55 protein-coding genes and 1 tRNA gene are annotated in these 55,807 nt (G+C 59.0%); 26 read left to right on the top strand and 30 right to left on the bottom strand.

The window, feature by feature from the left end:
* Positions 1–56: 56 nt before the first annotated feature.
* From K0H47_RS13750 to K0H47_RS13720, 7 genes are all read left to right on the top strand, one after another.
* Positions 57–635: a hypothetical protein gene (locus K0H47_RS13750; RefSeq protein WP_063033646.1), complete on the top strand. Its 579-nt coding sequence runs from the start codon at positions 57–59 to the stop codon at positions 633–635.
* A gap of 86 nt (positions 636–721) precedes the next feature.
* The gene (locus K0H47_RS13745; protein ID WP_093203056.1) at positions 722–1,324 is read left to right on the top strand and encodes a hypothetical protein; all 603 of its coding nucleotides are present in this window, start codon (positions 722–724) and stop codon (positions 1,322–1,324) included.
* A 98-nt stretch (positions 1,325–1,422) separates the two neighbouring features.
* Complete coding sequence (locus K0H47_RS13740; protein WP_207198617.1) at positions 1,423–1,641, top strand: hypothetical protein; 219 nt, start codon at positions 1,423–1,425, stop codon at positions 1,639–1,641.
* A 74-nt stretch (positions 1,642–1,715) separates the two neighbouring features.
* The gene (locus K0H47_RS13735; RefSeq protein WP_076015556.1) at positions 1,716–2,297 is read left to right on the top strand and encodes a hypothetical protein; all 582 of its coding nucleotides are present in this window, start codon (positions 1,716–1,718) and stop codon (positions 2,295–2,297) included.
* A 74-nt stretch (positions 2,298–2,371) separates the two neighbouring features.
* On the top strand, positions 2,372–4,033 hold the full coding sequence (locus K0H47_RS13730) for a VWA domain-containing protein (RefSeq protein ID WP_219272935.1): 1,662 nt from the start codon (positions 2,372–2,374) through the stop codon (positions 4,031–4,033).
* Positions 4,034–4,059: 26 nt separating this feature from the next.
* Entirely contained in the window at positions 4,060–4,620 is a 561-nt protein-coding gene (locus tag K0H47_RS13725; protein ID WP_063033641.1) for an RNA polymerase sigma factor, read from the top strand.
* Positions 4,617–5,216, top strand: coding sequence for a hypothetical protein (locus K0H47_RS13720; RefSeq protein WP_063033640.1), 600 nt, complete (start codon positions 4,617–4,619; stop codon positions 5,214–5,216). Before K0H47_RS13725 ends, K0H47_RS13720 begins: the two co-directional genes overlap by 4 nt.
* Before the next feature lie 132 nt (positions 5,217–5,348).
* Here K0H47_RS13720 and K0H47_RS13715 read toward each other — a convergent pair whose 3' ends face one another.
* The 18 genes from K0H47_RS13715 to K0H47_RS13630 form a co-directional block, all read right to left on the bottom strand.
* Positions 5,349–6,356 carry an Abi family protein gene (locus tag K0H47_RS13715; RefSeq protein ID WP_017478057.1) on the bottom strand — a complete coding sequence of 336 codons (1,008 nt, stop codon included), beginning with the start codon at positions 6,354–6,356 and terminating at the stop codon, positions 5,349–5,351.
* A gap of 320 nt (positions 6,357–6,676) precedes the next feature.
* Positions 6,677–8,302: a UvrD-helicase domain-containing protein gene (locus K0H47_RS13710; RefSeq protein ID WP_219272933.1), complete on the bottom strand. Its 1,626-nt coding sequence runs from the start codon at positions 8,300–8,302 to the stop codon at positions 6,677–6,679.
* The gene (locus tag K0H47_RS13705) at positions 8,299–10,011 is read right to left on the bottom strand and encodes an ATP-dependent endonuclease (RefSeq protein ID WP_219272931.1); all 1,713 of its coding nucleotides are present in this window, start codon (positions 10,009–10,011) and stop codon (positions 8,299–8,301) included. The genes K0H47_RS13710 and K0H47_RS13705 overlap by 4 nt, the downstream gene beginning before the upstream one ends.
* Positions 10,012–10,502: 491 nt before the next feature.
* Positions 10,503–11,279, bottom strand: coding sequence for a hypothetical protein (locus tag K0H47_RS13700; RefSeq protein WP_219272929.1), 777 nt, complete (start codon positions 11,277–11,279; stop codon positions 10,503–10,505).
* 432 nt (positions 11,280–11,711) lie between these two features.
* Complete coding sequence (locus K0H47_RS13695) at positions 11,712–13,502, bottom strand: DUF927 domain-containing protein (protein ID WP_374106753.1); 1,791 nt, start codon at positions 13,500–13,502, stop codon at positions 11,712–11,714.
* On the bottom strand, positions 13,499–14,515 hold the full coding sequence (locus K0H47_RS13690; protein ID WP_219272925.1) for a toprim domain-containing protein: 1,017 nt from the start codon (positions 14,513–14,515) through the stop codon (positions 13,499–13,501). The genes K0H47_RS13695 and K0H47_RS13690 overlap by 4 nt, the downstream gene beginning before the upstream one ends.
* A complete protein-coding gene (locus K0H47_RS13685; protein WP_219272924.1) occupies positions 14,508–14,990 on the bottom strand; it encodes a LasR-specific antiactivator QslA in 483 nt (160 codons plus the stop codon). Before K0H47_RS13685 ends, K0H47_RS13690 begins: the two co-directional genes overlap by 8 nt.
* Positions 14,983–15,261, bottom strand: coding sequence for a hypothetical protein (locus K0H47_RS13680; RefSeq protein ID WP_169863860.1), 279 nt, complete (start codon positions 15,259–15,261; stop codon positions 14,983–14,985). Before K0H47_RS13680 ends, K0H47_RS13685 begins: the two co-directional genes overlap by 8 nt.
* The gene (locus K0H47_RS13675; protein WP_130184052.1) at positions 15,254–15,523 is read right to left on the bottom strand and encodes a DUF3077 domain-containing protein; all 270 of its coding nucleotides are present in this window, start codon (positions 15,521–15,523) and stop codon (positions 15,254–15,256) included. Before K0H47_RS13675 ends, K0H47_RS13680 begins: the two co-directional genes overlap by 8 nt.
* Entirely contained in the window at positions 15,516–15,698 is a 183-nt protein-coding gene (locus K0H47_RS13670) for a hypothetical protein (RefSeq protein ID WP_065876657.1), read from the bottom strand. The genes K0H47_RS13675 and K0H47_RS13670 overlap by 8 nt, the downstream gene beginning before the upstream one ends.
* A 463-nt stretch (positions 15,699–16,161) precedes the next feature.
* The gene (locus K0H47_RS13665) at positions 16,162–16,419 is read right to left on the bottom strand and encodes a hypothetical protein (RefSeq protein WP_169863858.1); all 258 of its coding nucleotides are present in this window, start codon (positions 16,417–16,419) and stop codon (positions 16,162–16,164) included.
* Positions 16,416–16,715, bottom strand: coding sequence for an AlpA family transcriptional regulator (locus K0H47_RS13660; protein ID WP_219272922.1), 300 nt, complete (start codon positions 16,713–16,715; stop codon positions 16,416–16,418). Before K0H47_RS13660 ends, K0H47_RS13665 begins: the two co-directional genes overlap by 4 nt.
* A complete protein-coding gene (locus K0H47_RS13655; protein WP_099170295.1) occupies positions 16,712–16,903 on the bottom strand; it encodes an AlpA family transcriptional regulator in 192 nt (63 codons plus the stop codon). Before K0H47_RS13655 ends, K0H47_RS13660 begins: the two co-directional genes overlap by 4 nt.
* A 47-nt stretch (positions 16,904–16,950) precedes the next feature.
* Positions 16,951–17,184, bottom strand: coding sequence for a hypothetical protein (locus tag K0H47_RS13650; RefSeq protein WP_242527077.1), 234 nt, complete (start codon positions 17,182–17,184; stop codon positions 16,951–16,953).
* Positions 17,185–17,423: 239 nt separating this feature from the next.
* The gene (locus K0H47_RS13645; RefSeq protein ID WP_083221770.1) at positions 17,424–17,648 is read right to left on the bottom strand and encodes a helix-turn-helix domain-containing protein; all 225 of its coding nucleotides are present in this window, start codon (positions 17,646–17,648) and stop codon (positions 17,424–17,426) included.
* A gap of 97 nt (positions 17,649–17,745) precedes the next feature.
* Entirely contained in the window at positions 17,746–18,624 is an 879-nt protein-coding gene (locus K0H47_RS13640; RefSeq protein WP_219272921.1) for a hypothetical protein, read from the bottom strand.
* Positions 18,624–19,865, bottom strand: coding sequence for a tyrosine-type recombinase/integrase (locus K0H47_RS13635; RefSeq protein WP_219272919.1), 1,242 nt, complete (start codon positions 19,863–19,865; stop codon positions 18,624–18,626). Before K0H47_RS13635 ends, K0H47_RS13640 begins: the two co-directional genes overlap by 1 nt.
* Before the next feature lie 168 nt (positions 19,866–20,033).
* Positions 20,034–20,110, bottom strand: a tRNA-Arg gene (locus K0H47_RS13630).
* A 395-nt stretch (positions 20,111–20,505) separates the two neighbouring features.
* On the opposite strand from K0H47_RS13630, the gene gabD reads away from it, so the two are divergent.
* The 3 genes from gabD (at position 20,506) to K0H47_RS13615 (ending at position 24,754) form a co-directional block, all read left to right on the top strand.
* Entirely contained in the window at positions 20,506–21,948 is a 1,443-nt protein-coding gene (gene gabD / locus K0H47_RS13625) for an NADP-dependent succinate-semialdehyde dehydrogenase (protein ID WP_003218155.1), read from the top strand.
* A gap of 182 nt (positions 21,949–22,130) precedes the next feature.
* On the top strand, positions 22,131–23,408 hold the full coding sequence (gene gabT, locus K0H47_RS13620) for a 4-aminobutyrate--2-oxoglutarate transaminase (protein ID WP_063033637.1): 1,278 nt from the start codon (positions 22,131–22,133) through the stop codon (positions 23,406–23,408).
* Positions 23,409–23,545: 137 nt separating this feature from the next.
* Positions 23,546–24,754, top strand: coding sequence for an HDOD domain-containing protein (locus K0H47_RS13615; protein ID WP_063033636.1), 1,209 nt, complete (start codon positions 23,546–23,548; stop codon positions 24,752–24,754).
* 121 nt (positions 24,755–24,875) lie between these two features.
* Here K0H47_RS13615 and K0H47_RS13610 read toward each other — a convergent pair whose 3' ends face one another.
* Together K0H47_RS13610 and desA are read right to left on the bottom strand one after the other, a co-directional pair.
* Positions 24,876–25,874 (bottom strand): sensor domain-containing diguanylate cyclase, encoded by a 999-nt coding sequence (locus K0H47_RS13610; protein WP_063033635.1) that lies wholly within the window; start codon positions 25,872–25,874, stop codon positions 24,876–24,878.
* Positions 25,875–26,073: 199 nt separating this feature from the next.
* Entirely contained in the window at positions 26,074–27,258 is a 1,185-nt protein-coding gene (desA, locus tag K0H47_RS13605; protein WP_017478062.1) for a delta-9 fatty acid desaturase DesA, read from the bottom strand.
* Positions 27,259–27,424: 166 nt separating this feature from the next.
* Here desA and dibA point away from each other — a divergent pair, with 166 nt between their 5' ends.
* The 6 genes from dibA (at position 27,425) to K0H47_RS13575 (ending at position 33,779) form a co-directional block, all read left to right on the top strand.
* Complete coding sequence (dibA, locus tag K0H47_RS13600; protein WP_063033634.1) at positions 27,425–29,335, top strand: phosphodiesterase DibA; 1,911 nt, start codon at positions 27,425–27,427, stop codon at positions 29,333–29,335.
* Between the two features lie 322 nt (positions 29,336–29,657).
* Positions 29,658–29,840: a sulfur starvation response protein OscA gene (gene oscA, locus K0H47_RS13595; RefSeq protein WP_003170956.1), complete on the top strand. Its 183-nt coding sequence runs from the start codon at positions 29,658–29,660 to the stop codon at positions 29,838–29,840.
* 76 nt (positions 29,841–29,916) lie between these two features.
* Positions 29,917–30,927 (top strand): sulfate ABC transporter substrate-binding protein, encoded by a 1,011-nt coding sequence (locus K0H47_RS13590; protein ID WP_003218143.1) that lies wholly within the window; start codon positions 29,917–29,919, stop codon positions 30,925–30,927.
* Between the two features lie 163 nt (positions 30,928–31,090).
* Positions 31,091–31,909 carry a sulfate ABC transporter permease subunit CysT gene (gene cysT / locus K0H47_RS13585; RefSeq protein WP_003218141.1) on the top strand — a complete coding sequence of 273 codons (819 nt, stop codon included), beginning with the start codon at positions 31,091–31,093 and terminating at the stop codon, positions 31,907–31,909.
* Between the two features lie 13 nt (positions 31,910–31,922).
* A complete protein-coding gene (gene cysW / locus K0H47_RS13580; RefSeq protein ID WP_017478064.1) occupies positions 31,923–32,795 on the top strand; it encodes a sulfate ABC transporter permease subunit CysW in 873 nt (290 codons plus the stop codon).
* 3 nt (positions 32,796–32,798) lie between these two features.
* The gene (locus tag K0H47_RS13575) at positions 32,799–33,779 is read left to right on the top strand and encodes a sulfate/molybdate ABC transporter ATP-binding protein (protein WP_063033633.1); all 981 of its coding nucleotides are present in this window, start codon (positions 32,799–32,801) and stop codon (positions 33,777–33,779) included.
* A gap of 222 nt (positions 33,780–34,001) precedes the next feature.
* Here K0H47_RS13575 and K0H47_RS13570 read toward each other — a convergent pair whose 3' ends face one another.
* Positions 34,002–34,526 (bottom strand): DUF962 domain-containing protein, encoded by a 525-nt coding sequence (locus K0H47_RS13570; protein WP_177069520.1) that lies wholly within the window; start codon positions 34,524–34,526, stop codon positions 34,002–34,004.
* Between the two features lie 83 nt (positions 34,527–34,609).
* Here K0H47_RS13570 and K0H47_RS13565 point away from each other — a divergent pair, with 83 nt between their 5' ends.
* Together K0H47_RS13565 and K0H47_RS13560 are read left to right on the top strand one after the other, a co-directional pair.
* Positions 34,610–35,296: a Crp/Fnr family transcriptional regulator gene (locus tag K0H47_RS13565; protein ID WP_093203019.1), complete on the top strand. Its 687-nt coding sequence runs from the start codon at positions 34,610–34,612 to the stop codon at positions 35,294–35,296.
* 38 nt (positions 35,297–35,334) lie between these two features.
* The gene (locus tag K0H47_RS13560; protein WP_003218132.1) at positions 35,335–35,700 is read left to right on the top strand and encodes a response regulator; all 366 of its coding nucleotides are present in this window, start codon (positions 35,335–35,337) and stop codon (positions 35,698–35,700) included.
* Positions 35,701–35,845: 145 nt separating this feature from the next.
* Here the strand turns inward: K0H47_RS13560 and K0H47_RS13555 are convergent, their stop codons facing one another.
* Positions 35,846–36,850 (bottom strand): AraC family transcriptional regulator, encoded by a 1,005-nt coding sequence (locus K0H47_RS13555; protein ID WP_219272917.1) that lies wholly within the window; start codon positions 36,848–36,850, stop codon positions 35,846–35,848.
* 101 nt (positions 36,851–36,951) lie between these two features.
* On the opposite strand from K0H47_RS13555, the gene K0H47_RS13550 reads away from it, so the two are divergent.
* A complete protein-coding gene (locus K0H47_RS13550) occupies positions 36,952–38,031 on the top strand; it encodes a fatty acid desaturase (protein ID WP_219272916.1) in 1,080 nt (359 codons plus the stop codon).
* Here K0H47_RS13550 and K0H47_RS13545 read toward each other — a convergent pair.
* The 3 genes from K0H47_RS13545 to K0H47_RS13535 are packed head-to-tail and all read right to left on the bottom strand — an operon-like array spanning position 38,003 to position 42,038.
* A complete protein-coding gene (locus K0H47_RS13545; protein WP_177025675.1) occupies positions 38,003–39,613 on the bottom strand; it encodes an arylsulfatase in 1,611 nt (536 codons plus the stop codon). The two genes, K0H47_RS13550 and K0H47_RS13545, sit on opposite strands and share 29 nt — an antisense overlap.
* A gap of 14 nt (positions 39,614–39,627) precedes the next feature.
* Complete coding sequence (locus K0H47_RS13540) at positions 39,628–40,443, bottom strand: ABC transporter ATP-binding protein (RefSeq protein ID WP_218264118.1); 816 nt, start codon at positions 40,441–40,443, stop codon at positions 39,628–39,630.
* Positions 40,440–42,038 (bottom strand): ABC transporter permease, encoded by a 1,599-nt coding sequence (locus K0H47_RS13535; RefSeq protein ID WP_219272914.1) that lies wholly within the window; start codon positions 42,036–42,038, stop codon positions 40,440–40,442. The genes K0H47_RS13540 and K0H47_RS13535 overlap by 4 nt, the downstream gene beginning before the upstream one ends.
* Positions 42,039–42,324: 286 nt before the next feature.
* On the opposite strand from K0H47_RS13535, the gene K0H47_RS13530 reads away from it, so the two are divergent.
* Positions 42,325–43,326 (top strand): ABC transporter substrate-binding protein, encoded by a 1,002-nt coding sequence (locus K0H47_RS13530; protein ID WP_219272912.1) that lies wholly within the window; start codon positions 42,325–42,327, stop codon positions 43,324–43,326.
* A 162-nt stretch (positions 43,327–43,488) separates the two neighbouring features.
* On the opposite strand, the gene K0H47_RS13525 is transcribed toward K0H47_RS13530, so the two are convergent.
* Positions 43,489–44,409 carry a LysR family transcriptional regulator gene (locus K0H47_RS13525; RefSeq protein ID WP_063033624.1) on the bottom strand — a complete coding sequence of 307 codons (921 nt, stop codon included), beginning with the start codon at positions 44,407–44,409 and terminating at the stop codon, positions 43,489–43,491.
* 183 nt (positions 44,410–44,592) lie between these two features.
* On the opposite strand from K0H47_RS13525, the gene K0H47_RS13520 reads away from it, so the two are divergent.
* On the top strand, positions 44,593–45,498 hold the full coding sequence (locus K0H47_RS13520) for a TauD/TfdA family dioxygenase (protein WP_063033623.1): 906 nt from the start codon (positions 44,593–44,595) through the stop codon (positions 45,496–45,498).
* 68 nt (positions 45,499–45,566) lie between these two features.
* Here the strand turns inward: K0H47_RS13520 and K0H47_RS13515 are convergent, their stop codons facing one another.
* Both K0H47_RS13515 and K0H47_RS13510 read right to left on the bottom strand, forming a co-directional pair.
* Complete coding sequence (locus K0H47_RS13515; protein WP_201143081.1) at positions 45,567–47,180, bottom strand: alkaline phosphatase family protein; 1,614 nt, start codon at positions 47,178–47,180, stop codon at positions 45,567–45,569.
* A gap of 190 nt (positions 47,181–47,370) precedes the next feature.
* Positions 47,371–48,315, bottom strand: a complete 945-nt coding sequence (locus tag K0H47_RS13510) for a LysR family transcriptional regulator (protein ID WP_063033621.1) — start codon at positions 48,313–48,315, stop codon at positions 47,371–47,373.
* A gap of 155 nt (positions 48,316–48,470) precedes the next feature.
* On the opposite strand from K0H47_RS13510, the gene K0H47_RS13505 reads away from it, so the two are divergent.
* Positions 48,471–50,819, top strand: coding sequence for a TonB-dependent receptor (locus K0H47_RS13505; protein ID WP_093202975.1), 2,349 nt, complete (start codon positions 48,471–48,473; stop codon positions 50,817–50,819).
* On the opposite strand, the gene K0H47_RS13500 is transcribed toward K0H47_RS13505, so the two are convergent.
* Positions 50,816–52,000, bottom strand: coding sequence for a CynX/NimT family MFS transporter (locus tag K0H47_RS13500; protein WP_219272910.1), 1,185 nt, complete (start codon positions 51,998–52,000; stop codon positions 50,816–50,818). The two genes, K0H47_RS13505 and K0H47_RS13500, sit on opposite strands and share 4 nt — an antisense overlap.
* Positions 51,987–52,448 carry a nucleoside deaminase gene (locus K0H47_RS13495; RefSeq protein ID WP_219272908.1) on the bottom strand — a complete coding sequence of 154 codons (462 nt, stop codon included), beginning with the start codon at positions 52,446–52,448 and terminating at the stop codon, positions 51,987–51,989. The genes K0H47_RS13500 and K0H47_RS13495 overlap by 14 nt, the downstream gene beginning before the upstream one ends.
* Before the next feature lie 106 nt (positions 52,449–52,554).
* On the opposite strand from K0H47_RS13495, the gene K0H47_RS13490 reads away from it, so the two are divergent.
* The 4 genes from K0H47_RS13490 to K0H47_RS13475 all read left to right on the top strand — a co-directional run bounded on the left by K0H47_RS13490 (position 52,555) and on the right by K0H47_RS13475 (position 55,635).
* Positions 52,555–53,406: a LysR family transcriptional regulator gene (locus K0H47_RS13490; RefSeq protein ID WP_076015530.1), complete on the top strand. Its 852-nt coding sequence runs from the start codon at positions 52,555–52,557 to the stop codon at positions 53,404–53,406.
* A gap of 240 nt (positions 53,407–53,646) precedes the next feature.
* A complete protein-coding gene (locus K0H47_RS13485; RefSeq protein WP_219272906.1) occupies positions 53,647–54,456 on the top strand; it encodes an energy transducer TonB in 810 nt (269 codons plus the stop codon).
* A 50-nt stretch (positions 54,457–54,506) separates the two neighbouring features.
* Complete coding sequence (locus K0H47_RS13480) at positions 54,507–55,232, top strand: MotA/TolQ/ExbB proton channel family protein (RefSeq protein WP_108083617.1); 726 nt, start codon at positions 54,507–54,509, stop codon at positions 55,230–55,232.
* 1 nt (position 55,233) lies between these two features.
* Positions 55,234–55,635, top strand: a complete 402-nt coding sequence (locus K0H47_RS13475; RefSeq protein WP_017478080.1) for a biopolymer transporter ExbD — start codon at positions 55,234–55,236, stop codon at positions 55,633–55,635.
* The last annotated feature ends 172 nt before the right edge of the window (positions 55,636–55,807 follow it).

Genomic DNA, 55,807 nt, shown 5'->3' with positions numbered 1-55,807 from the left:
GCGGTTCTCTTACGTAGCCCGAGCCAGATTTTTAACTGTGTTCAAGGAAGTAACCCATGAAAAAGACCTCACTCCTAATTCTCGCCCTAGCCTTGGCCGGCTGCCACTCCACTGCCAGGAACTCCTCGCCAAGCCTGCTGACGGACGGCGTTCAGTTGCAGCAAAAAAAGGTCGAGGTGGACGCCGAACACGCCAAGGTCATCATGAAGGCAACCGGTTTCACCTACCCGGTGCAGTTCTCCGTACGCCGTAGTTCCGATGTGGACCAGCGTCCGGAAATCCTCGGGACGGTGGTTGATTCCGGCCGCGGCAAGGTATTCGGCTGGATCGCCAAGATGAGCGAAGTGGGCAACAGCGCCGTCGCCAAACGCTTCCCGCAGTTGGAAGTACAGGCTGACCCGGGGCAGCCCTTTGAAGTGATCGGCGAGTCACGGGTCTACAACGCCAACTACGTTGGCCTCGTCAAAACCTATGTGTATGAATGCGGCCCCATGAGTTCGACCTTCAAGCCTGAGAAGCAAAAGGTTTACCTGGTGGAGTTCGTGATTATCGGGAAGGGGTGTGAGCAGCATGTGTATGACGTGACTGCGCCTAATGAGCGTATTCCTGTGGCGACTGTGGCTCCGGCGGCGTGAGCCAGAGCCCGGCGCCAATGCAAATCCGATAGTCGCTCAGGTATCGACGGGTACCGCCGGGCTCCGTGGCAACAGAAGAGGCGCTGATGATTTCTGCAGATGATGTTGATGGCCTGCTTGAAGATATTTTCGAGGGGCACAAGGACTTGGCGGTGTTTGTCGCTGGTGGCAAGTACTACTACCTGGCAGACGACAAGGGAAATTTCTGTATCGATGTCAGGCCTGAATACAGGAGCTATGTCGAAAGTGGCGTCATGGACAGTAGCCTCTATGACCAGGCCGTTTCCGAGTTCAGAGGGGGCGTTCCGGTCCTGGAGGTGAACACCTTTCAGCGTTATCTGGATAACAACAGCGTCAACGTTTATTCGCTGGAGTGGATGGTCAGTTTCTTCACCTACGGTTACTCCGCTGCCTACCTTGGCGAATTTCATAACCATATCGAGGCCGTTCTATCTGGCCACGCGAAGCCTCGTCTGGATGAATGCGAAAAAATGCGGATGAGGCTGCCCCGCTTTTATGTGGACCTGGATAGCAAGGTGTTCCGGCATGTTGATTGGGACAGGTTTCATGAGTCCTATGTGCCCTCGGACTGGGACGGGCAAGCGTCTGGATCATTCGCGGAGCTGATCCCGAAAGAGCAAAGATATTGGGTTGTGGATGGCATGGACTTTTGGACGTTGTACGCCTGATGGCGGGTTAGCTTCGTCGCCTTGGCGATAAGTTGGTCTGTGCCGTCGTGCCCCACTCGAAGTAACACACGCACCCGCGCAGGAGAAATACCGTGGTAATGACATTGGTAATGGTTGGACTGGGCCTGGCGATTTTGATGCAGCTGGCCATTTTTTGTGTGGCCGTAAAAAACTCGCTGGTGCATGCGCTGCTGTGCCTGTTTATCCCTTGTTATGTGTATGTTTATGCCAGAAAGGATCGCCAGGCCAGGCCGTTCCTTTGGGGGTGGTACACCGGTATTGGCTTGCTGGCCGCTGGGGCTATTGCTTCAAATTGAAGCAGGACTCGAAAAGGCGCCGACAACGCCGTAAAATGAAGTCAAATTGACATCATTCAGGGAAGAGTTCAGACATGCGCGTTGTTGCTTTACTCCTGGCGTTCAGCTTTCTGGCTGGCTGCGCCTCCAAGCCGGCTTACTACATTTCCCCCGCACCGGTTCAGATTCCCAAGACCGCTACCTATTGGCTCGATACCTTCGACGTTGAAGTAGTGGGCAAGAACCCACGCTTCCTGCCTGATGACAAAGTCCGCGAGCAACTGGGCGTCGACCTGGTCAACCGGCTGCTCAAGGCCAAGCGATACGCCACCAGCAAGGAAAGCGCCGATTACCTGCTGGATGTGAATCTGGTCTACACCCGCCATATCCAGGACTCCAAGGGCGGACTCGCCACGGTGCTTGTCGACGACAACACCATCTTGCTGAGTGTCGACTTCAACTATCAGGTCAAGGTCAAGAAGGGCGGCGCCGAGGTGTTGCACTTTGCCAAGGACCGCAGTGGTCTGGTGCCGGGTGGTGTGTTGGGTCAGTGGCAGCAGTACAAGACCATGGGTGGGGTTATCTCCAACACGGGCAACACCAGCGTCGAGCCTTTTTACACGGGCGTGTTGAGCCGATTTATCGTCGATGATTTGCGCGATATTCCGTCGCGCTAAGTTGCTTTAACCCGAATCACCAACTCCTTGCGTCTGACCTTGTGAACGGATCATTCACTCACGAGGTTCAGACCATGTCCCGTCCTGTTCTGCTGTTGCGTCCTGCCGCCCAAGGCTTTGCCGTGACCCTGCTGGTGGCGCTCGCCGGGTGTGGGCTTTCTTCATCCCGTGATGTGGCCAAGCCTGCTGAATCGGCACCTGTCGCGGAGCTGCACAGTGAGCCCGCCAGCGTTCAGGGGGCCATGGTCAAGCGGATGGTTGCTCCTGCACCGATGGCGTCGCGGCTGGTCATGAACGACGCCGTCGCCCTGCAATACCAGGCCGAGCCTCGGGAGCAATATCAAAACCTCCCGGACAACCCGATCCGCAGCGTGGCCGAAACACCGGTTTCCACCTTCAGCGTCGACGTCGACACCGGCAGCTATGCCAACGTACGACGTTTCCTCAACCAAGGCAGCCTGCCGCCCGAAGGTGCTGTGCGACTGGAGGAAATGGTCAATTATTTTCCCTACGACTACGCCCTGCCAACCGACGGCTCGCCCTTTGGTGTGACCACGGAAGTGGCCCCCTCACCGTGGAACCCCCACACCCGACTGCTGCGCATCGGCATCAAGGCCTCGGACCGCGCCGTGGCGGACCTGGCACCGGCTAACCTGGTGTTCCTGGTAGACGTGTCCGGCTCGATGAATCGCCGCGAAGGCCTGCCGCTGGTCAAGAGCACCCTGAAACTGTTGGTGGACCAATTGCGCGACCAGGACCGCGTGTCGCTGGTGGTCTATGCCGGCGAATCGCGAGTGGTGCTCAAGCCCACCTCGGGCCGGGACAAAACCAAGATCCGCAACGCCATCGACCAACTCACCGCCGGCGGCTCCACCGCAGGCGCTTCGGGTATCGAAATGGCCTACCAAATGGCCCGCGAAGGGTTTATCGACAAGGGCATCAACCGCATCCTGTTGGCCACCGACGGTGACTTCAACGTAGGCGTGAGCGACTTCGACAGCCTCAAGCAAATGGCGGTCGAGCAGCGCAAAAGCGGCGTGTCCCTGACCACCCTTGGCTTCGGTGTGGATAACTACAACGAACACCTGATGGAACAACTGGCCGATGCCGGTGATGGCAACTACGCCTACATCGACAACCTGCGCGAAGCCCGCAAAGTGCTGGTGGACCAGCTCAGCTCGACCCTCGCTGTGGTGGCCCGGGATGTGAAGCTGCAAGTGGAATTCAATCCGGCGCAGGTCAGTGAATACCGATTGCTCGGCTATGAAAACCGCGCCTTGAAACGTGAGGATTTCAACAACGACAAGGTCGACGCCGGAGAAATCGGTGCCGGGCACACGGTGACCGCGTTGTATGAAATTGTCCCGAAGGGTGAACAGGGCTGGCTGGAGCCACTGCGCTACGCATCGGCGGCCAAGGCTGAGGGTAAAACTGATGAGTTGGCGATGTTGCGGGTACGCTACAAACCAGCGGAAGGCGTCGATAGCCGACTGATCGAACACCCGATCAGCAACCAGCAGAGCGGCAAACCCAGCGACGACCTGCGTTTTTCTGCCGCCGTGGCCGCCTTCGCCCAGCAACTCAAGGGTGATGGCCGCTACACTGGCACCATGAGTTTCAAGGACACGGCCGCACTGGCCCGCTCCGCTCGGGGCGACGACCCCTTCGGCTTGCGCAGCGAGTTTGTGCAACTGGTCGAATTGGCCCAGAGCATCCAGGCCCCGGCCAAACACTGATCCACCTCAAAGGAGTGCGCCACCTGATGGATTCACCCAGCGACGAAGCCCTGCTGTCCCGCTACCGCAGCGGCGACGGTGCAGCGTTCGAAGCCCTGTACGCGCGGCATCGACAGGGCCTGTACCGTTTTCTCGTGTCCTTGAGCAACAAGGCCGAACTGGCCGAGGAAGTGTTTCAGGACACCTGGCTCAGCCTGATCCGCAGCACCAGCGAGCTACAGGGCCGGGCGAGTTTTCGCACCTGGTTATTCCAGATTGCCCGCAACCGCCTGATCGACCACTGGCGCAAACACGGCATCCACAACCCGCTGCACGACAGCTACGATGAGCAGCTTCACGGCCAGCCCGACGACAGCGCCGGGCCCGAGCAACTGCTGAGCCTGAGCCGCGACCAGGCCCGCCTGGACAGCGCGTTGCAAGACTTGCCCGAAGACCAGCGCGAAGTGTTCCTGCTGCGCCTGCATGGCGAGCTGGAAGTGCCACAAATCGCCGCGCTCACCGGCGCCCCACTGGAAACGGTAAAAAGCCGCTTGCGTTACGCCCAGCAGAAACTGCGCCGACTGCTGGCCGAGGAGGTACCCGCATGACTGACCCCCGACATACCCAGGACTCGAACGACGAGCTGCTGATCGAGCATTTCCGTCAACACACCAGCGGCGAGCCGCCGGCTTCCCTGGACGCCTTCATCCTGGCCACCGCCCACCGTGAAGCACCGGTGCGGCAACCCAGCCTGTGGCAGCGCTGGTTGCAGGCCTGCCAACGGCCGCGCTGGCAGATGGCATTTGCCACCGTCGCGGGTATGGCCCTGATGATTGGTTTGGTCACGCGCTCGCCGGTGCCGCAGCCGGAGTTATCCACAGGCACTTACGCGGCGGCTCCGCAAGAACTCGCTCGCCCAGCCCCGGCAGCGGCGCCGATGGCTCGATTCTCCGTGGCTCCGCAGGCTGACAGTGCGCCGCAGGTGCAGGCAGAAGTCGCGGGCTCGCTGGCGGATGAGCCGGTGGCGAAGATGAGCAAGCGCTCGGCTGTTGTGCTGCCGCCATTGGAGCAAGGGCTGCAGGAAATCCTGCGGTTGCGGCAGGCGGGAGAGACGAAGGTGGCGGATGAGAAGCTGCTGGAGTTGCATAAGCGCTTTCCCAACGAGGATCTGCCGGCGCGGTTGGAGGCGTTGAAAAATCCTTGAGGTGGAGGTCGCCAGCCGGCGGTTGACGAGAAACTTCCGGCCTTTATAATCATCCGCAACACGGCCCCTGTCGGTTGATGCGCTTCGGTGCAGCAATTGCTCAGGGGTTTTTTATTGCCTTGATTTTTTCGATTACCAATCGCGCTTCTGCCAGTGGTGATCCACTCCCATGCCCTCCAAATTAAGATCAAGATGGGACAAGTCTGGAAAGTCATTCTCCAATAGTGCTTTCAGCCGTCGTCCCCAGCTTGATGACGGATTGATGACCTTCATCAAGTGGTGGGTGATACACAAGAGCATAAAAGGCCGCGCGCGTCGGTGTGCATCATCATGGAATGCGGCCAATGCAGGAGCCTGTTCCTCAGGTGGCAGTTTTGGCTGATCAACGATGTTCCGATTCCACAGGCGACTGTGATGGGCGCATACGTTTCGCAGGTAGTTCAGGCTGCGCAGCCAACTGGCGAAGACCCTTCCATTGCTGATCCCGTACTCTTGAGATATGGCATCTTGATCCGCCTCAGTCATGCCAGCATAAAGGGTCGACAACGTGCCGAAGTCCCAAACCTCGCAAGCCACCCAAACCGCCAACGGAAGGCCGTATTTTTCCTTGTTATGACGGATAAAGTCTTCGTTCGAGCGGCTGATCAATGCGGCGTGTTTGCCTACCCAGGCATGATGTTTGGTGAGCCCTGTTTTCCCGTCGATTTGGGTAGAAAAACTTTCATGGAAAAGCTCAGGTTTTAGATACGCAAACTTTTCGTGCTTGCCCAGCCCGTGGGATATGTCCACTCGCAATGCGATTTCGATACGTTCCAAGGCGTCCATGGTCAACAGGCGAAGTTTTTTATCAAACACATAAAGATCGACTGCGTTTTGGAAGGTAGTGCCGGGTTTGAAAGTGTCTAGAGGGAGCCGCCCCGGTTTGGTTTTGTTCGGCTTCTGATTTTTGTGCTGAATAAGTGGGCAGCACAGCTCGGTGCGCTCACGAAAGGCGAACCAGTAGCCGCTGAGGCGGTAATAGCCAATGCGCTCCAGATACTCCAAGGCTTTAGATCGCTCAGTAACGATCATTCCGCGAGCTATCAATATCTCAAGTTGGTCCTGGTAGCTCTGCCAAGGTTTAGGGTAACCCTGGATCATTGGTGCATCACTTTAGGCATGTGCAAGTCCCTCCTGCTTGAAATCGATACAAGCGCCCGCCCTTCGATGTGTGGCGTCACTCGGGCTTTCACTTTGCTGGTCGAGAAACTTATGGTCAGCCATAAAACTGTTACTTTATTTACATCTTCTTCCTTATCTTGCGCCCACAAAAAAGCCCCAGGCCTTTCGACCTGGGGCTTTTTCATCTGTATCTGGTGCCCCGGCGAGCTTATAACTGAGTACTTATCATGTTGATTTATATAATAAAAATTCGTTTGGCTGGTGCTAGGGATACAGTTTGGGATACATGGGCAGTCCGCTTATTTTGGATAGTTATAGGTTTTATATAGCCCTTGCACGCCGGGTAGTTGCAGAAAGGCTGATGGCTCTCCACCTTTGGTTTCATCCTTAGCGTTCAGCCGTTGAGCAGTGTGCACCAATAGGCACATTGTTTTGGCCCGAGTAATGCCTACAAAGTGTAAATTTAAATCCTGTTCCCAGCTTGGATATACTTTTTCCGAAAAGCTTTCGCCTACCTGCCTATACGGGAATATCCACTCTCCAAGATCAAGGTGAATTACTGCTTCGAATTCCAAACCTTTGGATTTGTGAAGGGTCATGCATTGGACTTCATTTGTATTAGTTGTGGTGTATTGCTTTAGTGCGTCAGCATTTGACGTGACAATTTTTAGTGCGGCAAGTTCTGAATCTTTCGGATTAGTATTTAAGAGTCTCGTAGATGTCGCATAAAGATAGTCCTCCAGAAGGTGGGGGGCTATGCTTCTTGCTTTTCTAATTGTTCTTCGAATATCTATTAGTTTTGCTTTTGAAATGTTTGACTGGTCAGGTAGCATCTCTATCACTTGCTCAATACTAAAGCTTATGTCGAAACGGTATTTCATTAGTGCCGACCATAAAAAACCTGTCCTGCTTTGTAAGTCATCAATGGCGTCGTCTGCAAATATTCTGCAAGGTATGGAAAGGTGATCTCTCAAATATCCTAAGCTACGATTATTTCTAACAAGAACAGCAATGTCAGACGCTTTAAGCGTTTTGTTTTTTTCCAGAAGTGAAGGGATAATAGTATTAAGGTGAACGGATGCATCCCGCTGCGTGCCTGAAAACTTGCATTGCCATACCTGGATGGAGTCGGTGGGTGTCAGCTCGAACTGAGGATTGAATAAGCGATTGGAATAGTTTGCTATTGAGGCGTGGCATCTGTGGTTATATGATACGGTTCTATGTGTGAAATTCTCTCGCCTTATTAGCTCCTTAAGGTATTCCGGGCTGCACCTTCTCCATCCATATATTGATTGTTGCAGGTCACCAACAGCTATGCCAGTTACTCCGGAGTCTACAATGCTTAAGAAAAGATCATGTTGTGCTTTGGATGAGTCTTGGTATTCGTCAATATATATGCTTGTATATTTTGCCTTTAGGTAGGCTTTGCACGCTGAGCAGTTTTCATGAATATATAAAGCGAGAGCCGGTATAGTTGGGAAGTAAATTGTACCACCCAAATATAAACTTCTAATTGATTTTAGTTTTTCTGCATCGATTTTGTCAATTTCGTTTAAGGGGGCGGCAATTAAATTTTCTGCAGGTAGCAAGTCTGAAGCATATTTTGGTTCGAGGTTTTCGGTGCTGCCGCCCAATATTTGATTTAGGAAAGGATATATAATTTCCGAAAGGCAAAATGAATCAATAGTTCCAAAAAAACTAGACTTGGTGTCTGTACTATCTGCTCGGCATCGGCCTTCTAGTTCTTTGCTAGCTTTGCGAGTGAAGGTTATTGCGATTATTCCTTGGTAGGACTTTAACTCGCCTAGTTCATTTCTAATTTTTTTTGCGATGACTGCGGTTTTGCCGCTTCCAGGACATGCGGTAATGACTAGCGAGCCTTGAGGTTTAATTGCCTCTTTTTGTTCGTCTGTATAGGTTATCATACGGACCCTCTCACTTTCGCTACGCAGTGGTGCAATGGCTGAGCTAGCAAACCTAATTTCGCTGAAGCTAGTGCGGAGCTGTTTTGGGTCAGAAATTCCCTCATGCGAATCGCTTTTTTACCTTGAAGGAATTTGACGGCTGTAGCCAAATCAGTTGTATCGCAATATTTTGTGAGTTGATCTGGAAACTCTTCGCATAAGTCTGTTTCTAAATCTATCTTGGCTAGGTATATGCCGTGGGGGTTTACTGTTTTATTAACTCCAGCCCAAATTCCTTGTTCATAAACGCTTTGATGAGTCGTACCTATCGGCATGTATGCGAATTTTATTTGGCCCGCAAGCGATAGGCATCTATTTATGCCGGCTGGGTTTCGTAGTTCATTTCCTTGCACATGAATTGCTGAAATATCATTGTCGGTACGGATAACCCATGGGATTTCCATTGCATCCAGGATCTGTGCGTAGACCTTAAACTGTATTCCCTCAACATTAAGTATTGAAATATTATAATAGTCTAGATCTATATCGATTTGTTTTGCTAGTTCGTTGTAGAATAATAGTTCTGAAGGGCCTTCGACTAGAAAGACGCACTTGGAGAAAAAAGCTTCCGCTGGCAAAATACTCATTCTATAGCCGAGTTTATCCCACTCACTGCTAATGCAGTCAGAACAACCTTCGCTAGCGGCATAGCTGCCTTTCTGGGAGTTAATAATATGTACAATTGAGTGAGGTGAATAGCGCGCGGTGATTTGCGGCGAGTGACTCGTAATAATTGTCTGTCCAGGTAAATCTTTAATCAAATAGTCCGCTAATTTTCTTTGTTGATGAGGATGGAGGTGAGCTTCTGGTTCTTCGACGCAGTAAAAAACTACTTCGCTTTCAGGATCAAATTCTCGCTGGCTTTTTGCTTTCCATAAAGCCATAAGTATCTGATTGTTTCGGCCGTCACCACCTAGTGATATTTTCGAACCTGCTGTACTTGCGCCTAATTTTAAATTGTCAATAAATTGCTGCGTTTGAATAGCTCCAGAATCTAAATGTACAGAATAGTTTGTCAAGTCATGGGAGAGTTTCAAAAGCTCTTCGTTTACAGCGTTAGTCGCATTGTTTACATAGTGTAGTTTGCTTACTAATCCGTTTATGGTGTCGAGATTTTTTTCTATAACTGAAAGCTGTTCTTGGTCTGATTCAACTTCCTCTTCAGATCTAAGCTCCTGTGATAATTTTAGAAGATGTCTTTTTTCTATGTTGACAAATTTTTCTAAGTCTCGACTAGATTTTACATATTTGAGATTTAGGTATTTTAAATAGAATCTACTATTGACTGTGGATAGGTGTTTGGGGTCAATGCCTAGTTTGAGTGTATAATCTAAGGTTTTTCTATTTGCTTCATATCTTAATACGGATTTACCTTCGTTTGATACATTTCCTTTAAGTACTGAGAGTACTGCATCCTCTGTTATTTCTTTGAAGTAAATATCAATTGATAGTTCTTCGTGTTGTGTTCCTTTTTTATCTATATGGAAGTCTGACTCAGAAGGTTCTAGGTCGCTTTCGGAAAGAGATTTGTCTAATAGGATTCTCAGTGCGTATACGAAGTTAGTTTTTCCTGCGTCGTTAGCACCTATGAGCAATGTTTTACTTTGCAAATTGACAGTGGCGTCAGCGTAATTTCTAAAACCTTTGATAATGACCTTTTCAATCTCCATGCTCTGATTCCTTCCTGTTTTGCATAGATTTAATAGTAAGACGTATTCCGTTCTTCATTTGGGGGTTTGGAAGACGAGTGAAGCCTTCTGAAGCTTCGTAGAGAATGGCATAAAGCTATCTAGTGTTACTAGCATGGAGGTGTCGCTCCAAAAAGCCTGCTTACGAGGTCGCATGTGCAGGGATTTGCAGGTAAGTAATTCAGTGATTAGCTTAGCCCTGAGGTCCATCTTGCTTGGCCGTTAAGTCATGCATCGCTGCGGAAAAAGCAACCTATTTAGACCCCAGGTGTGGTGGGGGGACAACGGCGCGCGCCGGGGTTGAACCCAGTCGCCGAGGTCTCATGTGCTTGATCAGTGGGATCGGCCATTGATTTGGCCTCTGGAATGCCCTACTCCTCGTGACCAGTGCTTTTGCCAAAGAATTAGGTAGGCCTCACTGGACATGAAAAAGCCGCCTTGAGGCGGCTTGTAGGCATTGAGAAGGAAGGTGTTCAGGACGTTTGGGTTTGCGCCTGTTTCTCAATCATGGCATTCAGATCCGAACGTCGACGTGTCCGGTAGATCTTGTTCTTCAACTCGTGCTCGCCAGTCGTGAAGTCATCGCGTGGGACAATAGCAAGCGACTGCCACACGGCATCGTCTTCGGTAGACAATGTAGCGCTTGCCTGGTCAATAAAGCCAAATAGGACCTCGCCCAGTCGACGAGCTTGCTCGCTGTCTGCTGCCTTCGCATCGTCATGAAACAACGCCTCTCGATAGAACGCATCCTTTTCAATGTCCCGCTGAATCATCACCTTCTTGCGCTGCAATGCCTTAAGAAAAACCTTAGCCTCGGGAATTTCGAAAAGAGATGTGGCGGCGTTGGTGAGACAGTAATCACCGTAGAGGGTATATGCCGCATCACGACTGCTTAGGTAGCGTTCCCGGGCCTCATAGGTGTCTATCTGGCACAGCTCTAACTCCGGTTGCAGTTCGCCCGCCAAGCAAGCGTACTCCAATGCCAGTTCGCGATTGTCCAATTCCTGACGTTTGAAGTTGCGGATGTCTTTGGTCAATTCGCCGTCACTTTCCCTGAATAATTTCCGCCAGGTAGCGCCATCCTTAATTGCCTGCTGCTCTGCGGCGTCAGCTGTTTTGCGATGTTTTTCTTCGCGCTTTCTCAGTTCCGAAAAACGCTCACGTAAAGCCAGGTAAATTTCCTTTTTTTCTTCGTGGATTTTGAGTGCCTTCTGAATTTCATCAGGCATCGATACGGGTTGTTCGGTCATAGTTTTCTCCGGAGTGTTTACAGGCCAAGGCTGGCCAGGTTTGAGGTACGCGTTGCCGATCAGTGGAAACTGATAGGGCTGTTGATATGAGTTTGTATTGGTCTGGCGGAACGAATAGTTTTGATGCTGTCAACAAAAACAGCGCATACCCCCCCTTGTTCACACGACTGAATTCAAAATCGGTGGGAACACGGGAACGTGGGTACGAAGGCTCTAAATCGGGGGGTTCACAGCGGGAACATGTTCCCTGTGTTTTCTTCGCGGGAACAAGCAAGGTGGTATGGCTCTTTATTAAACAGAGTTGTGTTCCCTTGTTCCCACTCTTATGTTTTATACGGGAACGCTGAGAGGCACGGTTTTGCTGGGCTGTTCCCGCTGTTCCCGCGTTCCCACTGAAAAACGTGAAGTTTGGATAGCTGCATAGGCTTAACTTCATTGACTTTCCCCTTCGCTTTCCAGCAAGTCGGGGTCAATCACGTAAAAACGGGAACTACCACCACCTGGCGTGCGGTATTTTTTTGTTCTCCGGCTGCCCTTGGTCTCTTCGTCAACCTTGGCCAAGGCTCCGGCGCTAACCAACGTCCTAACGATCCGCTCTTTACCGAAGCCAGAAGCTGCTTCGAGTAATGCCGGTGTGTTGAACAGGTAGAGCCGTTTATCGTCATTCACTTCATAAAAGCCGGCTCGCTCGCGAACCGTCAGGTTGGCGTGTTCCGCGCGAACATCCGAAAAGCGACTGTCACCGTGTAATGCGATGAAGTCGGCAATACCGCGCAGAATCTGGCGGTCTTCTGCGTTACCGTCACCCATGCGGGCCAACCATTCGTTGAACAATAATAGGCAAGCGCGGGTCGCTGATCCAGTTGGCCAGCCAAGAAGATTATGTTCAATTGCCAATTCCCCGGCTAACGCCATGATGGCGAATCGATCAGCCACCCGGCCGGCCTGTGAACTCTCTGTTTCGAAGGTTTTGCGGACCTGTGCAAAGGCGCTATACAGCTCCTTTGGCTGCGCAATCAGTGCCTCAACAAACATGGGACCTAGATGACCATAGTGTTGCGTGACCGCGTCATTAAGAACGCGGTGGAATTCTTGTCCCGTCATGCCATGCACATCATCAAAAGCGCGATGAGTCCGGGTGCCAGCATTCACATCGACCATGCGCAACTCGGCGCCGGCATGCGCGCCATTGCCCCCAATGGCGGCATGCTCCGACAACGACCTTTCGCCGCTGGAAAGGGCAAGCACGCGCCAGGTCAATTTGGCCCGCCCTTCACGTTCGCGAGTCATGGTGCTTTTGCCCATGCCGTTGGCGATTGCGTAGGCCATTTCCTGAACGCGCTTGGGGTCGGCACGCTTGATTTCATCAAGGATCAGCACGGTATCGTTACGAGACGCTGCCTCAATCTCCACCCCACCTTTTGACACGTCCCAAGAGGCTGCGAAGGTGCCAGGATTGCCCCAGATCGATGCCGCCAACAGTTGCGCGAGTGACTTGCCGCTTGATGAGTCGCCGACCAGGTGAATACCGCCACCGTTGACGCCTACCTTGGCAAGCAGCGGTCCTGCCAATGCACAGCACACCGACAAAATCAGTACTGGATTGCCGAGGCAGCGTGCGGCTATCTCGGTCTGCCACCCACTGAGAGAGCCTTTGCAGGTGAAGATGTTTGCTGCACGACCTGAGTCCTGAAAACGAACGTTGTCGCCGCCAATGACCCGTGATGGCAGCACAAATGCTCCTGATTCATGCCAGCCCGGTTTCGTGGTGGTGGCAATCACCAGGTCAGGAGCGTGATGGCTCGCCAGGTACGGCGCGATATGACGACGCTGGTGGTATTCGATTGCCAGTCCCTGGCGCATGAGTGCCTTCATTACCTCATCTGCTTTACCCGCAAGGGATTCCATGGGCATCACCCATTCAATACGCCGACCCCTGTAGTGAAAGGACAGCAGACGGCCAATGCTGCCGTCTTCTGAGTTGATCGTTTCGGCTTCGACGTTCAGCGGCGCACAGATCCAATGATCGACTGGAATGGCTTTTTCTTCCGGCCCGCTTTGCTTCACGCTGTGATACCAGGTGCCGGCCTTGTAGACCTTTCCTTCAACCGTGCAGGCGTGTTCATAGACAGCGAAACGGGGCCGGTCGAGTTTGTCGGGCTCCGGCGCCTTTGGGTCTCCTACAAGACTCAAATCAGCGTGTTTTTCCTTGAGCTTGCTCACGGCTTTGCCTCCCATAGCTGGTTGCGCCAAAGGTGCAAGTCGTTGAAGTCGGATAGCTCAGGCGGTGCCTGTTGGGGCCACTCTGGAAATACCACCAGAGCGCCGGCATCGAACGCTGCACGGTTGGCGGAAGTGCGCCCGGGATTGCCCCGCGTTTGGCGATCATCGTCACCAGCGATCACCAGCTCGACGCTCTGACCATGAAGCGCTCGCATGGCTAGTGCCACGGCGCGCAAGTTGCCGGCGTTCATGGCGCACACCACCGGTTGGCCGGTATGGATATGCAGCGTTGCTCCCGTCGCCCAACCTTCACAGACGTACAGGCGGCTACCCTCGATGACCCGCCCCAATGGCGAGTAACAGCCCAGGACACGGCCACCACTGAGGAAACGTTTTGCGCCGGCACAGTCGATGACTTGCAGGTTTACCAAGCGACCATCAAGGCATAGAGGGACCAGTAATTTCCCCTGAGACATTTGACGCAGTTTGAGTGGGCTCACGCCCTTGGCCACCAGATACGGATGCAGTCGATCAGCAGGCTTTGAGCGCTGCCACAACTGCACTGCCTGCCGAGTCGCTGCTTGCTGCTTTTCCTGCTGTACCGCATCGGACCGGCGTCGGTTTTCTTCCGCCTTGGTGCGGGCAGCTTTGAGCGCTTCTGCTTGCTGGGCGCTCGGTGCGCTCGGGGCTCCAGATGACTCAAACAAACCGAGCGCCAGGCGTTGATCGATTTCCCGCGCAGCTTCGACCTGGCGGCATTGGCGCAGGTACGCCAGAAGTGAAACCAGATCGCCACCGTGCGCTTGATCGTCGGCAAAGTCATTCCACCGGCCAGAGTCGAGGGACACACCAAACGATCCGGCTTGGCGGTCTCCCCGGACATCGTTTCGAGCAACCCATTCACGTCCGTTTGGGCGCCCCTCCGGCAGCCATTCTTTAAGCAGAGTAGGGGCAGCAGGAAGGGCACGAAGTGCCACCAAACGAATCAGGTCTACAGTGTCGTTATCAGTCATGGAACAGGCCCTCTGACGATACGAATGAAGCGTCAGGCATGCTAATAGCCGCGGCCAGATCCGCCGTTTTCACGAGGTGCTGCGCCGCTTCTTCGGTGCAGGGTCGGAGCTCCCCTTTGTTGGCAAGTTGCAGCGTGCTTTCCAGACTCAAACGCATCATTGCGGTGGCACGATTGCCCAGGGCGAGGGCTCCAGTGAACTGCTCAACATTTTTGCATGGTGTTGGGTTTTGGCTGCGTAGCCGTTGTTCCAGGCGGTGCAAGAACCCGAGTTCAAACGCGTCAACGATCCGGCCAGGTAGGCGCTGTTTGTGACTGATTAGGCACCTGGCCAACGGTTCATTTTGCTCGGCCAACCATCGTTCGAAGGCATCAACGCCACCGTCGATTACTTCTTGGTATTTGGCGGGCCACTGCGTTTCGATTGCGGGTTGGCCGTCGGCAGATGGCAGCACGGCGTTGAGTAATTCAGGCATTTTGTACCCCCTCACGTTCCGCTGCTTTTCGGGCTGCGTTGAAGAGGTCGCTGGCGTCCTCCAGGAGCAAGTAGGCGGCATCCGCAATGCCGTTCACATCTTTTGCGTCGGCCCGGTTGATGCCCATGCAGGACAGGCTGAAAAGCAGTGCCTTAGCCGCACAAAGTCGCTGCTCTGCGTATTCCTGAATGTCGGCGTACGCGGCGCTCGTATCAATCAGCAGCACAGGGGTTTGGCTGGGATTTGTTGTGAGCGGAATGAGCTTATTCATGACCCACCTCCACAGAGGTCAGGATGCCCTCTGAGCAAGCGTCAACAGTGGCTTTCGCCATGTCGATCAGGTAGACGATCACATGACAAAGCTGTTGGCTGTTTTCAGTCAGAGCCGCTTGCTCGGCCATCTCCTGGGCAAGATCAAGCAGGCAGTAGGTGCGATCGAGGGCATCGGTTACAGGCACATCAGGCTGAACAGCGAAGAGCGGTAACCGTGAGAGAGGAATGTGGCTGAAGGTTTTGACGGTGGTCTTAAGCATGGCGCACCTCCATAACCATCGCTTGCTCTGAGGCGGCAAGGTGGGCGAGGTGCATATGGTGGTTGTAGCGTTTGAGGCGAGTGGAAAGACTGGAGTTTGCGCGAAGGGCTGCGAAGGCCATGGCCTTGTGCGCGGCGGCGCGGGTAGAACGTGCGGACGGATTGAGGGCGTGCATGGGTAGAGCTCCTTTTGCTGAGGAGCTGCCACGTTCGTTACCAAGCGAATGGGTGGCAGCTGTACGCAGGTTGGTAAACCGGGGCAAAAGGAACCCGGCAGACCCGAAGGTCTCCCACGCACAGCCGCCATAACACGTAACTGCGGGCACAAAAAAAGCGCCTGCAATCATAATGGGGGCGCTGTTGCGCCTTTTGCTGATCGGGTTACCAAGCCCGGTCGCTGAATTGGCAGCGACGGGCAAACTATAGGCCCGACCACATGAAGATTGCAAGTTGATCTGGCTGCCGAAAATGCTCATCCCGTTGCTCGTGGTGATAAACTTCGACCTGTGTGTGGTGTGGTATGTGGCCCTGGCAGCGTTGGCGCGCTTGCCGGGGTTTTGTCTTTTTTTAGGCATGAAAAACTCCAGACCACCCGGCGTTAAGCTAGGCAGCAGCTTGAATACTCAGTGCAGTTAGGGGTTAGCAGTCGGTTAGTTGAATCGCACCGCTACCACTTTCATTGAAGTGATGTTGCCCGCTTGGGCTAGCTGTACTGGTCATGCCGGACTTGGCGGTATTGAGTTCGAGGATGGCTGTCATGCGTCCACTGGCGGTCGCGCAAAATGCCTCCTGACCAGGGCGACGTGCTGCGTTCAGGAGAACCGTCTCCAGGCTGCGTAAGTCGTCTAGGGGAAAACGGATCGAATGCCCGTCGACAGATAATGTGATTGTGGTCATGAGTGAATCTCCGAAAGTAATTCAGCCGAATGCGTCCCCCGCATCGCTTTTTTCTCTCGTGTTTGGTTACGTTCCTCCATACGGTCAGCAATCCACTGATCGATCTCAGCCTCCAGCCAGGCCACGCTGTTGATGCCAATTGGAATAGGTTCCGGGAAGGTGCCGGACCGGATATCTGCATAGATTGCGGCTCTGCTCTTGCCTGTCTTCTGCTCCACGTCGCGGCGGCGTAGGAGGCGGTTTCCCAGCTCCAAACGTTTGATCGGTTGGAATGGTTTACGCACCGCTTTGCTCATGCTCGTTGCTCCCGTGCCTCTATGCGTCCATTGATCCAGGCTTGAACCTCACTCAGCACGAACGCCACTGGCGCATTTCGGGCGCCGCTGTCGTTGAGCTTCACCGGTCGAGGAAACGTAGGGTCGCGCTGAATCATTTTGTAGACAGTGGGGCGTGCTAGCCCGGTGAGCATCTGTAGTTCTGGCATGCGTACCAGTGCGACGACCATGTTGTCTCGTCTATCTATCTGCTTACTCATGGCCGTACCTCGCTTTCGTTTTGAGGCTGGCTGAGGGCGGGTGGATGATCTTCGTGTGTAGGTAGGTCCCGCTCTCTGTGTATGCCTCTGCGAATTGCGCTAGGGGCGTAAGGCAACTGTATTTCTGGATTTGGCCAACTGGGCGGGCTCAGGCGATGGGTGATTTCGTCGACGCCAGTGAACGTGGCACCACAAACTGCGTTCTTGCACACAAGAAGCGTTTTTGACATGAGCAGATGCTCACTGCTTGAGCTGCGTTTGATTAGCGCCGAACCGCAATCTGGACAGCGGCGCTTCGTGCCTTGTTGTGGTCTGCTGGATTGAGCGCTGGTGAGCATCGGGATTTTGCCTCCGGGTCTGGACGCCTCAAGCATCACTAATCCCGCCCTGGCCTGGAACCTTGAGGAGTTGTAGGCGGCGCCGCGACAGGTAGATTCCGCGCTCCAGAAACTGCCAGCAATGAGAGACGTCATCGATTGGTCCCTCCGGAGATACCTGTTAGGTGGCTCTCGAGCCAGGTGCCTACATCTCGCTCGCGATAGCGCACCAGGCGGCCTACTTTCACGTAGGGGAGATTGTGGCGTCCACTGCTACGCCAGGATGCAAGAGTACGAACTGATATGCCCAACTCACGCGCGGCGCGAGCTGGTGTCCAGAGGTCAGCGGTGTGCGATGTAGTGATGGATAGAGGCATCTTCGTCTCCGTAAGTGCGGTTTGCGACTACGTGGCGAGGATGCTTAGAGCCTGAGCCCATTTGGATTCCTTCCGATTTCCGAATTCGGAAATCGGGTTACTCAATCTCCTTCAAAGCTTGCCTGAGTAATTTTTCGAACCCTGCTCCTTGGAAGTTATGGCCATCATGACGAAGCTTGGTGGCGGTGTTCGCTAGCGCTTTGGAGATGGTCGTGATGTTGGGTGAGCCCCCTCGTGTGTATCGTCTACGTCGACTCACTAGCTGCTCGTTCTGATCCAGCTCGCCGCCTAGTTCTGCGATCAGATGGGCAGCTAGGCCTAGCGCCCTCAATAGTGGCTCAGGACGCCGCTCGGACTCAGCAACGAATTCAGGTATTGGCGGCTCTGTGTTTGGATAGCTGCTCCAGTTAACAGCGCTGCGGGCCAGACATAGGGTTTGCTCAATCGCTGGAAAAGTACCTTCAGTGAAGATGAAGTCGTGAGGGGGCGCCGACGCGGGCATCGGTAGGTTGTTCTTGAGGCGTTCAAGATCAGCAAGGTGAATCAATATTTCGTAGTTCCCCTGCATGATGCTCAGAGGCCGGTCGTTCTCACCAATGCGATAACAACCGTAGAGTCCATCGGGTCCTAAGCTGGCTGAAAGCCCCACTGGTCGCCCGTGAGCTAACATCTGTGCCGCTGACCTGAACAGTCGATAGAGCCGAACGGGGACCGGCCCATCTATGAAGCACAAAACCTCGCATGCATCACTGTCAAGGTTCAGCGGTGATTCCACTACGTCCCCTGAGCCTGGTAGCAGCTTGAGTCGGTACAGCCCTATATGAGCGTCATCGGTTGGCCAGTAATGCACAGGTAGCCGGTCGTTTTCCGCTGCTCGTGAAATCGCCTCTTTGTCATAGGGGGTTCCGGTTGCGTCGGTGAGCCAAGCTGCTGCTTCGTCGAATGTCAGCCACTCTTTGAATGCATAGCTAGTCATCACGCTTGCTCCTTTGCATGAAAATCGACGCTCACAACATTGCCGCGCTCCAGAAGGTCCAGACGGTCGGCATACCACTGCATCATTTGCCGGCGTTGCTCCAGGTAAATAGCTTTGTTGTAAACCCCGGAGACTCCGCCTTCAACGTGAGCTAACTGGGCCTCCACGTGCTCACGAGGGAAGTTATTTTCGCGTAGCAGGGTCGATGCGATGTGTCGGAAGCCATGGGCTGTCTGTCGCCCCTCGTATCCCAGGCGTCGTAAGGCCATGTTGAATGCCATATTGCTGCGAGGCTTTTTCCGGTCACTACGACCAGGGAAGAGCAGTGGATAACGACCATTCAACGTGTGTAGCTCTCGGAGCGCTTTAACCGCCTGCTTTGACAGAGGTACTAGATGGTCGCGGCGCTTTTTCATGCGGGCAGCCGGGATGCTCCAAAGTGCGTTTTCAAGGTCAAACTCCGACCAAGGCGCCTCACGTAGCTCGCTTGGCCGCACGCCGGTCAGCGTCAATAGGTGCAGGCCAAGGCGCAGATCTAAAGCGTGAGGATATGTGCGGATGGCGCGGAGCAGTTCAGGAAGCTCTTTCGCCGTGACGTGGGCGTAGTTCTCGGCTGGCTTGGATTGCAGGAAACGACTAAGGCCTTCCAGCGGATTGTGAATGGCTCTGCCTGTCACTCTCGCCAGATCGTAGATTTCCTTGCAGGAGCGGCGAACGCGGCTCATTTGTTCAAGGATTCCCTTTCGCTCAAGTGTTTGTAGAAAGTCCATCCATTGCTTGGGCGTTATCTCTGCATACGGTCTTTTGCCGAAAACGGGGAAGACGTGGAGCTGTAGAGCGCCGACTGTGCGTTTTGCGGTGCTGGCTTCCCAGCCAGGGCTGCGAATTTCGATCCACTCGCGAGCCAGGATCTCGAACGTGTTTGTTGCCGCTTCGAGTTCAGCCGCCTTGCGGGCTTTGCGTGCAGCGATAGGGTCGCCGCCGTTGGCTATTTCCTTGCGGTGCTCGGCGGCCTTTTTCCTGGCCAGCGCACCACTGACCTCCGGGTAGCCGCCTAAGCCAAGCCAGCTCCACTTGCCCGCTTGGTTTTTGTATCGAAGTTGCCAGGATTTCTGGCCATCCGGCTTAACGCGCAGATAGAGGCCGCTGCCGTCGAGCTCGCGATATTCCCTGGTCTCGGGTTCGATGCTTGCTAGCGCGGTGTCACTGAGCGGCCTGCGTTTGATTTCTGACCGTTTCACGCTCGTGTATCCCCTCGGTTCTAGATATGGCCAAGGATACACCGAGGGATACACACAGCTGAAGTATGAGGGGAGATGACTATAGACAAGCAGAAACAACAAAGCCCGCACAGGGCGGGCTTTGCGGGGCGTTTCGTAGTCATCAGGAGACAACCAGAAACATCATTTTGGTGCACCCGGCGGGATTCGAACCCACGACCCCTGCCTTCGGAGGGCAGTACTCTATCCAGCTGAGCTACGGATGCTTGTGCGGGCGACATCATACCCATGTCGACCTTGGGCGTCCATGCCGCTTTTCGGCCTGCTGCCAGTAGGATTAAGCGCTGCCGAAGCCCTGTGCCGGGCATCTCGACGAATTACGGTTGAACTCGCCTGAAACACGCTGATCAGAAAAATGGAGCAAATGCGCCGTTTTCGTTCTTTTTTTCGAACAGACTATTGCCCTGCACCCCCATTGATCCTAGGATTCGTTTGAGATTTCAAACGCTCCTGCCTGGGTGCTGAACCGCACATTTGTCCTTTCGTGCGCTATTTACGTGCTTGCGCCCAGTGAATGATTTCCCTGACGGCAGCCCTCAAGGCGCCTTTCAACAACTCTAATTCGCTCCGCGCGTGCGCGGTGCTGTTAAGGAAAGCCGACATGCAGCTCAAAGACACCCAGTTGTTCCGCCAGCAAGCCTTCATTGATGGCGCTTGGGTCGATGCGGACAACGGTCAAACGATCAAGGTCAACAACCCCGCTACCGGCGAAATCCTCGGTACCGTGCCAAAAATGGGCGCCGCCGAAACCCGTCGCGCCATTGAAGCAGCTGACAAGGCCCTGCCGGCCTGGCGTGCACTCACCGCCAAGGACCGCGCCAACAAGCTGCGTCGCTGGTTCGAGCTGATTATCGAGAACCAGGACGACCTGGCTCGCCTGATGACCCTGGAACAAGGCAAGCCGCTGGCCGAAGCCAAGGGCGAAATCGTTTACGCCGCTTCGTTCATCGAGTGGTTCGCCGAAGAAGCCAAGCGCGTCTACGGTGATGTGATTCCCGGCCACCAGCCGGACAAGCGCCTGATCGTGATCAAGCAACCGATCGGTGTTACCGCTGCCATCACGCCGTGGAACTTCCCGGCCGCGATGATCACCCGTAAAGCCGGCCCGGCCTTGGCCGCTGGTTGCACCATGGTGCTCAAGCCTGCGTCGCAAACCCCGTTCTCCGCGTTCGCCCTGGCTGAACTGGCCCAGCGTGCCGGCATTCCGAAAGGCGTGTTCAGCGTGGTCTCCGGCAGCGCCGGCGATATCGGCAGCGAGCTGACCAGCAACCCGATCGTGCGTAAATTGTCCTTCACCGGCTCCACCGAAATCGGTCGCCAGCTGATGGCCGAATGCGCCAAGGACATCAAGAAAGTCTCCCTGGAACTGGGCGGCAACGCGCCGTTCATCGTGTTCGACGACGCAGACCTGGATAAGGCCGTCGAAGGCGCGATCATTTCCAAGTACCGCAACAATGGCCAAACCTGCGTCTGCGCCAACCGTCTGTACATTCAGGATTCGGTGTACGACGCGTTCGCCGAAAAACTGAAAGTGGCGGTGGCCAAGCTGAAGATCGGCAACGGTCTGGAAGAAGGCACCACCACCGGTCCGCTGATCGACGAGAAGGCCGTGGCCAAGGTTCAGGAACACATCGCTGATGCCCTGAGCAAAGGCGCGACCCTGTTGGCCGGCGGCAAGGTGATGGAAGGCAACTTCTTCGAGCCGACCATCCTGGTCAACGTGCCGAAAGACGCTGCCGTGGCCAAGGAAGAAACCTTCGGCCCACTGGCGCCGCTGTTCCGTTTCAAAGACGAAGCCGAAGTGATCGCGATGTCCAACGACACCGAGTTCGGCCTGGCGTCCTACTTTTATGCCCGCGACCTGGGCCGTGTGTTCCGTGTGGCTGAAGCCCTGGAATACGGCATGGTCGGCGTCAACACCGGGTTGATCTCCAACGAAGTGGCGCCGTTCGGCGGCATCAAGGCTTCGGGCCTGGGCCGTGAAGGCTCCAAGTACGGGATCGAGGATTACCTGGAAATCAAATACCTCTGCCTGGGCATCTAAGCCCGGCGCGAGCTTGCAGCAAACGCAAAGGGCACGAGAGCGCTGTCCCTTTGCGTGTTTCACACCGTTATTCGTAGTGGCCGGGAAAGCTGTGGCAGTCGATCATCGCATGCTGCCGTAGTTGCCTCCCCGCCACGTATTCCTTGGACCACGCCACCCGATGAGTGGCGAATGAGGACTTTATGAGCAAGACCAACGCATCCCTGATGAAACGCCGCGAAGCCGCTGTACCACGTGGTGTTGGCCAGATTCACCCGATCTTCGCCGAGTCGGCGAAGAACGCCACCGTGACCGACGTTGAAGGTCGCGAGTTCATCGACTTCGCTGGCGGTATCGCCGTGCTGAACACCGGTCACGTGCACCCGAAAATCATCGCGGCCGTGACCGAACAGCTGAACAAGCTGACTCACACCTGCTTCCAGGTACTGGCCTACGAGCCGTACGTTGAGCTGTGCGAAAAAGTTAACGCCAAGGTGCCGGGTGATTTCGCCAAGAAAACCCTGCTGGTCACCACCGGTTCCGAAGCGGTAGAAAACGCCGTGAAGATCGCCCGTGCCGCCACTGGCCGTGCCGGCGTGATCGCGTTCACCGGCGCCTACCATGGTCGCACCATGATGACCCTGGGCCTCACCGGCAAAGTCGTGCCGTACTCGGCCGGCATGGGCCTGATGCCAGGTGGCGTGTTCCGCGCGCTGTTCCCGAACGAACTGCACGGTGTGAGCGATGACGACTCCATCGCCAGCATCGAACGCATCTTCAAGAACGATGCCGAGCCGCGTGATATCGCTGCCATCATCATCGAGCCGGTGCAGGGCGAAGGCGGTTTCTACGTCGCGCCTAAATCGTTCATGAAGCGCCTGCGCGAACTGTGCGACAAGCACGGCATCCTGCTGATCGCCGACGAAGTGCAAACCGGTGCCGGCCGTACCGGTACCTTCTTTGCCATGGAACAGATGGGCGTTGCCGCCGACCTGACCACCTTCGCCAAATCCATCGCAGGCGGCTTCCCGCTGGCCGGCGTATGCGGCAAGGCTGAATACATGGACGCCATCGCCCCAGGTGGCCTGGGCGGCACTTACGCTGGTAGCCCGATCGCTTGCGCCGCGGCCCTGGCCGTGATGGACGTGTTCGAAGAAGAGCACCTGCTGGACCGCTGCAAGGCTGTCGGCGAGCGCCTGGTGACCGGCCTGAAAGCTATCCAGGCCAAGTACCCGGTGATCGGCGAAGTGCGTGCCCTGGGCGCAATGATTGCGGTCGAGCTGTTCGAAGATGGCGACAGCCACAAGCCGAACGCCGCTGCGGTTGCTTCCGTGGTGGCCAAGGCTCGCGACAAGGGCTTGATCCTGCTGTCCTGCGGCACCTATGGCAACGTGTTGCGCGTGCTGGTTCCGCTGACCTCGCCGGACGAGCAGTTGGACAAAGGCCTGGCGATCATCGAAGAGTGCTTCTCCGAGCTGTGATCGAAAGTTGACCTGATCGACAAAAAACCCGCTTAGGCGGGTTTTTTTGTGCCCGATGAACGGTATTCAGCCGTTGTTCATTGTACCCGGGCGGCTCCTTTGTCTAAGGTGCTGGTATTGCCGATGGAGCGTGCTGGATGACTGCTGTTGATTTACCTGCTGTACCCCGTGTGCTGATTGCCGAGGCCGACCCTTGGTCCCGGGATTTGCTCAAGCAGGTGTTGCTGAATGTGCGCTGTGACGCACGGCTGGATGTGTGCGCCGATGGCCAGCAAGCCGCCGAGCTGCTGCGTGACAAACCCTACGACTTGATCCTCGCTGATTGGGAGCTGCCCGGCGTCGATGGCCTGAGCCTGTTGCGCAGTGTGCGCCAGCAACGGCGCACGCCGCTGTTGCCGTTTATCCTGCTGGGCACCCGCAACGACAGCGCCAGCGTGCACGAAGTCTTGCCCCTGGCGCCGACGGCGTACCTGACCAAACCCCTGAACATGGAAAGCCTGACCCAGCGCCTGCAAGACCTGCTGCTGAATGAAGGCGAGACGGTGTATTGCGAAGTCCCGGCCCTGGCGCCGGGCATGACCTTGCCGGTGTTTCTGGAGCGCCGCCGCGAAGCCTCCGACGGCGCCCCGCTGCGGGTCGACGTGCAGGCCGCGGTGCAACATAGCCTGGAACCGGAAGGCTTGGACCTCAGGCGTCTGGAGGAGCAGGTGCGCGTGGACCCGCAAATCACCGCCGTGCTGATCGCCGCCGCCAACAGCGCCGGGTATCACGGCTCGCCGGTACAAACCCTGGCCATGGCCCTGCACAAGCTGGCGGCCGGGCAGAGCATGAACCTGATCCTGGGGCTGGCCCTCAAGCACAACGTGGTGCTGAGCGACCCTGGCCTCAAGGATTACGCCGAGCGTTACTGGCAGCTTTCCCAACGCACCGCCGATTACGCCCGCAGCCTGGCGCGGATGCTCGACCTTGATCACGAGCGCTGCTACAGCGCCGGCATCCTCCATCGCCTCGGCGACCTGGCCTTGCTGCGGTGTCTGCAAGACTGGTTGCAGGGTGGCGGCGAACTGGATGACGAAGCGATTGGCGAGTCTCTCTACACCTTCGGCGCTGCCTATGGCTCGGCGTTGCGCACACGCTGGCGCTTGCCGCTGGAGTTGCGCCAGTTGATCGCGGCGATATATTCGCTGGAAGGTGGGGTGTATTCCCGGGAGGCGCTGGTGGTGAACCTGGCGGCGCAGCTGGCGCGACTGACCGAGCATGAAGGCGTCGAGGCATTGGCGAAAGGCAAGACGGCACGCTTGCTCAAGGTGGGTTTGCCGGAATTGACGCGTATGCGCAAAACCTAGCAGGCGATGCGGGCCCAGTGTGGGAGCTGGTTTGCCTGCGATAGCATCATCCCGGTACAACTGACCCACCAAGGTGCCTGCATCGCGGGCAAGTCCGGCTCCCACAGGTAATCGTGTAGCGTCAGCCGACGAGCACGCGGTTTTTGCCTTGGCGCTTGGCCTCGTACATCGCGGCGTCGGCGCGGGCGAACAGGCTATCCACGTTGGCATCCTCGGCTGTCAGGCTGGCCAGGCCCTGGCTGACGGTGACCGCGTAGCTCTCACCGTCATGGCTGAAACTCAGTTGCGCGATCTCGTGTCCCAGGCGTTGGGCCACCTGCATTGCCATCTCCGGTGCGCAACCGGGCAGCACAGCGGCGAATTCTTCGCCGCCAATGCGCCCGAACAGGTCGCCACGGCGCAGAACCCCTCGACCGCTCTCGGCGATACGCTGCAACACCTGATCGCCCTCCAGGTGGCCGTAGGTGTCGTTGACCACTTTGAAGTCATCAATGTCCAGCAACAGGAACGCCAAAGGCGTGCCTTGCAAACAGGCGCGTTCGAACTCGTGGTGGGCGCACTCGAAGAAGTGCCGGCGGTTGCTGCTGCGGGTCAGCACGTCGGTAGTGGCCAGGCGATGGAGTTCCAGCTCAAGCTGCTTCTTTTCAGTGATGTCCTCGGCCATGCCCACCACGATCACGGGTTGGCCGGGCTCGGCCTGCTGGCTGATGTAGCACTTGTCGCTGAGCCAGCGGATCTGCCCGTCGGCGGTGATGATGCGGTACTCGCGGTCTTCCACGGCGCCACTGTGCAGCACCTGGGCGAGGCTGTGCTCGGCGTAGTCGAGGTCTTCGGGGTGAATGCTGTTGCGCCATTCCCGATGGTCGGCCAGCAGCATGCCTGCCGCACGTCCGAAAACCCGCTCATAGGCCGGGCTGACATACAGCACACGGCGGGTGTCCCACTCGATGGCCCAGAGCACGGCATTCACGCTGACCAGCAGTGAACTCAGCAGTTGCTCGCGTTCACTCAAGCGTTCCACTTCGCCTTGGGCATGCATCAGCGCCAGCAACGTAGCGGCGGCTGCCGGTCGTGGCTGGTCGTGGACGGGGGTGTCGGTGAAGGTCTTTTCGGGGACCATCGGCACAACTCTCTCTGGGCATGCCGCGGGGTTGGGCAGCTGTTACAACAAGGGCCGCCGGGATGGCGAAGTGTTGTTTGAGAGGGGGAATTTGCAGCTAAGTTCCGTTATCAGTGCCGATTGCGCGTGATTAGGCCGCGTCCGGTATATGGCGTCAAAAACCGGTGGCGAGGGAGTTGCTCCCTCGCCATGGTACGTATCAGACCGCCGCAGGCCGCAGCGAATAGGTCTTCAGTTGATGGGCAAAGTCCCGCAGGGATTGAATCCCGCTGGCTTCGGCCTCGTGTACCCATTCCTTGATCGCCGCCAGCATGTCGTGGCCGTTGGTGCTGGTTTTCAGCCAGATCTGTTGCAGGGCCAGGCGCTTCTCATAGATCACTTTCAGGGCCTGGCTGTGTTCCAGCATGCTTTGGATGCGCACGTGGTGACGGTCATCCAGCAGGCTGGTTTCCCGCGACAGCAGGCGCTTGGCGCGATGGAATTGGTGACGCACCGAGTGATCGACCTTCTCCAGTTCCTGCTTGACCAGCGGGCCAATCACCAACTTGCGGTACTGGGCCATGATCTGGAAGCGGTTGTTGAGGATCGCCATGGCGGTGTCCATGTCCAGGTGGCCCTTGCCTTCGACCTGGTGGGCGATCGGCGCGACCCGTTGCACCTTGGCCAGGCGCAGGAAGCTGAACACTTTGATCCAGGCCCAGCCCAGGTCGAACTCCCATTTCTTCACCGACAGTTTGGCGGAGTTGGGATAGGTGTGGTGGTTGTTATGCAGTTCTTCGCCGCCAACGATGATGCCCCAGGGAATCAGGTTGGTCGCCGCATCACGGCATTCGAAGTTGCGGTAGCCGATGGCATGGCCCAGGCCGTTGATCACGCCGGCGGCCCAGAACGGGATCCACATCATCTGGATGGCCCAGATGGTGATGCCGATGGTGCCGAACAGCAGCAGGTCGATCACGCCCATGATCGCCACGCCCAACAGCGGGTAGGGGGTGTAGAGCTTGCGTTCGATCCAGTCTTCCGGGCAGTTCTTGCCGTAGATGCGCAGGGTCTCGGGGTTTTCGGCCTCGGCGCGGTACAGCTCGGCGCCTTTGCGCAGCACGGTGGACAGGCCCTTGATCACCGGGCTGTGGGGATCGTCGACGGTTTCGCACTTGGCGTGGTGTTTACGGTGGATAGCGGTCCACTCGCGGGTGTTCTGCGCCGTGGTGAGCCACAGCCAGAAGCGGAAGAAGTGTTTCAGGCCAGCATTGAGCTCCAGGGAGCGGTGGGCTGAATAGCGGTGCAGATAGACCGTGACCCCGACAATGGTCACGTGGGTCATCAACAGAGTGACTGCCACCAGTTGCCAGGCCGACAAGTCAAGAAAACCGTTGTACCACATAGGCTGTATGGCCCTCAGATAAAGAAAAAACCAGCTTGCGCATTATCACTAAGCCTACAGATAAAACCAGCCGCCCTTTCAGATAGGAGTGACTGGATGTTTCTTATTCTATAATCCGTAACCTTTGTAGGGCGAATCTGGTTTTTTAGTAAGGATCACTAAACATATGCTGTTTTCATACCGAGGTGCCCTGCGTGCAGGGCTGGTGTACCTGCTGGTTTCGATTGTGTGGATTCAGCTCAGCCATCAGGTATTGATCAACTTTATCGATGAACCCGTGGAACTGGGCCGCTGGCTTCAGATGCGCGGTTACGTGTGGGTCAGCCTCAGTGCCCTGGTGATCTACCTGCTCTGCGCCCGTTTTGCCCGGGCGAACCTGGTCCAGCAGCCACTGCGGGAAAACCGTGAGCGCCTGCGCCAGGCCGCTGCCGTATTCGATTGCACCCGTGAAGGTGTGCTGGTCACTGACGCCCAGGGGCTGATTGTTCACGTAAACCGGGCCTTTATCGAAATCACCGGCTACCAGTGCGAAGACGTATTGGGCCACCGGCCGAGCCTGTTCAAGTCCGGACGTCACTCGGCCAGTTTCTACCAAGCCATGTTCCAGACCCTGGAGCGCGACGGTGAGTGGAGCGGCGAAATCTGGAACCGCCGAAAAAGCGGCGAAATCTACCCCCAGTGGCAGACCATCCGGGTGATCCGCGATGATCAGGGCCAGATCAGCCACTACGTCGCGGTGTTCTCCGACATCAGCGCCATCAAACACTCGGAGCACGAGTTGGCGCACCTGGCCCACCACGATCCGCTGACCGACCTGCCTAACCGCCTGCTGTTCACCGACCGCGCCGAACAGGCCCTGGCGTCGGCGCAGGCCCATAAACGCGGCTGCGCCTTGCTGCTGCTGGACCTCGACCACTTCAAGATCATCAACGACAGCCTCGGCCATAACGTCGGCGACCAGTTGCTCAAGACGGTCGGCGAGCGCCTGCAAGGCCTGTTCGGCCCCGGCGTGACCCTGGCACGATTGGGCGGCGACGAATTCGCGGTGCTGGCGGAAAGTTGTCCACAGCTGGTCCAGGCTGCCGCGCTGGCACAACGTATTCTCGACGCGATGAAAGAGCCGTTCATCTTCGACGGTCATCAACTGTTTATCAGCGCTAGCATCGGCATCAGCCTGTTCCCCAGCGATGCCCTGAGCGCCGAGCAATTGCTGCGCAACGCCGACTCCGCGTTGTTCAAGGCCAAAAGCGCTGGCCGCGAAGGCTACGCCTTGTACACCGAAGAACTCACGGCCCACGCCCAGCACCGGGTGGAAATGGCCGGCGAACTGCGCCGCGCCCTGGAGCAGCAAGAACTGCGGGTCTATTACCAACCGGTGCACGAACTGCAGAACAGCCGCCTGATCGGCGTCGAAGCCCTGGTGCGCTGGCAGCACCCGGAGCGCGGTTTGGTGCCGCCGGGAGATTTCATCCCGATTGCCGAGCGTACCGGGCTGATTGCCGATATCGACGCCTGGGTCATGGACCAGGCTTGCCGCCAGATGTGCCAGTGGCTGGCCGACGGCGCGCCGCTCACGTTTCTCGCGGTGAATGTGTCCAGTCGCCTGTTTGCCCGGCGCGAGCTGTACGACCAAGTGGCCAAGGTATTGCACGACACCGGGCTGGATCCGGCATTTCTGGAGTTGGAAGTGACCGAAAGCGCGGTCATGGAAGACCCGGAAGTCGCCCTTGAGCAGATGCACCGCCTGCGGGAGTTGGGCCTTCGCCTGGCCATTGATGACTTTGGCACCGGTTATTCATCGCTGCTGCGGCTCAAGCGGCTGCCGGTGCAGAAGCTGAAGATCGATCAGGGCTTTGTCGCCGGGTTGCCGTGGGATGAGGACGATGCGGCGATTGTGCGGGTGGTAATCGCGTTGGCGCAGAGCATGGGCATGCAGGTGCATGCCGAGGGCATCGAGCAGGTCGATCAGGCGCGGTTTCTGTTGGACCAACAGTGCGACCTGGGCCAAGGGTACTGGTTTGGTCGGCCGATGCCGGCCAGTGAGCTGGATTGGCATAGAGCGCCGACAATTTGCTAAACGCCGCCTGGCTCGATTTGAAACAGGATCAAGTGTGGGAGTGGGCTTGCTCGCGAATACGGTGGATCAGCCAACCTATGTATTGACTGACACGCCGCCTTCGCGAGCAAGCCCGCTCCCACATTTGGATCTCCACACGGCTTTATTTCACGGGTCGGCCCGCAAAACCTCTCGCAACCCCACGTCCCACCAGAAAATTCTTTCTGGTTATATAAACATTCTTAAATAGTATTTTTAAGAATATCCGCGCTTATCTACTATCGCCCTCACGCCGCAAGCAGTGCCGCCACTGCGAGGCACTTCTCATTTCAGGAGCACGACCATGAGCGCATCTCTACGTAGCGTTGACGGCCAGGACGAAGCAGCCATTTTGCGCGAGATCCAGAGCGCCCTGCGCGATCTGCGGTTTGGTGCGGTGGAAATCACTGTGCACAACGCCCAGGTAGTACAGATCGAACGCAAAGAAAAATTCCGTTTGCAGAACCCGGGCAATAAACCGAGCTGAGCAAGATCGGCGATTCGATTGCAAGACCCGCAACTATAAGAAAAAAGCCAACACCCCAGAATTTCAGGAGCCTTCTATGTCGTCGATTCGCCGTTATGCCCTGGCAGCACTGGCCAGTGCCGTGTTTGCCGGTTCCGCTGTTGCCAAGGATTACGAACTGCTTAACGTGTCTTACGACCCGACCCGCGAGCTTTACCAGGACTACAACGCTGAATTCACCAGCTTCTGGAAGCAGTCGCACCCGGGTGACAACGTCAAGATCCAGCAATCCCACGGTGGTTCGGGCAAGCAAGGCCGCGCGGTGATCGACGGCCTGCGTGCCGACGTCGTGACCCTGGCCCTGGCCGGCGACATCGACGAAATCGCAAAACTGGGCAAGACCCTGCCGGAAAACTGGCAAACCCGCCTGCCGGACGCCAGCACTCCGTACACCTCGACCATCGTGTTCCTGGTGCGCAAGGGCAATCCTAAAGGCATCAAGGATTGGGGCGACCTGATCAAGAAAGACGTGTCCGTGATCACCCCGAATCCGAAAACCTCCGGCGGCGCCCGCTGGAACTTCCTCGCCGCCTGGGCCTACGGCCTGAAAGCCGGTGGCAGCGAAGCCAAGGCCCAGGAATACGTGAAAGAGCTGTTCAAGCACGTGCCGATCCTCGACACCGGCGCGCGCGGTTCGACCATCACCTTCGTCAACAACGGTCAGGGTGACGTGTTGCTGGCCTGGGAAAACGAAGCCTTCCTGGCCCTGAAGGAAGACGGTGGCGCCGACAAGTTCGACATTGTTGTACCTTCGCTGTCGATCCTCGCCGAGCCGCCAGTGGCCGTGGTCGACAAGAACGCCGAGAAAAAGGGCAACACCGAGATTGCCACCGAGTACCTCAAGCACCTGTACAGCCCGGCTGGCCAGGAGATTGCGGCGAAGAACTTCTACCGCCCACGCGATGAGAAAGTCGCCGCCAAATACGCCCAGCAGTTCCCGAAACTGGACCTGGTGACTATCGACAAAGACTTCGGCGGCTGGAAAACTGCCCAGCCGAAATTCTTCAATGACGGTGGCGTGTTCGACCAGATTTACTCGGCGCAGTAAGCAAAATCAAACTGTAGGAGCCAGCTTTCTGTGGGAGCCGGGCTTGCCCGCGATAGCATCACCTCGGTGTAACTGATACACCGGGGTGCCGGCATCGCAGGCAAGCCAGCTCCCACAGAAGCTCGCTCCTACAGTGGTATCTACCCGCTAACCAAGGACTCTTATGTCGCGTCGTATCTCCCCCGTCATACCCGGCTTCGGGCTGACGCTGGGCTACACCGTGGTGTACCTCAGCCTGATCGTACTCATCCCCCTGGCGGCGATGTTTGTACACGCCGCTCAACTCACTTGGGATCAGTTCTGGAACATCATCTCCGCACCCCGTGTGCTGGCGGCGTTGAAACTGAGCTTCGGCACTGCGTTGTATGCCGCGATCATCAACGGCGTGATCGGTACCCTGCTGGCCTGGGTACTGGTGCGCTACACCTTCCCCGGGCGCAAGATCATCGATGCGATGATCGACTTGCCGTTCGCCCTGCCCACCGCCGTCGCCGGTATTGCACTCACCGCGCTGTACACGCCCACCGGCCTGGTAGGCCAGTTCGCCGCCGACCTGGGCTTCAAGATCGCCTACACCCCCTTGGGTATCACCCTGGCGTTGACCTTTGTCACGCTGCCATTCGTGGTGCGTACCGTGCAGCCGGTGTTGGCCGATATCCCCAGGGAAATCGAAGAAGCGGCCGCCTGCCTTGGCGCCAAGCCCTTGCAAGTGTTCCGCTACATCCTGGTGCCGGCGCTGCTGCCGGCCTGGTTGACCGGCTTCGCCTTGGCGTTTGCACGAGGTGTCGGTGAGTACGGTTCGGTAATCTTCATCGCCGGCAACATGCCGATGAAAACCGAGATCCTGCCGCTGCTGATCATGGTCAAGCTCGACCAATACGACTACCACGGCGCCACGTCCATCGGTGTGCTGATGCTGGTGGTTTCCTTTGTCCTGTTGCTGCTGATCAACTTGCTGCAGCGGCGCATCGAACACCCATAAGGAGGCGCGGAACATGTCCCAATCGTCTATTTCCGCCGCGTCCTCGGCCAACGCTGCCCGTCGTGGCAGTGCGGTGTCCCGACGCATCCTGATCAGCCTTGGCTGGCTGGTGTTCTTCCTGTTTTTGCTGCTACCGCTGTTTATCGTGGTATCCCAGGGCCTGAAGAATGGCCTGGGTGCGTTCTTCACCGCGATCCTTGAGCCGGACGCGCTGTCGGCGTTGAAACTCACGGTGATCGCCGTGGTGATTTCGGTACCGCTCAACGTGGTGTTCGGCGTCAGCGCCGCCTGGTGCGTGAGCAAGTACTCGTTCCGTGGCAAAAGTATCCTGGTGACCCTGATCGACCTGCCGTTCTCGGTCTCGCCGGTGATCGCCGGTTTGGTCTACGTGTTGATGTTCGGCGCCCAGGGCTTCTTTGGCCCGTGGCTGCAGGACCATGACATCCAGATCGTGTTCGCCTTGCCGGGCATCGTGCTGGCGACGATCTTCGTCACCGTGCCATTCGTGGCCCGTGAGTTGATCCCGCTGATGCAGGAACAAGGTACCCAGGAAGAAGAGGCCGCGCGCCTGCTGGGCGCCAACGGCTGGCAGATGTTCTGGCATGTCACCGTGCCGAACATCAAGTGGGGCCTGATCTACGGCGTGGTGCTGTGTACCGCGCGGGCCATGGGTGAGTTCGGTGCAGTGTCGGTGGTGTCCGGCCACATTCGCGGCGTGACCAACACCTTGCCGCTGCACGTCGAGATCCTCTACAACGAATACAACCACGTCGCCGCGTTTGCCGTCGCGAGCCTGTTGCTGATCCTGGCGCTCTTCATCCTGCTGCTCAAGCAGTGGAGCGAGAACCGTATTAACCGCCTGCGCGCCGGTGCGGCTGAGGAATAAGTCATGTCGATCGAAGTCCGTAATGTCAGCAAGAATTTCAACGCCTTCAAGGCCCTGAACAGCATCAACCTGGACATCCAGAGTGGCGAGCTGGTGGCGTTGCTGGGCCCGTCTGGCTGCGGCAAGACCACCTTGCTGCGGATCATCGCCGGGCTCGAAACCCCGGATGCCGGCAGCATTGTGTTCCACGGTGAAGACGTTTCCGGCCACGACGTGCGTGATCGTAACGTCGGCTTTGTGTTCCAGCACTACGCCCTGTTCCGCCACATGACCGTATTCGACAACGTCGCGTTCGGCCTGCGCATGAAACCGAAAAACCAGCGCCCGACCGAAAGCCAGATCGCGGTAAAAGTCCACGAGTTGCTGAACATGGTGCAGCTCGATTGGCTGTCGGATCGCTACCCGGAACAACTCTCCGGTGGCCAGCGCCAGCGTATCGCCCTGGCCCGCGCCCTGGCGGTAGAGCCTAAAGTGTTGCTGCTGGATGAACCGTTCGGCGCCCTGGATGCCAAGGTTCGTAAAGAACTGCGCCGCTGGCTGGCGCGCCTGCACGAAGACATCAACCTGACCTCGGTGTTCGTGACCCACGACCAGGAAGAAGCCATGGAAGTGGCGGACCGCATCGTGGTGATGAACAAGGGCGTGATCGAGCAGATCGGCTCACCGGGCGAAGTCTACGAAAACCCGGCCAGCGATTTCGTTTATCACTTCCTTGGGGATTCGAATCGTCTGCACTTGGGTGAAGACAAGCACGTGCTGTTCCGCCCGCATGAAGTGTCGCTGTCGCGCCATGAGCTGGAGGACCACCACGCGGCTGAAGTGCGTGATATTCGCCCGCTTGGCGCGACCACCCGGGTGACCCTGAAGGTCGAAGGCCAGAGCGAGTTGATCGAGGCAGAAGTGGTGAAAGACCACGACAGCCTGACCGGCCTGGCGCGGGGCGAGACGTTGTTCTTCAAGCCCAAGGTCTGGCAAAAAGCCTAAGACGTTGATCGTTCCCACGCTCCGCGTGGGAACGCCTCTTGTGACGCTCTGCGTCACGCTTCAGGACGCGGAGCGTCCCGGGCTGCATTCCCACGCAGAGCGTGGGAACGATCATGTGGGAGCGGGCTTGCTCGCGAAAGCGGAGTGTCAGTCACCAGATGTATCGACTGAATCACCGCTTTCGCGAGCAAGCCCGCTCCCACATTGGTACTCCATTGACCTTCAGGCCGTGGCGTTTTTCCTGTGTGTCCGAACCGGCCCCGAACGCTCTTCAATCTGCCGCTTCAGGTCATGCCGCAGCCCCACCAGAAACGCCAACTCCGCCACCACAAACAACGGCCCCACGATCAGCCCGGACACGTCATCGACAAACGCCGGCTTGCGCCCCTCGTAGTAATGCCCCACAAACTGGATCACCCAGCCCACCACGAACATGCCGATGCCGCTGCTCAGCCACACCAGCGTGCTTTGCGCCGCCAGCACATGCCCGGCCCACACCGACAGGCCCATCAGCACCGTCATCAGCACACCAAGTGCCAGCTCCAGACGCAAATAGAACCACGCCGAGAACAGTGCCAGCAGCACCGCAGGCGACAGCCAGAGCCCGGCCACCGTCCATTCGGGGCGCGACAGCAGCACGGCCACCGCCACCACAATCAGCGGGATGCCGATAAAGTGGCTGGCGATGTTGCGCGGGTCGCGGTGGTAGGCGGCGTATTGACTGAGATGGTCGACGAGGCTTTTCATTGTTGTTCCTCCTGTAGGATGTTTGATCATGCCCTGTAGGCCCGCGACACACTGTCAACTGGCCGACAATCTTCGGAGTTCGCATGGATGTAGAGAAATGGCACCCACGGTTGGCCACCGGTCACTGGTACAGCCATCTGCCTGATGATCTACAGAATAGCTTGCTGACCAGCGCCCGGTTGCGGCAGCTGACGGCGGGGCAATACCTGTTCAAGCGCGGCGACCCGCCGTGTGGGTTGTACGCGGTGCTGGAAGGCTCCTTGCGCATCAGCGCGGTAAACGAGCAGGGCAAGGAAGCGGTGTTGAGCCTGGCGGAGTTGCCGTACTGGTTCGGCGAGATCTCCCTGTTCGACGGGTTGCCCCGCACCCACGACGCCTGCGCGGTCGGGCCTTGTACGTTGTTGCAGGTGCCGCAACCGGCGTTGCTGCAGATCCTCGAAGAGACTCCGCGTTACTGGCGCGACATGGCCCTGTTGATGAGCCAGAAGCTGCGCCTGACCTTTATCAATATCGAGCAATTGAGCCTGATGCCGGCGTCGGTGCGGGTGGCGCACCGCTTGTTGATGATCGCCGAAGGCTACGGCGACATCGAGCAGGCCCGACACGTACTGCAATTGCCCCAGGAAGACCTGGCCGCGATGTTGAGCCTGTCGCGCCAGACCACCAATGCGTTGCTCAAGGACCTGCAAGGCCAAGGCATCGTGCGCCTGGGCTATGGCGAGATCGAAATCCTCGACCCGCAGCGTTTGCGCGAGGCGGCGCACGCCTGAGGGTGGTAGCCTGCGTTCACGATTATTCGAGGTGTGTTATGCGCGTCCTGCTAGTGGAACACGAGTCAGAGGCGGCCGAGGCGATGGGCCGCAGTCTTGAAGAGGCCAGTTACACGGTGGAGGTGGCGGCCAACGGCATGGCGGCCCTGCGCTTTGTGGAAAGCACCGAATACGACCTGGTGATCCTGGATGTGATGCTGCCGGGGTTGAATGCCTGGAAGCTGCAGCAGGCGATTCGGTTGAAGGGTGAGACGCCGATGTTGTTTTTGACCACGCCCGACGGGATTGAAGACCGGCTGCGTGGGTTGGAATTGCATGAGGACGATTATTTGCTCAAGCCGTTTGAGGCCCGGGCGTTGGTGGCGCGGGTGAAGAAGGTGTTGAGGCGGGATCGGGGGCGCTGACTGATTCTGGCTTTTGTGGTGTTTGATCGACCGCTTTCGCGAGCAAGCCCGCTCCCACATTTGACCGCATTCCAAAGGATGTACTCGGTCAAATGTGGGAGCGGGCTTGCTCGCGAAGAGGCCCTCACAGCCACCGCAACTCCAGCTACCTCAACCCATCCCGAAACTGCCCCGGCGTGATCCCGGTCCAGCGCTTGAACGCCCGGTTGAAGCTGCTGGTATCGGCAAACCCCAGCAAATGACTGATCTCCGCCAGCGAACACTCGGGGTCCCGCAGGTGCAGCAGCGCGAGGTTCTCCCGGCACTCATTGAGCAGCGCATCAAACCGGCAGCCCTCGTCCGCCAGGTGCCGCTGCAAGCTGCGCAAACTCAAATGCAACGCCTGGGCGATGCGCTCGGCGCTCGGTTCACCGTCAGGTAACTGCGCTTCGATGGCCGAACGCACCTTGCGCTCCCAGGTCAGCGGCCGCAGTTGCGCCAAGGTGCGCTTGAGCACGGTTTCATTGTGTTCGGCCAACTCCGGATTGGCGTCGTCCAGGTGACTGTCAAAGTCCTGGGTTGCGAATTCCAGACGGTCTTCCTCGGCGGCGAAAAATACGGGTGCGCGAAACACCGTGTGCCATGGCTTGGGATCGGCCGGCTCGGGCCGCCTCAGGTACACCGCCAGCGGCGCATATTCGCGCCCCAGTCGATTGCGGCAAGTGCGCACATAAATCGCGGCGAACGCATCAATCGCTTCAAACGCCGGCGCGGGTGTGCCGGCAGGCTGTTGCAGGCGAAAGCGGTAACGTTCGCCCTCCCGGCTAAGCTCCAGGCTCAGGGCGTCGCTGACCACCTGGTGATAGCGCACGATCCGCTCGAACACTTCCCGCAGGCTGCCGCTGGCCACCAGCGCATAACCCAGCGCATGAAAGGTGGTGGGGCTGACAAACCGCGACACCCGCAAACCAATCGCCGGGTCGCCGCTGGCCTGTACCGCCAGTTCCCACAGGCGCGTGGTGGCCGATAACGGATAACGTGCGTTGGGATCGTCCATCAACTGCGGGTCAAGCCCGGCCTGGGCGCACAACGCGGCGCTGTCGAGGCCCAGGGCGTCGAGCTGCTTGCGCAGGGCGCGGGTCCAGCTGGCGAGGGAGGTCGGTTCGGTCATGTTGATTGGCGCTTGCGGTCAACAGGTTGGCGTGTGGGGCTAGCGTCCCGCCAGATCGCATAGGGCAGGATGTACGCATCAATAAGACAGAGGATGGAAGCATGGACGGTACTTCTGCAAGCCCCCGGCAGATGAACGCACAACAGCGTTCAGCGCATATTCGTGAAGTGGTGCTGGCCGAGGGTCAGTTATTGCGTCAGCGCCACCCCTGGCTGCTGCATCAGGACGCGTTGGGCGCGGGCATCCTGACCTTTGCCCTGATGGGCATGCTGGGTTCGGCGGCGCTGTATATCACCGGGCACATGGCGTGGTGGGTGTGCCTGCTGCTGAACGCGTTCCTGGCGTCGCTGACCCACGAGCTGGAACACGACCTGATCCACAGCATGTACTTTCGCAAGCAGCGCCTGCCCCACAACCTGATGATGGGCCTGGTGTGGCTGGCGCGACCCAGCACCATCAACCCCTGGGTACGGCGCCATATCCACCTCAACCACCACAAGGTGTCCGGCAGCGAAACCGACATCGAAGAGCGTGCAATCACCAACGGTGAGCCGTGGGGCTTCGCACGCCTGCTGATGGTCGGCGACAACATCATGTCGGCGCTGATCCGGGTGCTGCGGGCACCGACCTGGAAGCACAAGCTGGGCATTCTCAAGCGCACGGCGCTGGTCTATGCACCGCTGGCGCTGCTGCATTGGGGCGCGTGGTATGTGTTCCTGGGCTTTCATGCCGCCAATGGCATCGCCAGCCTGCTGGGCGCGCCAATCGACTGGTCAGCCAACACCCTGGCGGTGATGCACATCATCGACATCGCCGCCGTGGTGATCATCGGGCCCAACGTGCTGCGCACCTTCTGCCTGCACTTTGTCAGCTCCAACATGCACTACTACGGTGACATCGAGCCGGGCAATGTGATCCAGCAAACCCAGGTGCTCAACCCGTGGTGGTTGTGGCCGTTGCAGGCGTTCTGCTTCAACTTCGGCAGCACCCACGGGATTCATCATTTCGTGGTCAAGGAGCCGTTCTACATCCGCCAGATGACGGTGAAAACGGCGCACAAGGTGATGGCTGAAATGGGCGTGCGCTTCAACGATTTCGGCACCTTTGCCCGGGCCAATCGGTTTGAGCGCGCGGCCCATTCATCGGTGGCGATCAATCCGGCTGAAACGGCGACGCGCTGAGGATCACCCCGGTCTCTTCGACGTACTGCTGCCAGTGGCCGATCAGGGTCGCCAGCTTTTGCGGGTGGCTTTGGGCAAGGTCATGGATTTCGCCGGGGTCCTGGCCCAGGTCGTACAGTTGCCAGGTGGCAGGCCCCACGGGGCCCGGGATGTACACGGCTTTCCATTGGCCCTGGCGAATCGCCCGGCGGCCAAACAGCTCCCAGCCGGTGACGGTGTGTTCGTCATGCACCTGTTCGGTCTCGCCGGACAGGAACCCCAGCCACGACTTGCCACGCAACGGCGCAACCGGTTTACCGCGCCACTGTTTGCCTGGATGGCGCACGCCGGCGAGGTCGAGGATGGTCGGCGTGATGTCCATCACCGTGCCGAAGCCATGGCTGATCCGGCCCTTGAGGGACAACTGCGGGTAATGCACCAGCGCCGGCACGCGGATCCCGCCTTCGGTGGTAAACGCCTTGAACAGCCGTGACGGCGCGGTTGCGACTTGAGCCCAGGCCGGGCCGTACCACACGTAGGAATTGGCGCGGCCGATGTTCTCCAGACGGTTGTCGTAATGCTGGTTGAGGTAGGTCAGCAGCTCCGGGCCGAATTTGGGGAAGGCTTCCAGCAGGGCACCTTCGGCACCGTTATCCGACATGAACAGGATAAAGGTGTTGTCCAGTTGCCCTTGTTTGCGCAGGTACTCGACCACCCGGCCGATGTTCCAGTCCATGCGCTCGACCATCGCTGCATACACCTCCATCGCCCGCGCCGACACCTGGCGTTGCTCGTCGCTCAGGGCCGCCCACTGGGTGTTCAATTCGATCAACGGATGGGGTTCCACATCCGCATCGATCAGCCCCAGCGCCTTGAGTTTTTCCAGGCGTTCCAGGCGCAACACTTCGGGACCGGCATCGTAGCGGCCACGGTATTTGTCGACGATCTCTGCGGGGGCCTGCAACGGCCAGTGCGGGGCAGAAAACGGCAGGTAAGCGAAGAACGGCCGGGTCTGGTCCCGTTCCTTGAGGTACTGCAGCAGCTTGTCGCCAAAGGCGTCGGAGGAATAGAAATCCTTGGGCAACTGTTCGACGAAGGTGTCGTCCTCGATGTACAGCGCCGGGGTGGATTTGAGCAGCCCTGGCGTGGTGTCGTCGTAGGTCGGTTCGAACCCATAGTGGTTGGCCGCCCCCGGCAACAGCGAGAACGAACGCTCGAAACCCCGGGCATGGGGCGCAAGCTCGGCGGTCAGGCCCAGGTGCCATTTGCCGCTCATCAGGGTCTGGTAACCGGCGTCGCGCAGCAGCTCCGGCAGGGCGACCACTTTGTCGTTGAGGTAGCCCTCGTAGCCCGGTTTGCCGATCAGCTCCGGGGTGAGCGCCTCGGCCATGGTGCCGATCCCGGCGATATGGTGGTCGGTGCCGGTGAGCAGCATCGAGCGGGTCGGCGAGCAGGTGGGCGCGGTGTGGAAGTCGGTCAGGCGCAGGCCGTTGAGTGCCAGGGCATCGAGGTGCGGCGTGGCGATTTCGCCGCCGAAGGCTCCGAGGTCGGAGAAGCCCATGTCATCGGCCAGGATCACTAAAAAGTTGGGACGTTGCGGCATCAATACGCTCCTCGTTAGCAGGCAATAAAGGCCAGGGGCAGGTCGCGGATCTGCTCGCGCACCGGTGGCTGGTAGTGGTCGTCGCTGATCAGTTCGTGCAGCAGTTCTTCACGCAACTGGTGGAAGTCGAAGCTGCTGCGCTGGCGCGGATGGGGCAGGGCGATGTCCACTACCTGCTTGATCCGCCCTGGACGGGGTTCCATCACAACGACGCGGTCGGCGAGAAAAATCGCTTCTTCCACATCGTGGGTCACCAGGATCGTGGTGATTTTCGCCCGTGCGCGGATGGCCAGCAGCTCGTCCTGCATCTGCTGGCGGGTCAGGGCGTCGAGGGCGCCGAAGGGTTCGTCCAGCAGCAGGATGCGCGGGCTGGCCACCAGGCCGCGGGCAATCGCCACCCGTTGCGCCATGCCGCCGGACAGCTGGTGCGGGTAGGCGCGGGTGAAGTCGGTGAGGCCCACCAGCTCGATAAAATCGCCGATGCGCTGCTGCTTTTCGGCAACGCTCAGGGGCTCGTTGACCAGGCCCAGGCCGATGTTTTCTTCCACCGTCAGCCAAGGGAACAGACGGTGTTCCTGGAACACGATGCCGCGCTCGCCACCGATGCCGCTGACGGCCTTGCCATCGACGCTGATCTGTCCTCGAAACTGCGTGTCGAGGCCCACCAGCAAGCGCAGCAGGGTGGATTTTCCACAGCCGCTGGAGCCGACGATGGCGACGAATTCACCTTCGGCAATATCCAGGTTGAATTCGCGGATGGCCTCCAGTTCGAAGCCGTCGACATCAAAGGATTTGCCCACATGGGCGAAGCTGACGATAGGTGCGTTCATGCGTGCCTCCAGCGCGTGGCGCGGGTTTCGATGCGTTGGCCGATAAGGTTGAGAGTGGCGCCGGTAAGGCCCACCAGGAGCATGCCGCTCATGATCAGGTCCATGCGCAGCAGCTGCTGGGCACCGATCATCAGGCTGCCGATGCCGCCGTTGGACGGCATGAAATATTCAGCGCCGATGGTGCCCAGCCAGGCGTAGATCAGGCTCAGGCGCAGGCCGGCAAAAATCCCCGCAGCCGCACCCGGCAGCACCAGCTGACGCAGGCGCTGGCCGAGGCTCAAGCGCAAGACCTGGGCGGCTTCATTCAGTTGCGGCGACAGATTGAGCACGCTGCGTTGGGTGGCGATAAACAGCGGAAAGAACGCGGCCAGGGCGATGAACACCCACTTGGCCAATTCGCCGAGGCCGAACCAGGCGGTGAGCAGCGGTACCCAGGCGAAAATCGCGATCTGGCGCAGGGCGGCGAGGGTTGGGCCGAGCAGCCGTTCACTGGTGCGCGACAGGCCCAGCAGCAAGCCCACGAGGAAGCCCAGGCCGCCGCCTAGCACCAAGCCGCCCAAGGTGCGCCCGAGGCTCAGGGCCAGGGCGCTGACCAGGCTCATGTCCAGCACTCCGGCCACGGTGGTTTGCAGGACTGCCCATGGGCTGACCAGGATGTTCGGATTCACCCAGGCCTGCTGTGTTGCCAGTTGCCACAGCGCTACTAAACCCAGCGGCAGCAGCCAGGGTTGCAGGCGTTGCCAGCCTTGGTAGCGCGGGCCACGGGGAATCTGTGCGGTGGCCGGATGCGGCCAGTGCACCCACTTGCGGTCCAGCCAGCCGACGCCGCGGTCCATGACCACGCCCAGCACGCCGATCACCACGATGCACACGAAGACGATATCCAGCATGAACAGTTGCCGCGCCCAGACCATCAGGTAGCCGATGCCCTCACTGGAGGCCAACAGTTCCACGGCCAGCAACGAGGTCCAGCCGGCGGCCAGGGCCAGGCGCACACCGGCCATGAACGCCGGCAGTGCGGCCGGCAGAATCAGGCGACGGATCAACAAGTGAGAAGGCAGGCGCAGCACCCGTGCGGCTTCACGCAGGCCGGGCTGGGCATCGCGCACCCCCACCAGCGTATGCAAGGTGACCGGCACCACAATCGCCTTGACCAGTACCACCAGCTTGAGGGTTTCGCCTATCCCGAAAAACACCATGAACAGCGGGATCCAGGCCAGGGTCGGGACTTGCGACAAAGCGCTGAACGTCGGGAACACCAGGCGCTCGGCTCGGGGACTGAAACCCAGCAGCGCCCCCAGCAATGCACCGGCACTCACCCCCGCCAGCAAGCCCCAGAACAGCCGTTGCAGGCTGATCGCCAAGTGGCTCCATAATTCGCCGCCGGCCAACTCCACCGCGCTGCTCCAGACCAGCGACGGGGCGGGCAGAATCTGCTCGCTCATCCAATGATTGCGGCTGGCCAACCACCACAGCGCGAACAACACCAGCGGCAGCAGCCAGGGCAACAGGCGGTCGCCCAAGTGCGGCCAACGTGGCTGCCGCCCTTGGGCAGGGGCCGCCAGTGACAGGCTCAACAGCGAGATTCGGGCCATGGATGACCTCCGTTGTCCGGTGGGCTTTATGTTTTTTTGATCTTATAAACAAACAATCAAGACGATTGAGGGATAAGAAACACCATTTAAAGCCGCTACCCGATACGCATCCAATGCATTTGGAGAATATTTTCCATGCTGTTGGTGCATAGCCTTCTGGGGCCTGCGTTTGGCTGCCTATAGATCTGAAAGCTATTAAATTGTGAATTTATAGTATTTAAAGTTTTGATCCGCTTATGCCTACTTTCTGCTCCCCAGGCTACCGCCGCCCTCAGGAGCACCCCCTATGAAGCTGCCCTTCAAACGCTTGATCACACTGGTTGCCGGCACGGCGTTGGCCGGGCTGGTGCAGGCTGCCGACCTCAAGGAAATTCGCATCGCCGTGCCCGACCTCACCGCCGGTACTCAACACAGCGGCGGGGGTGTAGTGGACGTGCTGCGCCAACAGCAGATTTTTGAAAAGGCTTTCGCCGACCAGGGCATCAAGATCCAGTGGAATTTCTTCAAGGGCGCGGGCCCCGTGATCAATGAAGCCTTCGCCAATGGCCAGGTGGACCTGGCCTATCTGGGCGACCTGGCGGCAATCATCGGCAAATCCAACGGCCTCGACACGCGCCTGTTGAGTGCCAGCGCCCGAGGCGTCAAACATTACCTGGGGGTGGTGCCGGGTTCGGGCATCAAGACCCTGCAGGATCTCAAGGGCAAGCGCGTTGCGGTGTTCCGCGGCACTGCCAGCCAACTGTCATTCGACAGCGCTCTGGCCAGCCAGGGCTTGAGTGAAAAAGACCTGAAAGTCATCAACCTGGACTTCAACGCTGCCGTCGCCGCACTGGCCGCCAAGCAGATCGACGCGACCTGGGGCAGTTCGGGCCTGAGCGCGTTGCAAGCCAAGGGCCTGGCCGAAATCCCGCTGAGCACCAAGGACCTGGGCGACGCCGGCAGTATCCAGAGTGTGCTGGTGGGCAGCGGCAAGTTTGTCGATGATCATCCTGAAGCCGTGGCCACGTTGCTCAAGGCGCAGCAGCAAGCGGTGCAATGGCTGACCGATGACAACAACAAGCAGGCCTACATCCAGTTGGTGTCGGGGCTGGCGAGTTATCCACCGGTGATCCTGACCAATGATTTGAAAGACCAGAAACTCAGCGAGATTTTCCCGTCGACCCTCGACCCGGTGTTCCTCGCCAAGTTGCAGGACAAAGTGGATCTGGCATCGCAGCAACGGTTGATCCGCAAGCCGTTCCAGGTGAACGATTGGGTGGCGCCGAAGTTGGCGGCCGCCGGCATCTGAAGCCCCCTAATGCAAGCTACCTTCGTAGCAGCTGTCGAGCCCCGGCGAGGCTGCGTCGGGCGCGACGCGATCTTGCTGTATGACTCCAAGTTCTGCAGCGCTGCCGACGCAGCCTCGCTGGGGCTCGACAGCTGCTACGTGGGAGGTGAGTGGGGCAGTGTGCTAGACCGCCACACTTACCTCGTGTTGATCCACTGCCACCAGCGTCTCGATCATCGCTTTCGCCGCCGGGGACAAGCGAAAGCCGGTGCGGCTGACGATCCCGCAACGGGCATTCAGGCTCTCGAGGTTTTGCGGCAGGTTGCGCCAGTGCAGCAGCACCAGTTTGCCTTTGGCAATGTCCTCGGCAAACGCCTCCTCGGTGCCCACGCCAATGGCATTGGACTGCAACACGATCTTCACCAGGGCCGGGAAGTGTTCGGTGTGAATGCTCGGTGAGAAATCCATGCGCCCGCTGAGATTCGCCAACAGTTTGCGAGTGCCTTGGGAAATCAGCGGCGCGGCCAACGGGTAATCGAACATGTCGTTGGTCGACAGGCTGTCCTTGGCCAGCAGCGGGTGCCCCGGCCGGCAGAAAAACACCCCGCGTTTGGGCGTCAGCGGCCGGGTCTGAAAGTTCGGGTCGGACTCGAACTGGCGGATGTCGGCGATAAAAAATTCGATCTCTTCACGGCTCAGGCTACGGCTGAGTTTTTCCCAGTTATCCACCTGGAAACTCGTGCGGATTTTCGGGTGCGCGGTGATAAAGCGCGCCACCGCATCCGGCACCAGTTTCACCGCCGGCGCCGGGCCGCAACCGAAGCGCAGTTCGCCGGCATCGAGCTTGGTCATGCGCGTGACTTCGCTGCTCAACAACGCCGCGCCGTGCACCAGGGTCAGCGCATGTTGAAGCACCACCTGGCCTTCGGGCGTGGGGCGCAGGTCCTTGTTGCCCCGGTCGACCAGCACGCAGCCGAACTCCTGTTCCAGCCCCTGGATGCTGCGGCTGAACGCCGGTTGGGTGATGCCCATGGCGTCGGCGGCACGCACAAAACTGCGGTGTTCGTTGAGGGCAATGAAGTAGCGCAGTTGGCGAAGATCCATATGCTTTCCTGGCATTTGAAAAATAGGTCGAAGGCATTTGCGACCGGGGGAGCTGAGGTTTTAAATGCAAGCTCTTATTCCGTCAACGAAGCATTCGTTCATTTGCTAGACCTAAAGTGCATATGAATAGAGCGTTGTTGCACGCTACTCCCAACCGAAAGCTGGCATATGAGGGTCATCACCATGAGCAACGCCGCACTAGCTGTTCAACCCGTCGCCCTGGCGCTGGATATCCACCCGGTGGCCGGACGCATCGGCGCCGAGATCCGTGGCATCACGTTATCCGGCGGGCTGGACGCCGCCACAGTGGAAGCCATCCAGCAGGCGCTGGTGCAGTACAAGGTGATCTTCTTCCGCGAGCAGACCCACCTCGATGACCAGAGCCAGGAAGCCTTCGCCCACTTGCTTGGCGAGCCGATTGCCCACCCCACCGTACCGGTGCGCGACGGCACGCGGTTCCTGCTGGAACTGGACGGTGCCCGTGGCCAGCGCGCCAACTCGTGGCACACCGACGTGACCTTCGTCGATGCCTACCCGAAGGCCTCGATCCTGCGTTCTGTGCTGGCGCCAGCCTCCGGTGGCGACACCGTCTGGGCCAACACCGCGGCGGCCTACAACGACCTGAACGCCGAACTGCGGGAGCTGGCGGACAAGCTCTGGGCCGTGCACAGCAATGAATACGACTACGCCGCGCGCAAGCCGGATGTGTCGCCGGAGAAGCTGGAGGAGTACCGCAAGATCTTCACCTCGACGGTCTACGAGACCGAGCACCCGGTGGTGCGCGTGCACCCGGTCAGCGGCGAAAAGACCCTGCTGCTGGGACACTTCGTCAAACGCCTGAAGGGCTATTCACAGGTGGATTCGGCGCACCTGTTCAACCTCCTGCAAAGCCATGTCACGCGCCTGGAAAACACCGTGCGCTGGCGCTGGAACACCGGCGACGTGGCGATCTGGGACAACCGCGCCACCCAGCATTACGCAGTGGACGACTACGGCACCCAGGAACGCATCGTGCGCCGGGTAACGCTCAAGGGCGATGTACCGGTGAGTGTGCAGGGGCAGCGTAGCCAGACCACCCGCGGTCTATAACTTCAACGCAAACGCCTGTGGCGCGGGAGCAAGCTCCCTCGCCACAAAAGCTTATCGGTCGTTTCGGGTCACCAGACCCCGATCTGCACCACCTTCTCCGCTTCCGGCTCTCCATACCTGAACCGTTGGCCACGCAGATCAATCTCGGCGTGGCTGATGGTGGTGCGCCGTTTCAAGCCTCGCAGCCATTCAAACAGATAACCCCGATGCGCCTCGCGCACATCCGCGTGCGCCGGGTCGGTACCCAGGTCGTGCAATTCCTGCGGGTCATTCTGCAAGTCGAACAACTGCGCGCGGTAACCGTCGTAGGCCAGGTATTTCCAGCGTTCGCTGCGCACCATGGTCATGCGACAGCGGTCGATGGGTTGGTCGAGGCGTTCCCGGGCCGGGGCCTGGAAGGCGTAGTCGTATTCGGCGATGGCGTAGCGGCGCCAGGTGATGTTTTCACCGTGCAGCAGCGGAATCAGCGAGCGGCCTTCCAGGCGGTGTTCGGCACCGGGTAATCCTAGCGCTTGCAGGAATGTCGGCAGCGCATCGATGGTTTCCACCAGGCGCTCGTCCACCGAGCCACGGCTGATATCGGCGGCAGCCCGAGGGTCGCGCACGATCAGCGGGATGCCTACGGCGGGCTCCAGCAGGAATTCCTTTTCACCGAGGAAATGATCGCCGAGGAAGTCGCCGTGATCGCTGGTAAACACGATCAATGTGTCGTCCCAGCGGCCATTGCTTTCGAGAAAATCAAATAGCCGGCCGAGTTGATCGTCCACCTGCTTGATCAGGCCCATGTAGGTCGGGATCACGTTAAGTCGCACTTCATCCCGGGAAAAATTCAGGCTCTCCTGGTGCTGGCGGAAAGCGTGGTACACCGGGTGATCACTTTCCTTTCCAGGCGCTGGCCGAATCGGTGCCTGTACATGCTCAGCCGTATACAACGCGTGGTACGGCGCCGGGGCGATGTAGGGCCAGTGCGGCTTGATGTACGACAGGTGCAGGCACCACGGTTGCTCACCTTGCTCGGTGATGAAGTCGATGGCGCGGTCGGTGGTGTAGACGGTTTCCGAGTGCTGTTCGTCCACCCGCGCCGGCAGGTGAGCGTTGCGCATGTGCCAGCCGCTGAGGATTTCCCCAGATTCGCCGGCAGCCGCATTCGCCCATTCGTGCCACGGATTGGTGCCGTCGTAGCCCCGTTCGCGCAGGTAGTGGGTGTAGGGCGCGGATTCACGTTTTTCGGTGAACAGCGGGCTGTCGGGGAAGATCCCGTCGTGACGGAAATAGGCTTCGAAGCCCACCTCATTCAGCGGTTGGGCCTGGGCACTGTCAGGGTCGATGTCCAGGCGTTGCAGGGCTTCGAGATTGGGCGTGGCGTGGGTCTTGCCCACCAGTGCGGTGCGGATGCCGTGGGGCCGCAAATAGTCACCGATAGTCAGTTCTTCCAGGGGCAGTGGCACCGCGTTCCAGGCCACCTGATGGCTGCTGACATAGCGCCCGGTATAGGCCGACATCCGCGACGGGCCGCAAATCGTGCCCTGGGTGTAGGCCCGGCTGAAGCGCACGCCGGCGGCGGCCAGGCGGTCGATATTGGGGGTGTGCAGATGGGCGTGGCCATAACACGACAGGTAATCGCGGCGCAGTTGGTCGCACATGATGTACAGCACGTTGCGCACGGGTTTGGGTTGGGACATGAGGCTTCACCGAACGGAGGACAGGCGAACGATTTCGCCGCCTGGCAGGCCTTGAAGCAAGTGCATTTGGGGAATGGGTTTTATGCAGTGGGTGCATGGGTGTGGCGACTGGTGCTATCGCAGGCAAGCCAGCTCCCACATTTAAAATGCATGCCCCTGTGGGAGCTGGCTTGCCTGCGATAGCGGTCGCTCAGACAGCAAAATTCTCCAGCGCACACACCTCTTCATCCTGCTCATCGATCACCTTGATCTGCTCGATCATCGCCTCCGCCAGCGGTGACAGCCGATACCCCGCGCGACTGACAATCCCATAGCGGGTGTAGCGCTCCTCCAGGTCTTCCGCCAAACCCTCAATCCGCAGGCACACCAGCTCGCCACGGGCCATGTGCAGCACGTCGCTGTTGGCGCTGACGATGCCGATAGCGTCCGAACGCAGCACCACGCCCAGCAGGCTGTACCCGTTTTCGCATTCGACGTTGGGCGTGTAGTCGGGTCGGCCGCTGAGGTCGACGATGACCTTGCGCAGGTTCGGCGGGCGAATCGTCACCGCCAGCGGATAGCTCATCAACTGTGCCGCGGTCACGCTTTCCAGCTCCGCCAACGGGTGCCCGGCGCGGCAGCAGAAGTGCCATTTGCGCGGGCGCAAGCGGTGGGTCTGGTAATCCGGGTGGGCCTCGAAATGCCGGGTGTCGGCGACGAAAAATTCGAACTCTTCGCTGAGCAGGCGCTTGCTCAGGCTTTGCCAGTCGTCCACCTGGAACTGCACCCGGGCCTTGGGGTAGCGCCCGATAAAACTGCCGATGGCTCTGGGGATCAATCCGGCAGCGGGCGCCGGGCCGCAACCGAAGCGCAGCTCACCCGCCTCCAGCCCGTTGAACTGGCTGATCTCATTCGCCAGTTGCTGGGCGCCACTGACCAGCCGCCGTGCATGCTCGAGCAGTACCTGGCCTTGTTTGGTCGGCGCCAGGTCCTTGCGCCCACGGTCTACCAGCTGGCAACCGGCACTGAGTTCCAGCGCTTGAATGCTGCGGCTGAAGGCCGATTGCGACAGGTTCACGGTCACCGCTGCCGCGACAAAACTGCGTTGCTCGGCAAGGGCGATGAAGTGGCGAAGTTGGCGCAGGTCGATATGCATTTTTCACATTGAAAATATCGGGGAAATGCATTGGCTATGCATTAGGTCGACTCCTTATAAAGGCTATCTCTTATGCAGTAAATGCTTGTAAAAACATAAATAAATAGCCTTTAGGAATATGCGATCCAGCGTATTTCCTGACACCGGAGCCGCTTATGAGCCTGTTGAATCGCGCTGTCCCTCCCTCTCCCTGGCGCCTGAAACGCCTGCCGATGGCGCTGTTGCTAGCGGGCAGTGCCAGTTGGTCCAGCAGCCAGGCGGCCGACGAGCCTGCGCCAGCACCCAAGGGTGAGAATGCCAGTGGCCAGTTGGAAACGGTCACGGTGACGGCGCGGCGGCGTACCGAAAGTGCCCAGGACGTGCCCACGCCCATGAGCGTGATCGGCGGCCAGGCCCTGGAGAGCCAGCGGGTCTACCGGATTCAGGACTTGCAGCAACTGGTGCCCAGCGTCAACGTCGCCTACATGCATGCGCGCCAGTCCAGCGTGTCGATTCGCGGGCTGGGGAACAACCCCGCCAGTGACGGCCTGGAAGGCAGCGTAGGGCTGTATATCGACAACGTGTACCTGGGGCGGCCGGGGATGGCCGTGTTCGACTTGATGGACATCGAACAGCTCGAAGTACTACGCGGTCCCCAAGGCACGCTGTTCGGCAAGAACACCACCGCCGGGGTGATCAATATCAGCACCCGCGCGCCGAGTTTTACTCCGGAGCGCAGCATTGAAACGTCACTGGGCGAGGACGGTTACTTCCAGACCAAGGGCACGATTTCCGGCCCGCTGACCGAGGACCTGGCGGGCCGTTTCTCCGCGTACCGCACCCGCAGCGACGGCGACATCAAGAACGAGTACGACGGCCATGACCTCAATGGCGGCTCGCGCCAGGGCTTTCGCGGGCAACTGCTGTACAAGCCCAGCGACACCTTCAACCTGCGCTGGATTGGCGACTACAACGAAGAAGACTCCAGCGCCGGCACCCGCGTGCTGTACAGCACCGGGCCGACCATCAATGGCACCAACCTGTATCAATCGCGGGCGGCGGCGGCAGGCGCGACCCTGGTCGACGGCACGCACCGCAAGGTCAACCTCGACAGCGACCAGCACGTCACCGTGTTCCAGGGCGGCACCTCGCTGGAAGCCAACTGGACCCTGCCCAGCGACTTCACCCTGACCTCGGTCAGCTCGTACCGCTGGTGGAATTTCACCCCGCGCAACGACGACGGCCTCAACGTCCCGGCCTCCTACAACGCTGGCGTGTCGGTGGAAGACAAGCAGTGGTCCCAGGAATTTCGCCTGGCCTCACCCACCGGCGGCTTCTTCGATTACGTGCTCGGCGCCTACTACTTCGGCTCCGACCTGGACAACAAATCCTTCGCTTATTACGGGCCCAAGGCCGATATCTGGAACGGCACGCCCACCGGTGCCTTGAACAACGTCAGCAGCGTGGGCAACGGGCATATCCGCACCGACAGCTTTGCGTTGTTCGCCCAAGGCACCTGGCACCTGACCGAGCGCCTGGATTTCACCGCCGGCCTGCGCGGTACCTATGAGCAGAAAAGTGCCTGGGTCACGCGCAACGCACCCCTTGGCGGCGACGCAGTCACCGGTGCGGCGGCCACTGCACGGCGTGGGCGAGCGGGGGCTTATGACTCCGGTGACCTCAACCAATACAGCACCAGCCCCTCCGGTTTGTTGAACCTGAGCTATCGCTTCAACGACGACTTGCTGGGCTACGCGACCTTGTCCCACGGTGAGAAATCCGGCGGGGTCAACCTGGCGGTCGGCTCCGCACCCACCGCCGGCCCGGACTCGCTGTTGATCGGTACCGAGCGCGCCAACAACGCCGAGCTGGGGTTCAAGAGCACCCTGTGGGACCGTCGCCTGCAACTCAACGCCAACCTGTTCTGGACCCAGGTCAACGGCTACCAGACCAACGCCTACGACGACAGCAACCGCGTGCAGTACCTGACCAACGCCGGCTCGGTGCGCTCCCGGGGCGTGGAGGTGGAGAGCACGCTGATCCCGATCAAGGGCCTGACACTCAACATCAACGGCTCGTACAACGACGTGCAGTACCTGTCGTACAAAGATGCGCCGTGCCCGCCGGAAGTCAGCCTGCGCCCGGGTGCGCCGGCTTCGTGCGACTTGAGTGGCCACCAGGTGGTGGGCGCCTCGAAGTGGATTGCCAACGCCAATGGCGAATACAAATGGAACCTGGATAACGGCTTCGAACCCTACGTCACCGCCAGTTATGCGTTCCGTTCCAAGGCGGTGGGCACGGTGGAAGATTCCGATTTCGGGCAGATCCCGGCCTACGCCGTGGTCAACCTCTCCACCGGCCTGCGGGGCAACTATCAGCAGGGGCAGTGGGACGTGTCGTTGTGGCTGAAGAACGCGTTCGACAAGACCTATTACACCACGCTGTGGACCGGCGGTAATGGGGGTTATGAAGGGTTGTTGGGCACTCCGCGCACGCTTGGGGTGACCGGGCGTTATGACTTCTAGGCCGCCACCGGCGCGGTGCGATACGTCGCCGGGCTGAACACCCGGGTGAGTATCAGCATCGCCACCACCGTCAGCGTCAGCACCAGCCAGGCGCTGACGAAACTGCCGGTCAATTCCCGCAGCCAGCCAGTCAGCCATGGCGAGATGGCGTTGATCAAAAAGCCCACGCCCTGGACGAACGCCGCCAGCTGGCCGGCCTCCCGAGGGTCGCGGCGGTGATCCAGGGTCAGCAGCAGGCTCAGGGCAAAACATGCCCCCAGGCCGAACCCGATTAGCGCCACCCACAGGTGCGGGAATTCCAGCGGCGCTGTCAGCAGGCCGATATAGCCCACGGTCTGGGCCAGCAGGCTGATGCTCAGCAACGGTCGACGATCAATACCGCGTTGCGCCAGTGCGGGCATCAACAGCGCGGCGATCACCTGGAAGATCGTCATGAACGCCAGCAGCGAACCACTGGGCAACACGCCCCAACCCAACTGCTGATAGTAGGCCGGCAACCACGCGACCATGCTCATGTAGCCGCAATTCACCAGGCCGAAATACAGCGCCAGCAACCACGCCCGACGGTTGCGCAGGCCCTGGAACGGCGCCGTCACCTGCGGGTTTTTCGCCGCACCCAATGGCAGCCACGCCCACAGCAACAGCGCGCCCAGGGCCGGTAGCAGCCAGACCCCGAGCCCCGCCTGCCAGTGCTGGAAATGCCTCGCCACCAACGGGCTGAGCAACGCCGCCAAACCACCGCCGCCCATCAGCGAAGCCGAGTAAACCCCCATCGCCAAAGGCACGCGCTGATGGAATTGGCGCTTGATCATCGCCGGCACCAGCGCCTGGATCAGCGCCACACCGGCGCCGCCAAACAGTGCGGTAGCCAGCAGCGCCGGCGCCTGGCCAAACAGCCAGCGCGCGAGGCACGCCAGCAGAATCATCATCAGGCCCAGGGCAATCCCGCGACGCTCCCCCAGCTTTGCCTCCAGGCGCACACCCACCAACGCCACCAGGCCCATGCAGATCACTGGCAGGCTGGTGAGCAGGGCGCTGCTCTGGAAACTCAGGCCGGTGGCCAGGCGGATTTCCCCCAGCAATGGGCTGATGGAGCTGAGGATGGGCCGCAGGTTCAGGCCCAGCACCACCAGCAAACCCCAACCGGCGAGTTTGCCGGCGAACGAATTATTCAGCGTCATGCAGGGCCTGCCATTCACCGTAGAGGGCTTGCATTGCCGCTTGAGGCAGATGCTGCACGGGCAATTTTTGTTCCGCCAAAGGCAACGTCATTTGCTGGTAGATCGCCGCTGTCGACAGGCCAAAGGGCGCCGCCACTTCGTTGCTGGCGGCGAACACCACGCGGGATATGCCGCACAGGTGCATCGCACTCAGGCACATCGGGCAGGGCTGGCCGCTGGCGTAGATCACGCAGCCTTCCAGGCGCGGGCCGAGTTGGTGGCTGGCGGCGCGGATGGCGAGCATTTCGGCGTGGGCGGTGGGGTCCTGGCTCAAGTGGATTTCGTTGACCGCTTCCACCAGCACCTTGCCGTCGCGCACCAGGACCGCACCAAACGGGCGGCCACCGGCGGCTACGTTGGCCTTGGCCAGTTGCACGGCGTGATGCAGATGCTGTTGATCGTCAGTCATGGAAAACCCCTCGTGCGCAATGAGGCGTGAAGTATGGGCAGCCGCAGGGGTATTCTGAAATTAAATATAACCATGCCAATCAGTGGCAAATGGAATGGTGAGGCCCATGTTCGATCCCGTGTTGTTGCGCAGCTTTGTTGCCGTCGTCGATTGCGGCAATTTCACCCGCGCGGCTGAGCGCCTGCATCTGACCCAGTCCACGGTCAGCCAACAGATCCGCCGCCTCGAAGACGCACTCGGCAGCCAGGTGCTCGACCGTGATCAGCGTCGCGTGGTGGCCACGGTGGAGGGCGAACGCTTGCTGGCTTATGCGCGGCGCATCCTCGCGCTGCATGAAGAGGCGGCTGACGTGCTGATCAACCAGCAGAGCGATGGCGTGCTGCGCCTCGCGGTGCCCGAGGACTTTGCGGCCGAGCGCTTGATGCCACTGCTGTCGGCGTTTGTGCAGGCTTATCCACGGGTGCGGCTGGAGGTCACCAGCGGCTTGGGGCCGGAGTTGTTGCGGGATTATCGCGGCGGTGAATTCGACGTGCTGCTGGTCAAGCAAATGGGCGACAGCGATGACTGTCTGGCGTCTTGGCCGGAGCCGTTGTGCTGGGTCGACAGCCGCAGCGCACCGTCCCTGGGGCGTGATCCGCTGCCGCTGGTGGCGTTTCCCGCCGGTGGCCTGTATCGCAATGAAATGCTGCATCACCTGGAGGTGGGTGGCTGGCGCTGGCGCATCGGTTATTCCAGCGCGAGCCTGGCCAGCGTGTGTTCGGCGGTAGCGGCGGGGCTGGGAATCAGCTTGCTGCCGGTGCGGGTCGTGCAGCCGGGGCATGTGGTGTTGGGCGCAGACAGCGGTTTGCCGGCGGTGCAGGGCGTGCGGCTGGCGCTGTATGGCCGCAACGGTCTGGGCGCAGCGGGGCAGGCGTTACTGCGTCAATTGCAGGATTTATGTGCCAGTAACCCCCGCTGAGTCATGCCTTGAGTGAATATTTTGTATGCCTCAAAAGCATTCGGATTTTGTGCCTCGGCGCCAGCCCGCGCAGGCCGTGGCTTTGGCGTATCTGGATGTTTCGTTTATTCATTTTGGATCTATGTATAACTTTAAAGATTACTTTAAGAGATAAGCGTCTGGCCCCGATGATTCAGCCCTCGACGGCCGCCAAGGCAGGCCCGTCGGTTTTTTTGCTTAAGACCGCAGGGGAGTTAATCAATGGGCAATGTCCAGACCGCCGCCAGTGCACAAGAGGTGCAGTGGCGCCACGCACCGGGTGGTGAGTTGGTCGACCTTGGCCGGCCGCACCGCGCGCCGTTGGGGCAGTTGCGTACGCAGAAAACCCCCAAGGGAGTGTTGAGTCGGCGTGAAGCGATCCTGTTGGGGATTCTCGCGCTGGCTTTGCATGGTGCGGTGATCTATTGGGTCAGCCAGAAGCCAACCCCGGTGCTGCCGATTGTGCCGCCGGAAATTCCGCCAATGACGATCGAATTTTCCCAGCCGGCGCCGCCGGTGGTGGAGCCGGCACCGCCCGTGCCGCCACCGCCGCCGCCACCGGTTGTCGAGCCACCGCCACCGGTGGTCGATGAATTGGCCGCCAAGCCGGCGCCGAAAAAGATTCCGAAACCCAAGCCGGTACCGAAGCCCGTGCCCAAGCCCGCACCGAAACCGGTCGCCGAGCAGCCGCCCGCGCCGCCTGTACCTGCGCCACCGGCTCCAGCACCCGCACCGCCCGCGCCTGCGCCGGTTACACCGGCCTCGGCCAACGCCGCGTACCTGAAGAACCCGGCGCCCGAATACCCGTCACTGGCCCAGCGCCGGGGTTGGGAAGGCACGGTGTTGTTGCGGGTGCATGTGTTGGCCACCGGCAAGCCGGGTGAGATCCAGATTCAGAAAAGCAGTGGTCGCCAGCAACTCGACGAAGCCGCACTGGCTGCCGTTAAACGCTGGAGTTTTGTACCGGCCAAGCAGGGCGATGTGGCCCAGGACGGCTGGGTCAGCGTACCGATTGATTTCAAGATTCATTAATTATTGGATGCGGTGTGTCGGACACATCGCGACCTGCACAGAGGGAAAACATCATGGCATTAGCATCTCCAACTGAATCCATCGAAAGCGCGGTGATCTGGCTGCTGGTGGTCTTTTCGGTCGCTACCTGGGGCCTGGCCCTGCTCAAGGGCGTCCAGTTCGGTCGCCTCAAGTCCCAGGATCGCAAATTCCACAAACAGTTCTGGGCGGCCTCCAGTCTGGACTCGGCCGCTGAACTGGCTGAAACCAGGCCGGGCGCCGCTGCTCGTGTGGCCCAGGCCGGTTACGCCGCGATCCAGGTGGGTGAGGCGCCACACGCTGCTGACCTGAGCCAGGCGATCAATCATCAGGACCGCTTGGAACGTGCCCTGCGCCAACAAATCGTGCGTGAGCGTCGCTCCCTGGAAACGGGTCTGGCGGTGGTCGCGAGTATCGGCAGTACGTCGCCGTTTATCGGTCTGTTCGGTACCGTTTGGGGGATCATGGAAGCGTTGAAAGGCATCAGCGCCGCCGGTTCCGCCAGCCTCGAAACCGTGGCCGGGCCGATTGGTGCCGCGTTGGTCGCCACTGGTGTGGGTATTGCCGTCGCGGTGCCGGCGGTGCTGGTTTACAACTACTTCCTGCGTCGCCTGAAACTCACGGCTGCTGACCTGGATGACTTCGCCCATGACTTCTACAGCCTGGCGCAGAAGAACTCGTTCCGCGTGCTGCTGCACCCGACGCTGAGCAAGGCCGGTGCCCAGGGCGGCGCGCAAAAAGTGAAGGAGGCGTCCTGAGATGGCCTTCTCCACGCAAGACAGTGATGAGGTGCTGAGCGAGATCAACGTCACGCCGTTGGTGGATGTGATGTTGGTGCTGCTGGTGGTGTTTATTGTCACGGCGCCGTTGTTGACCAATGCGATTCCGATCAACCTGCCCAAGACTGAGGCCGTGGCGCCGGTGGAGCAGAAAGACCCGCTGGTGGTGAGCATTGATGCTGCCGGCAAACTGTTTATCAACAAGGATGAAATCCAGCCGGATTTGCTGGAATTCAACTTGCAGTCGGCCAAGGCCAAGGACCCGGAGGTTCGGGTGCAACTGCAGGCTGACGATGGAGTTAATTATGGCGAAGTGGCGCGAGCCATGGCGTCTATCGAGCGCGCGGGGATTACCAAGCTGTCGGTGATTACTGCACGTTAGTTTCAAATGCCTCGACAATTTTTTTGGCCGTTTCCTTGGCAGGGTGCGGCCTTTTTTTTGGGGCTTTGGGGGGAGTACATATCCGTTATTTAGGTAACGGCTACTTAGGGTTCCGCTCTTACAGCGGGTCACTTTTGGCAAACGCCCCAAAAGTAACCAAAAGGTCTTTGCC

The organism is Pseudomonas sp. Xaverov 83 (assembly GCF_019352905.1).
Classification (GTDB): domain Bacteria; phylum Pseudomonadota; class Gammaproteobacteria; order Pseudomonadales; family Pseudomonadaceae; genus Aquipseudomonas; species Aquipseudomonas yamanorum.
Note: the sequence above shows the minus strand (reverse complement) of the source record. Positions and strands in the feature narration are given on the sequence as shown.

Excerpts from the sequence above, each read along its gene's own strand:
- K0H47_RS13705 (WP_219272931.1), bottom strand. The coding sequence starts at position 10,011 with ATGGAGATTGAAAAGGTCATTATCAAAGGTTTTAGAAATTACGCTGAC.
- K0H47_RS13550 (WP_219272916.1), top strand. The coding sequence starts at position 36,952 with ATGGACGGTACTTCTGCAAGCCCCCGGCAGATGAACGCACAACAGCGT.
- K0H47_RS13495 (WP_219272908.1), bottom strand. The coding sequence starts at position 52,448 with ATGACTGACGATCAACAGCATCTGCATCACGCCGTGCAACTGGCCAAG.
- K0H47_RS13490 (WP_076015530.1), top strand. The coding sequence starts at position 52,555 with ATGTTCGATCCCGTGTTGTTGCGCAGCTTTGTTGCCGTCGTCGATTGC.
- K0H47_RS13650 (WP_242527077.1), bottom strand. The coding sequence starts at position 17,184 with ATGTCAAAAACGCTTCTTGTGTGCAAGAACGCAGTTTGTGGTGCCACG.
- K0H47_RS13685 (WP_219272924.1), bottom strand. The coding sequence starts at position 14,990 with ATGCCTGAATTACTCAACGCCGTGCTGCCATCTGCCGACGGCCAACCC.
- gabT (WP_063033637.1), top strand. The coding sequence starts at position 22,131 with ATGAGCAAGACCAACGCATCCCTGATGAAACGCCGCGAAGCCGCTGTA.
- K0H47_RS13725 (WP_063033641.1), top strand. The coding sequence starts at position 4,060 with ATGGATTCACCCAGCGACGAAGCCCTGCTGTCCCGCTACCGCAGCGGC.
- K0H47_RS13590 (WP_003218143.1), top strand. The coding sequence starts at position 29,917 with ATGTCGTCGATTCGCCGTTATGCCCTGGCAGCACTGGCCAGTGCCGTG.
- gabD (WP_003218155.1), top strand. The coding sequence starts at position 20,506 with ATGCAGCTCAAAGACACCCAGTTGTTCCGCCAGCAAGCCTTCATTGAT.
- K0H47_RS13540 (WP_218264118.1), bottom strand. The coding sequence starts at position 40,443 with ATGAACGCACCTATCGTCAGCTTCGCCCATGTGGGCAAATCCTTTGAT.
- K0H47_RS13525 (WP_063033624.1), bottom strand. The coding sequence starts at position 44,409 with ATGGATCTTCGCCAACTGCGCTACTTCATTGCCCTCAACGAACACCGC.
- K0H47_RS13730 (WP_219272935.1), top strand. The coding sequence starts at position 2,372 with ATGTCCCGTCCTGTTCTGCTGTTGCGTCCTGCCGCCCAAGGCTTTGCC.
- K0H47_RS13505 (WP_093202975.1), top strand. The coding sequence starts at position 48,471 with ATGAGCCTGTTGAATCGCGCTGTCCCTCCCTCTCCCTGGCGCCTGAAA.
- K0H47_RS13710 (WP_219272933.1), bottom strand. The coding sequence starts at position 8,302 with ATGATAACCTATACAGACGAACAAAAAGAGGCAATTAAACCTCAAGGC.
- K0H47_RS13745 (WP_093203056.1), top strand. The coding sequence starts at position 722 with ATGATTTCTGCAGATGATGTTGATGGCCTGCTTGAAGATATTTTCGAG.
- K0H47_RS13545 (WP_177025675.1), bottom strand. The coding sequence starts at position 39,613 with ATGCCGCAACGTCCCAACTTTTTAGTGATCCTGGCCGATGACATGGGC.
- K0H47_RS13740 (WP_207198617.1), top strand. The coding sequence starts at position 1,423 with ATGACATTGGTAATGGTTGGACTGGGCCTGGCGATTTTGATGCAGCTG.
- K0H47_RS13500 (WP_219272910.1), bottom strand. The coding sequence starts at position 52,000 with ATGACGCTGAATAATTCGTTCGCCGGCAAACTCGCCGGTTGGGGTTTG.
- K0H47_RS13665 (WP_169863858.1), bottom strand. The coding sequence starts at position 16,419 with ATGACCACAATCACATTATCTGTCGACGGGCATTCGATCCGTTTTCCC.
- K0H47_RS13530 (WP_219272912.1), top strand. The coding sequence starts at position 42,325 with ATGAAGCTGCCCTTCAAACGCTTGATCACACTGGTTGCCGGCACGGCG.
- cysT (WP_003218141.1), top strand. The coding sequence starts at position 31,091 with ATGTCGCGTCGTATCTCCCCCGTCATACCCGGCTTCGGGCTGACGCTG.
- K0H47_RS13655 (WP_099170295.1), bottom strand. The coding sequence starts at position 16,903 with ATGCCAGAACTACAGATGCTCACCGGGCTAGCACGCCCCACTGTCTAC.
- K0H47_RS13515 (WP_201143081.1), bottom strand. The coding sequence starts at position 47,180 with ATGTCCCAACCCAAACCCGTGCGCAACGTGCTGTACATCATGTGCGAC.
- K0H47_RS13670 (WP_065876657.1), bottom strand. The coding sequence starts at position 15,698 with ATGCACGCCCTCAATCCGTCCGCACGTTCTACCCGCGCCGCCGCGCAC.
- K0H47_RS13575 (WP_063033633.1), top strand. The coding sequence starts at position 32,799 with ATGTCGATCGAAGTCCGTAATGTCAGCAAGAATTTCAACGCCTTCAAG.
- K0H47_RS13700 (WP_219272929.1), bottom strand. The coding sequence starts at position 11,279 with ATGACCGAACAACCCGTATCGATGCCTGATGAAATTCAGAAGGCACTC.
- dibA (WP_063033634.1), top strand. The coding sequence starts at position 27,425 with ATGCTGTTTTCATACCGAGGTGCCCTGCGTGCAGGGCTGGTGTACCTG.
- K0H47_RS13475 (WP_017478080.1), top strand. The coding sequence starts at position 55,234 with ATGGCCTTCTCCACGCAAGACAGTGATGAGGTGCTGAGCGAGATCAAC.
- K0H47_RS13555 (WP_219272917.1), bottom strand. The coding sequence starts at position 36,850 with ATGACCGAACCGACCTCCCTCGCCAGCTGGACCCGCGCCCTGCGCAAG.
- K0H47_RS13750 (WP_063033646.1), top strand. The coding sequence starts at position 57 with ATGAAAAAGACCTCACTCCTAATTCTCGCCCTAGCCTTGGCCGGCTGC.
- K0H47_RS13690 (WP_219272925.1), bottom strand. The coding sequence starts at position 14,515 with ATGACTGATAACGACACTGTAGACCTGATTCGTTTGGTGGCACTTCGT.
- K0H47_RS13660 (WP_219272922.1), bottom strand. The coding sequence starts at position 16,715 with ATGAGCAAAGCGGTGCGTAAACCATTCCAACCGATCAAACGTTTGGAG.
- K0H47_RS13565 (WP_093203019.1), top strand. The coding sequence starts at position 34,610 with ATGGATGTAGAGAAATGGCACCCACGGTTGGCCACCGGTCACTGGTAC.
- K0H47_RS13610 (WP_063033635.1), bottom strand. The coding sequence starts at position 25,874 with ATGGTCCCCGAAAAGACCTTCACCGACACCCCCGTCCACGACCAGCCA.
- desA (WP_017478062.1), bottom strand. The coding sequence starts at position 27,258 with ATGTGGTACAACGGTTTTCTTGACTTGTCGGCCTGGCAACTGGTGGCA.
- K0H47_RS13570 (WP_177069520.1), bottom strand. The coding sequence starts at position 34,526 with ATGAAAAGCCTCGTCGACCATCTCAGTCAATACGCCGCCTACCACCGC.
- K0H47_RS13615 (WP_063033636.1), top strand. The coding sequence starts at position 23,546 with ATGACTGCTGTTGATTTACCTGCTGTACCCCGTGTGCTGATTGCCGAG.
- K0H47_RS13510 (WP_063033621.1), bottom strand. The coding sequence starts at position 48,315 with ATGCATATCGACCTGCGCCAACTTCGCCACTTCATCGCCCTTGCCGAG.
- K0H47_RS13520 (WP_063033623.1), top strand. The coding sequence starts at position 44,593 with ATGAGCAACGCCGCACTAGCTGTTCAACCCGTCGCCCTGGCGCTGGAT.
- K0H47_RS13680 (WP_169863860.1), bottom strand. The coding sequence starts at position 15,261 with ATGAATAAGCTCATTCCGCTCACAACAAATCCCAGCCAAACCCCTGTG.
- K0H47_RS13535 (WP_219272914.1), bottom strand. The coding sequence starts at position 42,038 with ATGGCCCGAATCTCGCTGTTGAGCCTGTCACTGGCGGCCCCTGCCCAA.
- K0H47_RS13645 (WP_083221770.1), bottom strand. The coding sequence starts at position 17,648 with ATGCCTCTATCCATCACTACATCGCACACCGCTGACCTCTGGACACCA.
- K0H47_RS13640 (WP_219272921.1), bottom strand. The coding sequence starts at position 18,624 with ATGACTAGCTATGCATTCAAAGAGTGGCTGACATTCGACGAAGCAGCA.
- oscA (WP_003170956.1), top strand. The coding sequence starts at position 29,658 with ATGAGCGCATCTCTACGTAGCGTTGACGGCCAGGACGAAGCAGCCATT.
- K0H47_RS13675 (WP_130184052.1), bottom strand. The coding sequence starts at position 15,523 with ATGCTTAAGACCACCGTCAAAACCTTCAGCCACATTCCTCTCTCACGG.
- K0H47_RS13720 (WP_063033640.1), top strand. The coding sequence starts at position 4,617 with ATGACTGACCCCCGACATACCCAGGACTCGAACGACGAGCTGCTGATC.
- K0H47_RS13735 (WP_076015556.1), top strand. The coding sequence starts at position 1,716 with ATGCGCGTTGTTGCTTTACTCCTGGCGTTCAGCTTTCTGGCTGGCTGC.
- cysW (WP_017478064.1), top strand. The coding sequence starts at position 31,923 with ATGTCCCAATCGTCTATTTCCGCCGCGTCCTCGGCCAACGCTGCCCGT.
- K0H47_RS13560 (WP_003218132.1), top strand. The coding sequence starts at position 35,335 with ATGCGCGTCCTGCTAGTGGAACACGAGTCAGAGGCGGCCGAGGCGATG.
- K0H47_RS13485 (WP_219272906.1), top strand. The coding sequence starts at position 53,647 with ATGGGCAATGTCCAGACCGCCGCCAGTGCACAAGAGGTGCAGTGGCGC.
- K0H47_RS13715 (WP_017478057.1), bottom strand. The coding sequence starts at position 6,356 with ATGATCCAGGGTTACCCTAAACCTTGGCAGAGCTACCAGGACCAACTT.